Source organism: Phenylobacterium sp., from assembly GCF_030646615.1.
GTDB lineage: Bacteria > Pseudomonadota > Alphaproteobacteria > Caulobacterales > Caulobacteraceae > Phenylobacterium.
Genome location: NZ_JAUSLG010000012.1, coordinates 1 through 56,087 on the forward strand (window position 1 = coordinate 1; position 56,087 = coordinate 56,087).

The window sequence follows — 56,087 nt, forward strand, 5'->3', positions numbered from 1 at the left end:
GGCCGCGCAGACCGGCCAGGGCCGCGCCGGCCAGGGCCGCGCCGACGCCGGAGGCCCCGGCGGCCTCGCCCAGCACCTGCTCCGCCGCCGCGACCAGGCCCTCGTCGCCGAACAGCTCCGCGCCCAGCAGCGCGCACAGGCCCTGTTCCGCCTTGGCCCGGGCGACGCCGGATGTCTTGTTGTGTTCCTTGAACAATTTCGCCGCGGCCTCGGCGCTGGAGGCGGCCTTGCGCAGGGCGGCGGCCTCGCCCGAGCGCCGGGCGACCTCGCGCCAGGCGACGGCCGCTTCGACCAGGCGGGTCGCGCGGTCCTTCGTGCCGATCCGGCCGGCGGCGATGTCGGCGCCGCGCGCCTCGTTGACCAGCAGACGCAGATCCAGCAACTCCAGAAGCGCGGCGTCGCCGCCCGTCAAACCGTCGCGCCAGACACCGGCGATCGGCTCGCCCCCCAGGAAGCGGCGCAACTCACGACCGAACTCGAACATGCGGCGCCTGCTCCCCGGCGAATTCCGTCCCGACCCGGAACAGCCGGGGGGCGGTCTTCAGGGAAGGAGCAAAGCGCGGTCCCAAGTCCTTAACAAGGCGTAAATTTCTTCAGTATGGTTAACGCAGGGCGTGAAGGGGACGCGTACCGAAGACGGCGCATGTCCCCTTCCCGTGACGAACGGCGGTCTCCCGCCGGGCGACCGGGCAATAGTTATCCACAGCTCGTCAAATTTTCTTCATAATCCCGGAAATGGGCGTAGAATCCCTCCGAACCCGGACCAATCCGGGCAGGAGGAACCGACCATGATCCTTGCTCTGGCAGGCCTTGCGGCGGCCGCCGCGCTCGCTGGCGCCGAACCGCCGAACACCCCGACCGAAACCCAGGCCGAACGGAGCGCCGGCGCCGGGCCGCGCCTGCTCTATATCTGCGAACGCACCGACGCGGCCCGTCGGTCGTTCAAGCGCCAGTTCGGCCAGGTCGAGTACGTCAGCGCCCAGGCCGTGCTGCTGAGCCGCACCAGCGGCGAACGCTGGGACACTCCCCGCTGCATCACTCCCGGCGAACTGGGGCGTCTCGAACGCCTGACCAACGAAGTGACCTGGGCCGAAGGCGCGAAGCGGTAGCGGCTATCCCCGCTCCCGCGTGCGCAGGAACTCCAGGTCCGGGTACCTTTCGGTCACGTAGTTGATCTCCCAGGCCGACTTGCCGAGGAAGATCGGCGAGGCGTCAATATCCTCGGCCATGGCCGTACGGTGGGTCGAGGCGAAGGTCTCGATCTGGGCCGCCGTGCCGTGCAGCCAGCGCGCCTCGGCATAGGGGGCCGGCTCGAAGATCACGTCCAGCTGGTATTCGTTGAGCAGCCGGTCGGCCATGACCTCGAACTGCAGCTGGCCCACGGCGCCGACGACGAAGTCCGAGCCAAGGATCGGGCGGAACAGCTGGGTCACCCCCTCCTCCGCCAAGCCTTCGAGCGCGCGCTTGAGGTGCTTGGCCTTGAGCGGATCCTTGACCCGCACCCGACGCAGGATTTCCGGCGCGAAGTTGGGCAGGCCGGCGAACCGCAGCAGGCCGGTCTCCGACAGGCTGTCGCCCACGCGGAGAACCCCGTGGTTGGGAATGCCAATGACATCGCCGGCGAAGGCTTCCTCGGCCAGTTCGCGGTCGGAGGCGAAGAACATGATCGGCGCGTTGACGCTCATCGACTTGCCGGTGTTCTGCGCCTTCAGCTTCATGCCGCGCTGGAACCGGCCGCTGGTCAGCTTGAGGAAGGCGATCCGGTCGCGGTGGTTGGGGTCCATGTTCGCCTGGACCTTGAACACGAAGCCGGTGACTTCCGGATCGCCCGGAACCACGTGCGTCTCCTCGCCATTGCGCGTGGCCTTCACGGCCTTGGGCGGCGGGGCGTAGGCGGCCAGGGTGGCGAGCAGTTCCTTGACGCCGAAATGGCGCAGGGCCGAGCCGAAGATCACCGGCGTCATGTGGCCCTCGAGGAAGGCCTGCGGGTCGAATGGCTTGGACGCCTCCTGAACCAGCATGGCGCCCTCCTCCAGCTCGTCGCGCTCGTCGGGCAGCAGCAGGGCGTCGATGGCGTTGGACTTGAACGGAACCGGCGCGGGGTGGCCCTCCTCGCGGTTCTTGCTGAACGGGATCAGCATCTGGGTCCGCAGATCCATCATCCCCTTGAACCGCCCGCCCGAACCGGCCGGCCAGTAGAGCGGCGCCGGGTCGAGCGCCAGCTTGCTGGCGATCTCGTCGAGCAGCGCGAAGGGGTCCTGGGCCTCGCGATCCATCTTGTTGATGAAGGTGACGATCGGAATGTCGCGCAGGCGGCAGACCTCGAACAGCTTCAGCGTCTGCGGCTCGATGCCCTTGGCGGCGTCCAGCACCATGACGGCGGCGTCGGCGGCGGTCAGGGTGCGATAGGTGTCTTCCGAGAAGTCCTCGTGGCCCGGCGTGTCGAGCAGGTTGAACATCAGGCCGTCGTGGTCGAACGTCATCACACTGGCCGAGACGGAGATGCCGCGCTCGCGTTCGATCTTCATCCAGTCCGACCGGGTGCGGCGGTTCTCCCCCCGGGCGCGGACCTGACCGGCCGCCCGGATCGCCCCGCCGGCCAGCAGCAGGTTTTCCGTCAGCGTCGTCTTGCCGGCGTCAGGGTGGGAGATGATCGCGAAGGTGCGGCGGCGCGCGGCCTGGGCGGCGGGAGATTGAGTCATGGGCTCGCGTTAGCGCGCGCGGCCGTCAGACGCAAACGGCGCGCGCCTCAGACGGGCTTCAAGCCGCCAGCCGACGCCACACCTGGCGATCGCAGGCGAGCATGTCGAGGTCGCCCTCGTCCTGGCGGACCTTCAGATCCTCCAGCGCCGCCTGGCCCAGCTCGGCGAAGCGGATGGTCACCTCCTGCGGATCGGCCTCGAAGCCCGGCACCACGAACAGGGCGCCGGTGATCGTCGGCGCCTTGGCCTGGATCAGCGAGGCCAGGCGCATGGCGCGGTTGGGACGCTCGATATGCAGCAACGGGGTCTCAGCATAGAGTTCCTGGCCCATGCGCATGATCGACGGGAAGGACAGCGCCCGAAACCGGTCGGCCGTCAGGCGCGGCGTCAGCTTCATCTCGGCGAGATCGAGGACCACGTCGTTCATGAGGAAAAGCATCGCCACGCACCTGTACTGTTCGGGGAAGGACGATCCTGCGCCCGCGCGGCTTTCGGTTCGGTGGACGAAACCGGTTAATGCGCCGTACGGCTCAGCCTTCCTCCACCGGCTCGGTGAGGAAGTGTCGGCCCTGCTTGTCCTCCACCTCGACCACCCAGATGTCGGGGTCGATGCGGGCGGCCCGGGCGATGTAGGCGTCGACCTCGGGCTCCTCGGTGGCCATGGTCGGGCGCATCCAGATTTGCTCGCCGTCGCCGCGGGTGGCCTCGGCATAGAGCCGGACGGTCTTGTCGGAGAGGTTCACCGCCTTGACCAGGACCGCGCCGGCGCGGGCGTCGCCCTTGCGGGCCACGACGCCGAACCCGCCCGAAAGCTCGGCGCGGCGGATCAGGGCGGCGGCCCAGACATCTGTCGACAGGATCATGTCTTGTCACTCCTTGGCCAAGGCCTGCTTAGGACATGGGCCGCCGCTCCTCGCAAGCCGCAGACGCGCGGCGCCGGGAATGTTCGCGCCGCTAACCGAACGACAACCGGTCGGGCGCCAGAGTGGGTGAAAGGCCGCAGAGCCGCACAAGAAACGAGATGGACGCATGACGATCAGGCGCGACACCGCGCAGCGTCGGGCGTCTCGATGGATGGGGTCGATGGCCGCAGCGGGGATGCTCGCCGCGCCGATGGCGGCGGTCGCCGGACCGCTGGATCTCTATATCGAGCGCACCGCCATGGCCGCCGCCGACCGCCGGTGCGGCTTCTTCGACGCGGGCCTGCGCGCCGCCCTGGAGGCCGGCCGCGTCCAGACGCGCAACGCCGCCATGCGTGGCGGCGCCACGTCGGCGGAACTCTCGAAGGCCGACGCCCATGCGCGGGCCTCGGCCGCCACCGTCATCTGCGATTCCGAAGCCGTGACCGAGGCTGCGGCCCATGTGCGCAGCGCCTTCCAGGGGTTCGCAAAGCTGCGGCAGATCACCTATCCCGGCGAGACCGCCGACTGGCGGGCCGATCGGACCTCGAGCGCCCAGGTCCACCGCTGGCGGCTGGCCCAGCAGAGCGACTTCGCCGGCGGCGAGATGGTGTTTGGCCTGGCCGGACGGGACGGGCAGCCTGTGCTTCTGGCCCTGGCGAGCTTCGCCGATGGGCGTATCCCCTATGCCGCACGCCTGGTCCTCCGGGACGACAGCCGCGCGACGCGGCCCTATCTGGACCTGCGGGGCGACCAGGATCTCGCCCGGCGCCTGCCGCCGGTGGGCGCCCGGCGCACCTATTCGGCCGAGGCCCGCAGCAAGGCCGGCCTCGACCTGCGCCCCGAAGATATGGGCGCTGGCTGGGCCTTCCGCTTTCCGGCTGAAGCCGCCGTTCGGCTGGCCGCCCTCGATCCCCGGGAGGCCGTGGCGGTCGAGTTCCTGTTTTCGCAGGGGCCGGCCGTCCGCCGGGCCTATGTGGAGGTCGGCGACTTCGCCGCCGGCCGCGCCTTTTTGCAGGTGGCCGCGCGCTAAAGCGCAGAAACCTGAGACGGTTCGGCGAGCGGCGCGGCTTCGGCCCGCTCGGCCGGCGGGATCAGCACGGGCATCCGTACGGTGACCGTGGTCCCCTCGCCCACGGCGCTCTCGATGAACATCTCGCCCCCGTGGAGTTCGGCGAAGCTGCGCACCAGGGAGAGGCCAAGCCCCGTGCCAGCCGCGCGGCGCTCAGCGTCCCCGGCCTGCTCATAGGGTCGGCCGACGCGGGCCAGGTCCTCGGCGCTCATGCCGATGCCGGTGTCGGCCACCACCAGCTCCATCATGCCCCCGGCCGCCTGCAGGCCCACCGTGACGGCGCCGGTGCGCGGGGTGAACTTCAGGGCGTTGGAGATCAGGTTCAGGACGATCTGCTTGAGCGCCCGGCGATCGGCGTCGATCTCCAGGGCCTCCTTGGGCAGCACGCCGCGAAGCTGCACGCCGGCGCGGTCGGCCTGGCCACGCATCAGGCGCAGGACGGCGTTGATCGCCTCCCGGCCGTCGAATTCCTCCCGGCTCAGCTCGAAACGCTCGGCCTCGATCTTGGACATGTCGAGGACATCATTGATCAGGTCCAGCAGGTGGCGACCGGACTCGTGGATCAGCTCGGCATATTCGCCATAGCGATCAGGCAAGGGGCCGAACAGCCGCGACCGCATGATGTCGGAAAAGCCCATGATGGCGTTCAGCGGCGTGCGCAGCTCATGGCTCAGATTGGCCAGGAAGCGGGACTTGCCGGTGTTCTGGGCCTCGGCCTCAGCCCGGGCGGTTTCCAGTTCGGCCTCATGGTCGCGCCGGGCGCGGGCGTCAGACAGCACGACCATCACCTGCATGCCGTCGGCGCGCTTGAGGCGCGCCTCAAGCCAACCCTGAGGGTCGGCGGACGGGGCGAAGGCCAGTTCGGCGCGGCCCTCCCGACGGGCGCGCTGCAGGGCCATGACGAGATCCTGCCGGCGCTCAGCCGTCGCCAGCCCAGAAAGAACCTGGCCCGTCAGGTCCTGGCCGGCCAGGGCGGGACCAAAGGCGCCGAGGATCGTCCCTTCGGGCCCCACCTCGATCAGTTGGGTGGGTTGATCCTCCAGCAGCCGGCGCAAACGGCGGAGCTCGACCTGGCGGCGTCGGTCGCGACGCTCCACCCGCCGCAGCAGGCTGAGCAGGGCAAGGCCCATGCCGCCCGCGACGGTGACAATGGCGACCGTGGCGAGGAGCGCCTCGGTCATCGCGGGGTGGACCGCGCCGCCGCCTAACAGGCTGATCAGCAGGCCAAAGCCCAGTATGGCCAGGGCGCCCGCGCCGGCCGGGGCGATCAGTGGAATGCGTCCGGCCAGGGCTGTGGCCGCCAGGGGCGCCAGCACCCAGACGCCCAGCGGCCCCAGGGCGCCGCCTGTCAGAAAGACCGCAGCCCCCGGGCCTAGGATCCATAGGGTGAGGCGCAGCGGGCCAGGGGCCGATTTGCCGAAGACGCCAAGCAGAACATCGATGAAGGCCGGCGCAGCGCCGAGAACCAGAGCTATGATACTCGCGCGGCCGCCGCCGCCGCCCACCAGGAACACGAGCCCAGCGGCGGTCACCGCCAGCCAGGCCGCGCTCCACCAGAAGCCCAGACTGGCGAGATCGGTATGTGGCGCAGCCGACCGCGCACCCGGATGGTCGTCCGGGCGTGGAGGGTCAGAGGCGTCGCGGATCGTCAGGCTGGGTCTCGCGTCATGGAATCGTTGAACAAGAACGTCAGACTCTAGCTGGGGCTCCCCCGTCTAGCGAGCCTGCTCGCGCCTTGGGTGATCGCCATGGGGTCGCAGGCCGCCCAAGCTGGGCCAGCCGTGGTTAACAGTCTGGGGCGCGACGCCTCGTCGCAGGGGAAACGAAATCGTAAGCTCGGCGGCCCCAGTCTGGCGGTTTCCCAAAGAAAGCCGACGCCATGGCCGATGCGGCCTCCCGGCGCCGAGAGGCGCGCCCCTTAAGCCCAGACAGCGACGCCCGCCGACGCGAGCGGGCCGCGGAGCTGCGCCAGGCGCGGCGGGCGGCGCATCTGCGGCTGGAGGCCCGGGCCGAGGAGCATCGCCGGTCCTTCCTGCGGATGGTCAGCCACGAGCTGCGCACCCCGCTGAACTCGATCCTGGGCTTTTCGGAACTGATCAGCGCCGAGATCTACGGCCCCCTGGGGGCGCCAGAATACAAGGACTACGCCAAGCTGATCCGCGACAGCGGCCAGAAGCTGCTGGCGCTCTCCAATCAGGTCCTGGAAATCGCACGGCTGGAAAGCGGGGCGGCCGACCTGGTCGCCCGGCGCGAACCCCTCGACCACGTGTTGGACGACGTGCTGGACGGCCTGGCCGACGAGATGCGCGCCCGCAAGGCCGAGGTGGTGGTCGAGGACCAGGGCGCCCTGCCCGACGTGATCACCGACCCCAAGGGCCTGCGCACGGCCCTGGCGGCCCTGCTGTCCAACGCCATCGTTCACGGCGCCGACGGCGGCGAGATCCGTATCCGGGTTCGGGGCCGGACAGCCGAGGTGGCGATCAACATCATCGACCAGGGCCCCGGCGTCGATCCCCGGGACATTCCGCGCCTGCTCCGCCCCTTCGAGCAGGGGGAGAACGCCCTGATCCGGCGGGGCGAAGGCGCCGGCCTTGGCCTGCCGCTGGCCTTCATGCTGTGTCGAGGCATGGGCGGGGGGCTGACGCTGACCCCACGGGCGGAAGGCGGTCTCTGCGCCACGGTGCGGGCGCCCGCGCCAACGGGATGAGCCTGGCCGCCGTTGCGCCGACCGGACCGGGGGCTTAAGTGCAGCCGCATGTCCGGCATCCAAAAGACCCTCGACGACCTGGCCGAAGAGTTCGATCTCCTGGGCGACTGGGAAGAGCGCTATCGCTATGTGATCGAGCTGGGCGGCGAGCTGGCCCCCTTGAGCGAGGCCGAGCGATCGGAGGCCAACAAGGTTCGCGGCTGCGCCAGCCAGGTCTGGCTGGTCACCGAACCTCAGGGCGACGGGACGGTCCGCTTTCGCGGGGATTCCGACGCCCACATTGTTCGGGGCCTGATCGCCATCCTGCTGCGGCTGTTTTCTGACCGGCGTCCCGCCGAAATCATCAGCTTCGACATCAAGGCCGCCTTTCAGCGGCTGGGCCTGGCCGGCGCCCTGTCGACTCAGCGCTCCAACGGCCTGGCGGCGATGGCCCAGCGGATCGGCCGCGACGCAGAAGCCCTGAACGCCGCCAACAGTTAGGCCAGGCTGGGCTTAGGCCAGGTTGGGTTTCAGGCCGCGCGAATGCCGGAGAATCCCGGCTCGCTCTGGACGCCGACGACGGCGTCGTAGCCCAGGATCATGTCCACATCCCGCCCGTTGGAGGCCAGGGGCAGTCGCAGCCACAGAATGGACAGGTGACTGGCGCCGCGCCAGGACAGGGAATGGACGCCGACGCCCGCCCGGCGCTCCTCGACCACCGCCGTCAGTTCCTGGCGCCAATAGTCCGCCGCCGCGGCGTTATAGACATCGGCAAGCCCTCGGCCGGTGATCTCCCGGCCATAGACACTGTAGAGTCCCGTGCCGGCCAGCCGGACCCGGAAGTCCAGCGGCTCGCGCCGGATATCGATCAGGCTGACCGTCGGCAGCAGACGCTTGAGCGCCGCCGGATCGACATCACCGCGTCCGGGCAGACGCGCGCCCCGTCGAAGACCAGCCCAATAGCTGTACATCTCCTCGTGAGCACGAGCGGCCGCCGCCGAAGCCCCAATTTGCGCCGCCATGTTTGGATTCCTTAACAACCCCTTGGAATCACGACGAATCACTTATCGCCCGTATGGCGAATCTAGGGCAAGGCGAAATCGGTCTGTTGCGACAAGAAACCGGCCTGCAACACAAAAACACCCGCCCCATTCGAGGCGGGTGTTTTCGAATGACTCAGGCCGGGCGCCCCGAAGGGCCGAGGCTCAGCGCTTCTTGCGAGCGGCCTGACGACCGCCCTGGCCGAGGCCCATCTGCTTGGCCAGATCCGAGCGCGCCTTGGCGTAGTTCGGCGCCACCATCGGATAGTCCTTGGGGAGGCCCCATTTGGCCCGGTATTCCTCGGGGCTCATATTGTACTTGGTCCGCAGGTGCCGCTTCAGCGACTTGAACTTGCGGCCGTCCTCCAGGCAGATCAGGAAGTCCGGCGTGATCGAGCGGCGGACAGGAACCGCGGGCTCTTTCGGCGGCGCCTCAACTGCTTCCGGCGCGCTGGTGATGCCAGCAAGGGCGCGATGCACCGCCTGGATCAGGTTCGGCAGGTCAGCGGCGGCCACCGAATTGTTGCCGACATAGGCCGACACAATGTCCGCCGTCATCTCGATGACTTCTGTTTTTTCGTCCATTTGTTCTACCCAGAACGACGCGAAGTGAGCGTCACAACATCTGATTCCCAGATCAGTTGTCAGCTACTTAACTCTGGTGAGGAACCGACACAAGAGCAGGCCAGGGCAATATGTTTTGGTAGCTCCGCTTAGAACCTGAACACATGCTCGAGTTGAGTAGCCCTCCCCTCTGGCATAGCGCTGATTTCGGAGGGAAGGCTATAACGCGATGATCCAGCCTAGTTCCGGCCGAATTCCTTAGAGAAAGCCAGCATCGCGGCCCGCTGCGGCAGGGAGTATTCATCTATGGCGCTGTCATCGCCGTCTCGGATCGCCCGCAGCAGATCCGGCGTCAGAGCCGAGGATAGCGACCAGTTCCAATACCTCAGGACGGTCTGGGCGCGGTCCACGGCCAGCATGTCATAGATCAGCAGGGTGCGCTCAAGGGCCGCATTCGGCTGGCCGTCGGGATCGGTCTCGGGCCGCCGCAACCCCCGCCATAGGGCGCGCAGGGCGTTGCGCGGCAGGCCGGTGGCCTTGCAGAGAATGGCCAGGGCCTCGCCGCCCGGATCGGTGAACAGCTTGGCGCCCGTCATGGGCTTGAGCCCCGACAGGTAGGAGATCTCTTCGGCCACTTCGCGGCTCATGCCGTGCTGGGCCGCCGACACCGCCGCCTCCAGGCTGGCGAAGGGGCTCTTCTCGATGGCGGCGCGATTGCGCTGCCGCCGCTCGATGAACTGCAGGGCCTTGCGCGACATGGGGTCCTGCCAGCCCTCCTCCGCAGCCATCGGGAAGATATCGCCCGCCGCGTCCTGCAGGATTTCCCGGGAGACGGCGAAGCGTTGCAGGATCGTCCGGCGGGCCTCGTGATCGGCCCACCAGAACAGCACATAGGCCTGGGCCGGCCGCAGTTCGGGACGGCGCAGCAGGGCCGGCGCCAGGTGCGGCGCCTCGCGGCTGATGGCGACCAGCGCCTCCAGGCTGGCGTGGCCCAGGCGGGCTTCGCGATTGGCCAGCAGGGTGTCGATCGTCGGCATTTCACCCGAAGCGACGAGGGCCTCGACCACCACCTCGCTCAGGGCCTTGCGGGCCGCGATCAACAGGCGATGTTCCGAGCCGGCCATGCGGGCGCAGTCCAGCAGTTCGGCGTCCGACAGGCTCTCGCAGTCGGTGAGCAGAGGACGGGCCACCTCGACCTCGTCGCGCAACAGAAGGCGGGCGAGCTGGGCCGGCACTTCCGACAGCCCCGCCAGGCGGCGGGCCACCCGGGCCCGCTCCTCCGGCGAGGCGTCCCGCAGCATCTCGATCAGCAGGTCGGCGGTGACCGAGCGCTCGAAGGCGTTGACCCGGCTGGACGGCAGGCAGACCACGTCGGCCAAGCGCCGCAACAGGGCGCCACGGGCGCGGAAGCGCTGCGGCGGCGGCGAATCATCAGGCAAGGGCGCGCTCTGGTCCATCAGGAGGCGCAGTCCAGCACAGGGGCGTTAACCTTGGGTTCCCGCCGCCCGCCACGGCTCAGGAAAATTCGGGGGGCGCCCAGGTGGGCCAGATGTCCGGCAGGCCGTCCGACACCTTGTCCGGGAAGGCGGGCGGGCGCTTCTGGAGGAAGGCTTCGACCCCTTCCTTGGAGTCCGCCGAGGCGCCCCTGGCCTGGATGCCGCGGCTGTCAGCCCGGTGGGCGATCATCGGGTGCTCGGCGCCGGCCATCCGCCACATGAGCTGGCGGGTCAGGGCCACCGACACCGGGGCGGCGTTGTCGACGATCTCCCGGGCCAGGGCGCGGGCGGCGGGCAGCAGATTTTCGGGCGCGTGCAGCGACCTGACCAGGCCACGCTCCAGGGCCTCCTGGGCGCCGAAGACCCGGCCGGAATAGCACCACTCCAGAGCCGTCTGCATGCCCACCAGCCGGGGCAGAAACCAGGACGAGCAGGCTTCCGGCGTGATGCCGCGGCGGGCGAAGACAAAGCCGAAGCGGGCTTCGGTCGAGGCCAGGCGGATGTCCATGGGCAGTTGCATGGTCGCCCCGACCCCGACCGCCGCGCCATTCACCGCCGCGATGACCGGCTTGAGGCTCTCATAGATGCGCAGGGAAACCAGGCCGCCGCCGTCGCGGTAGACGCCGGACTCCGTCCGCTGGCCCAGGGGATCGGCGCCCCGCCGGTCGAAGTCGAAGGTTGAGCCGCCGCCGGCCAGGTCGGCCCCGGCGCAAAACCCCCGTCCCGCGCCCGTGACGATGACGGCGCGCACATCGTCGGTGGCGTCGGTCAGGTCGAAGGCCGCGATCAGTTCGCGGTTCATCAGGGGGTTGAAGGCGTTGAGCTTTTCCGGCCGGTTCAGGGTCAGAAGGGCGATCCCGTCCTCAAGCTCGAGCTTCAAGGTCTCGAATTCGGCGAGGCTCTCGGTGGCCATGGGCGTTTCCGTTCGCTTTGTCAGATTTGCCCCATCGGAGCCGCTTGACGGACGGGAGGTCAAGCACCCCATCATCGCTGAACAGTGATCATTTAGCAGCGCGCCGACGGCTCCGACAAAGAGGGCTGCGGTCCGGAGGAAACAGAGGCCCATGCATCCGTCGCATCACGCGAAGTCCCACCCCGAGCGCGCCGCCTATATCATGGCGAGCTCCGGCGAGACCGTCACCTACGGCCAGCTGGAGGCCCGCTCCAACCAAGGCGCGCACCTGTTCCGCGAGCTGGGCCTGAAGGCCGGCGATGTGATCGCCATCCTGATGGAGAACCACCCCAGGTTCTTCGAGGTGGCCTGGGCCGCCCAGCGGGCCGGCCTCTACTATGCCTGCATCTCCTCCAAACTGACGGCCGGCGAGATCGAGTACATCATGGGCGACTGCGCCGCCCAGGTGCTGATCACCTCGGCGGGCGTGGGCCCCGTGGTCGACGAACTGCCGGCCCTGCTGCCGGGTGTGAAGCTCTACATGGTCGGCGAGGCGCGCGGCCCCTATGAGAGCTTCGAGGCGGCCCGGTCCGGCATGCCCCAGACGCCCATCGCCGATGAGACCGCCGGCGCCGACATGCTCTATTCATCGGGCACCACCGGCCGGCCCAAGGGCATCAAGCCCCCCCTGACCGGTGGGCCCATCGACGCGCCCAATGCGCTGTCCATGATGGCCGAGCACATGTTCGGCTTCCCGCCGGATGGGACCTATCTGTCGCCGGCGCCCCTCTATCACGCCGCGCCGCTGCGCTGGTGCATGGGCTATCAGCGCTTAGGCGGCACGGTGGTGGTGATGGAGAAGTTCGACCCTGAGCACGCCCTGCAGCTCATCGAGACGCACGGGATCAACTGCGGCCAGTTCGTCCCCACCCACTTCGTGCGGATGCTGAAACTGCCGCCGGAGGTGCGCACCCGCTATGACCTATCGTCGATGATGTCGGCCGTCCACGCCGCCGCGCCCTGCCCCATCCCGGTCAAGGAGCAGATGATGGAATGGTGGGGTCCGATCATCCACGAATACTATGCCGGCAGCGAGGGCAACGGCTTCTGCCACATCGGCCCGCACGACTGGCTGGCCCACAAGGGCTCGGTGGGCAAGGGCACGACCGCCGAGGTGAAGATCTGCGGCGATGACGGCGAGCCCCTGCCGCCCCGCAGCGAGGGCGTCGTCTATTTCGCCGGCGGCACGCCGCTGAGCTATCACAACGCCCCGGACAAGGTGGCCGAGAACACTAACCGCCACGGCTGGACGACGCTGGGCGATGTGGGCTGGGTGGATGAGGACGGCTTCCTCTACCTGACCGACCGCAAGAGCTTCATGATCATCTCCGGCGGGGTGAACATCTATCCCCAGGAGCTCGAAAACCTGCTGATCACCCATCCCAAGGTGGCCGACGCCGCGGTGGTCGGCGCCCCCGACGAGGAGATGGGCGAGAAGGTCGTGGCGGTGATCCAGCCCATGGATTGGGCGCTGGCCGGCGATGATCTGCGCGCCGAGCTGATGGCCTTCTGCCGGGCCAATCTCAGCCATGTGAAGTCGCCGCGCATGCTGGACTTCATGGCCGAGCTGCCGCGCCATCCCACCGGCAAGCTCTATAAGCGCCTGATCCGCGACGCCTATTGGGGCAAGGAAGGCTCGAAGATCGTCTGACCCTCAACGGCCGGGGCGCGTGCGCCCTTGCCCGCGCCGCCCCAGGTGATAGACCCGAACGCCTGTTTCAAACCTTTAGGGAGCAAGCGATGAATCCGGTGGAATTCAAGGATCTGCCCGGCCTGGTCGGTCAGGAAGTCGGCGTGTCGGACTGGGTCGAGATCACCCAGGAGCGGGTGAACCAGTTCGCCGAGGCCACCGGCGACCATCAGTGGATCCACGTAGACGTGGAGCGGGCCAACAAGGAAATGGGCGGCCCCATCGCCCACGGCTATCTGACCCTGTCGCTGATCCCCTTCCTGGGCGCCGGCATGCTGCCGATCAAGGGCGTGGCCCGCGGCATCAACTACGGCTCGGACAAGGTGCGCTTCATCAACATGGTCCGCGTCGGCAAGCGCGTGCGCATGCGCCAGAAGCTGATCGGCGCCGAGCCCAAGGCCGGCGGCATGCAGATCCGCAACGAATGCACCATCGAGATCGAAGGCGAGTCCAAGCCCGCCTGCGTGGCCGAGACCATTTCGGTCGTCTACGGCGCCTGATCTCGGCGAGCTGAACGTAAGAAGGCCCGCGTTGCGACGCGGGCCTTTTTTGTGGGCGGTCGCCTGGAGCGGATTCAGTAGTCGGGCGACACCGCTTCCAGGGCCGAGGCCGCCTTGGCCCCGCCCACCCCCATGTCGCCCTGCGCCACTGTGATCTCGGCCAGGGGATTGTCCATCAGGGACAGCGTCTCGCGGATATAGCGGGCGTGGGTGACGATGCCGATCTCCAGCCGTTCGCTGTTCAGCTCCACCTGCTGGGTGAGCAGTCCGGCGATGAACTGGACCTCCTGGGATTCGCCGCCGCCGGGCCTGCGCCGCACGCCCTCGGCCATGAACACCGGCCCGCCGGAATTGCCCGGAAAGACGGTGAAGTCGAGCAGGAAGGTCGGGAAGGCCGCCGCCGGCGCCAGGGGAAACGAGGCGACCCGACCGGAGCGCAGGATCGGGAAGCCGGCCGGATTGGCCGACAGGCCCCGGGGGAAGCCCAGCGCCATCATCTGGTCGCCAGCGCCCACGGCGTAGCTCGAAAAGGTGTCGTCGCCGGCCAGCCAGTCGGTGGGGATGGCGGCCTTGGCGAATTCCGCCGGCGCGGTGATGGAAATGGCCGCCACGTCGCGGCTGGGATGCTGGGTCCAGCGGGGATTGCCGTCGGCGTCGCGGATGTCGATCTTCTGGGGCGCGTAGCTCCAGCTGCCGTCAGCATTGGCGATGCGATAGCCGATGCGGGCCTGGACGCCCGGCATCCGCTGCAGCACGTGGTTGGCGGTCACCAGCACCGTGCGCGGCTGGCCATCCAGGGTCGGCGCGTTGATCAGGAACCCGGTGCCGACCGTGCGTGTTCCATCCCCCAGCGGCTGTTCGATCTGAACCGTGGCGTGGATCAGCTCGACAGCAAGATCCGCGATCATGGACGCCCCTCGACTGTTTGAACACGACGATGGGCCGACTGAATCAGACCTGCCGCAGTGCGGCAAGACGCGAGGCCGTGAACGCCCGCGCCCTATTGCCGCGCGCCTGCCCGCAGGGGCGTTTTGCGCCGCGGGCGCCTGCAATGTCACAGCGCGCCTTGAGAGCCGTCGCGGTTCATCGCATCTAGCAGGGATGACCCAGCGCCCCACGCCCCCCGTCGCCCCGAAGCGCCCTCTAGAGATCGAACAGCTCGGCCGGACCCGCACCGACGACTACGCCTGGATGAAGGATGAGGCCTGGCAGAAGGTCCTGCGCGACCCCGCCACCCTGCGGCCCGACATCGCCGAGCACCTGAAGGCGGAGAACGCCTATACCGAGGCCATGCTGGTCGGGACCAAGGACCTGCAGGCCGCCCTGTTCGCCGAGATGAAGGGGCGGATCAAGGAAGACGATTCCAGCGTGCCGGCCCCCGACGGTCCCTGGGACTATTATGTCCGCTATCAGGAGGGCGCCCAGCACCCGATCCGCGCCCGCCGCCCCCGGGGCGGTGAGATCGGCGAGGAGATCCTGCTGGACGAAGAGGCCCTGGCCAAGGGCAAGGCCTATTTCCAGGTGGGCGGCGCCGGCCACAGCCCCGACCACCGGCTCTATGCCTGGGCCGCCGACGAGCAGGGCTCGGAATACTACACCATCCGCATCCGCGATCTCGTGAGCGGCGAGGACCTGCCCCACGCCATCGAAAGCGCCTATGGCGACTTCACCTTCTCGCCGGATTCCGAATGGCTGTTCTGGATCTGGCGGGACGAGAACGCCCGGCCGGCCAAGGTTTTCCGCCGGCCCGTCCGCGGCGGCGAGGATGTGCTGGTCTATGAGGAAAAGGACGACGGCATGTTCCTGGGCGTCGGGACCACGTCCGACGACGCCTATGTGGCCATCCATGTGGGCGACCAGGAGACCACCGAGATCTGGATCATCCCGGCGGCCGAGCCCACCGCCGAGCCGGCTTGCGTCCAGCCCCGCGAAACCGGCGTCCGCTATGAGCTCGACCACTGGACCGACCGCTGGGTTATCCGGACCAACGCCGACGGGGCGGTGGACTTCAAGCTGTGCGTCTCGACCGAGCCCCTGCCGCGCAGGGCCACCTGGCGCGACTTCGTCCCGCACCTGGCCGGCCGCTACATCACCGGCTTCGCCGCCTATGCCGGCCATCTGGTGCGGATGGAGCGGGTCAATGCCCTGGACCAGATGGCGGTGATGGCCCGGGACGGCGACGAGCACGTGGTCGCCTTCGACGAGGAGGCCTACGCCCTGCACCTGGAAGGCGGGCTGGAATACGACACCACGCTCACCCGCTTCGTCTATCAGTCGCCGACCACCCCCCGGCAGTGGTTCGACTACGACATGGCCACCCGCCAGAGGACCTGGCGCAAGACCCAGGAAATCCCCTCGGGCCACGACGCCGACGCCTATGTCGCCCGCCGCCTATATGCCCGCGCGGCCGACGGGGAAGAGGTGCCGATCACCCTGCTGATGCGCCGCGACACGCCCCTCGATGGGACCGCGCCGCTGATGCTGTACGGCTATGGCTCCTATGGTCACGCCATGGAGCCCAGCTTTTCGATCCGCAATCTCTCCCTGGTGGACCGGGGCTGGATCTGGGCCACGGCGCATATCCGCGGCGGCTCGGACAAGGGTTGGGGCTGGTTCATGGACGGCCGCAAGGCCAAGAAGACCAACACCTTCACCGACTTCATCGCCTGCGCCGAGCATCTGATCGCGGAGAGCTACGCGACCAAGGGGCAGGTTGCGGCCTATGGCGGCTCGGCCGGCGGCATGCTGATGGGGGCGGTGGCCAATATGCGCCCCGACCTCTGGGGGGCGATCATCGCGGCCGTGCCCTTCGTCGATGTGCTCAACACCATGAGCGACGCCAGCCTGCCCCTGACCCCGCCGGAATGGCCCGAATGGGGCAATCCCCTGACCGACGCCGAGGCCTATGACGCCATCGCCGCCTACAGCCCCTATGATCAGGTCGGCGCCAAGCCCTATCCGCCGATCCTGGCCACCGGCGGGCTGTCGGACCCGCGGGTGACCTATTGGGAGCCGGCCAAGTGGGTGGCGCGGCTGCGCGAACACACCACCGGCGAGGCGCCCATCCTGCTGAAGATCAACATGGAGGCCGGCCACGGGGGCGCCTCGGGCCGCTTCGACTTCCTGAAAGAGATCGCCCTGGACTACGCCTTCGCCGTCTGGGCCCTGGATAAGGACTGGAGCAAATGAACGTCCGCCCCGCTGAAGCCTCCGACATGGCCGCCCTTGCCGATATCTATGGCCACCACGTCCTGCACGGGTTTGGCACCTTCGAAGAAGTCCCGCCCTCGGCCGACGAGCTGAACCAGCGGCGCGAGGCCATCGTCGCCCGCGGCCTGCCCTATCTGCTGGCGCAGGATCAGGGGAAGATCCTGGGTTTCGCCTATGCCGGACCCTTCCGCCTGCGGGCGGCCTATCGCTATGCGGTGGAGGACAGCGTCTATGTGGCGCCGGACGCCCAGGGGCGCGGGGTCGGCCGCGCGGTGCTGTCGGCCGTGATCGCGGCCTGCGAAACCGTGAACGTCCGCCAGATGGTGGCGGTGATCGGCGATTCCGCCAACGCCGGCTCCATCGGCCTGCACACAGCGCTGGGCTTCACCCACCGGGGATCAGGCCTGGGCCTCGGCTACAAGCACGGCCGCTGGGTGGACATCGTCTGGATGCAGAAGGCGCTGAACGGCGGAACGAGCCGCGACCCAGACGCCCCTGGCCTGGCCCTCAGCGGGGTCTAATCGGTCGCGCCGTCGAAGGCGATGTCCAGAAACCGCGCCAGGGTCGGGGTCAGGTCGTCCTGGCGCCAGACCAGGCCGGTTTCCAGCAAAGGCGCCTCGCCGGCCAGCTCCACATAGCGGACGCCGGTGCGCGCCAGATTGCGCAGGGAGGCTGGCGCCAGGGCCACCCCCATCTCGGCCGAGACCAGGCTGATGATGGTCTGCATCTGAATGGCTTCCTGGGCGATCCGGGCGGCCCCGCCATGGCCGGTGAAATAGTCTGTCACCAGGTCGTGGAAGGCCGGCGCGGCGCGACGCGGAAAGAGGATCAGCGGCGACTGGACGATCACCGCGGGGTCGAGCTTACCCGCCTGGAGCGGCAGGCGGCCCTCGCTCAGCCACGCGTCGGGCACGGCGGCCACCAGGGGCTCGACCAGCAGCCGGTGATAGGCAAGGCCCGCCGGCAGGGCGCCGCTGGGGGCGATGATGACGCCGGCATGACCCTGCCCCTCCAGCAGGGCTGCGATCTGCACCTCGCTGGTGGCCTCCCGCAGATCGATCTCGACGGCGGGATAGAGGGCCGCATAGCGGCGGACCAGGGCCGGCAGGACGCTGTAGTCAGCGGTGCTGACGAAGGAGAGCTCCAGGCGGCCGGCCTCCCCGTCCCGCAACCGCCGGGCGATGTCCGGCAGGGCCGCCAGCTCGGCCAGGGCTTCGCGCACGGGGATCAGCAGCTGCGCCCCGAAGGGCGTCAGCGCGACGCTGCGCTTGGTGCGGGCGAACAGGGCCGCGCCCAACTCCCGCTCCAGGGCCTGGATCGACTGGCTGAGCGGCGGCTGGGTCATGTTCAGCCGCGCCGCGGCCCGGCCGAAATGCAGGGTCTCGGCCACGGCCTCGAAGTGTCGGAGCTGACGGACGTCCATCACTCATATCTACAGCGACCTAAACCGGCTTCAAAAGTATATTTCCCTCACTGACTATCGGCGGCTATGCGGGAGGCGACCCACAAGGACCCCGCCCATGCCCGCCTATCGCTCACGCACCTCGACCCACGGCCGCAACATGGCCGGCGCCCGCGGCCTGTGGCGCGCCACCGGCATGAAGGATGGCGACTTCGGCAAGCCGATCATCGCGGTGGTCAACTCCTTCACCCAGTTCGTCCCGGGCCATGTGCATCTGAAGGACCTGGGTCAGCTGGTCGCCCGCGAGATCGCGCGGGCCGGCGGCGTGGCCAAGGAGTTCAACACCATCGCCGTGGATGACGGCATCGCCATGGGCCATGACGGCATGCTCTACAGCCTGCCGTCCCGCGAACTGATCGCCGACAGCGTGGAATACATGGCCAACGCCCACTGCGTGGACGCCCTGGTCTGCATCTCCAACTGCGACAAGATCACCCCGGGCATGCTGATGGCGTCGCTGCGCCTGAACATCCCCACCGTCTTCGTTTCCGGCGGCCCGATGGAGGCCGGCAAGGTCGTCCTGGGCGGCAAGGAAGTGGCGCTGGACCTGGTGGACGCCATGGTGGCGGCGGCCGACGAGTCCGTCAGCGACGAGGATGTGGCCGTCATCGAAAGGTCGGCCTGCCCCACCTGCGGCTCCTGCTCGGGCATGTTCACCGCCAATTCCATGAACTGCCTGACCGAGGCGCTGGGCCTTTCCCTGCCCGGCAACGGCTCGACGCTCGCCACCCACGCCGACCGGGAGCGCCTGTTCCTGGAGGCCGGCCATCTGATCGTCGACATCACCAAGCGCCACTATGAACAGGATGACGACAGCGTCCTGCCGCGCAATGTGGCCAGCTTCCGGGCCTTCGAGAACGCCATGAGCCTGGACATCGCCATGGGCGGCTCGACCAATACGGTTCTGCACCTGCTGGCCGCCGCCCACGAGGCCGAGCTGGACTTCACCATGAAGGACATCGACCGCCTGTCGCGCCAGGTGCCGTGCCTGTCCAAGGTCGCCCCGGCCAAGGCCGATGTGCACATGGAGGACGTCCACCGGGCCGGCGGGGTCATGGCCATCCTCGGCCAGCTGGAGCGCGGCGGCCTGCTGCACACCGATCTGCCCACCATCCACTCCAAGACCATGGGCGAGGCCCTGGAGCGCTGGGACATCAGCCGCACCGAGAGCGAAGCGGTCCAGACCTTCTTCAAGGCCGCCCCGGGCGGCGTGCCCACCCAGGTGGCCTTCAGCCAGAGCAGCCGCTGGAAGGAACTGGATCTCGACCGCAAGGACGGGGTGATCCGCAGCGTCGAACACGCCTTTTCCCAGGACGGCGGCCTGGCCGTGCTGAGCGGCAACCTGGCCGAGGACGGCTGCATCGTGAAGACCGCGGGCGTCGATGACAGCATCCTGGTCTTTTCCGGCCCGGCCCGGGTGTTCGAGAGCCAGGACGACGCCGTCAGCGCCATCCTGACGGGCAAGATCGTGGCCGGCGACGTGGTCGTCATCCGCTATGAAGGCCCCCGCGGCGGCCCGGGCATGCAGGAGATGCTGTATCCCACCAGCTATCTGAAATCGAAGGGCCTGGGGAAGGCCTGCGCCCTGATCACCGACGGCCGCTTCTCCGGCGGCACCTCGGGCCTTTCCATTGGCCATGTCTCACCTGAAGCGGCGGAAGGCGGGCTGATCGGCCTGGTGGAAGACGGCGACCGCATCGAGATCGACATTCCCCAGCGCACCATCCGCCTGGCGGTGGACGATGCGGTCCTGGCGGCGCGCCGCACAGCCATGGACGCCCGGGGCCCCGAGGCCTGGCATCCCGGCCCCCGCAAGCGCAAGGTCACCCCCGCCCTTCGCGCCTATGCGGCCTTCACCACCAGCGCCGCCCGCGGCGCCGTGCGGGACGTGGATCAGAAGCGCTGAGCCGCCCTTATCTGGCCCGCCCTTATCTGGCCATGTGCGGGGGTGAAGCTTGCGGCATGAAACCTGCCGCCCTCGCCGCCGCCCTGCTCGTCGCCGCCTTTGCGGGGCCCGCCCTCGCCGAGGAGGGACCTATCGCGACAGGCCGCGCGGACAGCCCGCCGCCTGTGACGGCGTCCGCGGCTCCGATCGGCCAAGCCCAGGAATCGGTCCTGCGGGCCGAAGCGCCCGGCGACTGGGCCAGGCGGGTTATGGCCGGCGAGCCCGCCCCTGAGGAGGTCGCACAGGCGCAGCAAGGGCGGTGCCCGACCCGCGTCGACAAGCGGCCCCACGGCGAAGTCTGGGGCAGCGTCGGCACGGGGGGCTATCGTGAGGTCGGCGGCGTCGTCACCCAGCCCATCGGCGACTGCGCCACTGTCACCATCGGCATGAGCCGCAGCGAGGGTCGCTTCGCCGGACCCCGCTACCGATAGACGGCCCTGTCAGATTGACTCAATCATAGCCATCGGGTTATGGGAAATCCCATCACCTGTTGGTTATGACTCCTGATGTCCGGCGCTCCTGACCTGATCTTCCGGTCCCTGGCCGACCCCACCCGGCGGAGCCTGTTCGAGCGGCTGTGCCGGGAGGGCGAACTGACGGTCGGGACGCTGACGGCCCAGGCCGGCGTCTCCCAGCCCGCGGTCTCCAAGCATCTGGCCCAGCTCAAGCAAGCAGGCCTGGTGCAGAACCGCCAGGAGGGCCGTCAGACCCACTATCGCGCCGAACCCGGCGCCCTTGTTCCCTTGATCGACTGGACCACCCAGCAGACCGCTTTCTGGCGCGCGCGGTTCGACGCCCTTGAAGACCTGCTCGGCCGAATGGACCAGTGAACCGCCCCGCCGCCGCGTGGAAAGGACGCCCATGAGCGACACCTCGCCTGAAATGCGCTCCGTCGTGGTTGAGCGCGACCTCGCCCATCCCCCCGGCCGGATCTGGCGCGCCTTGACCCAGCCCCACCTGATGGCCGAATGGCTGATGCAGACGGACTTCGAGCCCGTCCTCGGGCAGACCTTCAGCTTCAGCGCCGAGTGGGGCGCCTTGACCTGCCAGGTCACCGAGCTCGAGCCCGAGCGGCGGCTCGCCTACACCTGGGGCGATGGGGTCCTCGACACAGTCGTCACCTGGACCATCACGCCGACCCCGGCCGGCGCCCATCTGCGCATGGAGCAGACCGGTTTCCGTAAGGATCAGCCCCGCTACCTGATGGGCGCTACGGCGGGCTGGCCGCGCATGCTCGACGCTCTCGAACAGGTCCTGGCCAAGGAGCCCGACTGATGAGCCCCAATGCCTGGGTGCGGAAAATCCACCGCTGGCTGTCGCTTACATTCACCCTGGCGGTGATCGCCAATCTGGGCGCCCTGGTCGCAGGTCTGCAGGTAGCCTGGATCGGCCTGCTGGCGCTGGTCCCGCTCATCCCGCTGCTGGGGACAGGGCTCTACATGTTCGTCCTGCCCTACCTGCAAGGCCGCGGGGCGGGCGGCGCGGTCGAAACCTCATGACAGGCGAGCGGGCGGGCGGCGCCCCACGGCTCCTGTCGGGCGGCAATCCACAGATCCCCAAGGGCTATGGCGATGAACCCGTGCAGGCCTATATCGCCGCCCTGCCCGGCTGGAAGCGCGAAGCTGCGGCCAAGCTGGACGCCTTGATCGTCAAGACCGTGCCGCATGTGCATAAGGCGGTGAAGTGGAACTCGCCGCTCTATGGGCTCAAGGACCAGGGCTGGTTCCTCGGCCTCCATGTCTTCACCCGATACATCAAGCTCGCCTTCTTCCGCGGCGCCGATCTCGATCCGCCACCGCCGGTCGCCTCGAAGGCCGGGGCCACGCGCTATCTGCACATCCACGTGGAGGAGGCGCCGGATGAGGCGCAGCTCGCCGACTGGATCACCCAGGCCAGCCGGCTGCCCGGCGAGCGCATGTAACCGCCCGGTGATTCCGTTGCGCGGCCCGACGCGCTAGGCTCATGGCCTGTCGCCGAAGGAGCCGCCATGTCCCCCCGATCGATCCCCCGCCGCAGTCTGGTTCTTGGCGCCGGCCTGGTCATGGCCGCCCCGCAGATGGTCCTGGCCCAGGGCGCCAGGCCCCGGGTGACCATGGCCACCAGCCAGGGGGCCATCGTCATCGAGCTGGAGGACAGGAAGGCGCCCCTGACCAGCGCCAACTTCCTGCGCTATGTGGACGCCAAGGCCTATGACGGCGGCAGCTTCTTCCGCGCCGCCCGCAGCGACTGGGCGCCCACCGAGGGCACCATCGTCGCCCAGCCGCCGGCCACGGCCCGCCCCTTTCCGCCCATCCGCCACGAGAGCACGACCAAGACAGGCCTAAGCCACGTCCACGGGACCATCTCGCTCGGCCGATTCGCACCGGGGACGGCGACCAACACCTTCTTCATCTGCCTGGGCGACCAGACCTTCCTCGACGCCCAGCCCGACCAGCCCGGCGACAATCTGGGCTATGCGGCCTTCGGCAAGGTGGTCTCGGGCCTGCCCACGGCGCAGAAGATCCTCGCCCTGCCCACCGGCGGAGAGACCAAGTTCGCCGACCAGAAGGACCAGTGGCTGAAGAAGCCCGTCATCATCGAGACCATGCGCCGGGCCTGAGCTGCGCCGTCGCGCCGTCGGCGGGCGCAAGCCCGCCCGGCAGGGCCGTCTATCAGATGTCGGAGGACGTTGGCTGGGGAACTAGGACTCGAACCTAGAATGACGGTACCAAAAACCGCTGTGTTACCATTACACCATTCCCCAGCAGGAACGGCAGCGGGGCTTATCCCCCCGCGGCGAGGGCGTGGGAATAGCAAAAGCCGATTCCAGATGCAACGTCCGTGCAGTCGCTTGCCGGCCTGAAATCGCTCCTCTATAAGGCCGCCTCCAAGTCGGAGTGTGGCTCAGTCTGGTAGAGCACCGCGTTCGGGACGCGGGGGTCGCAGGTTCGAATCCTGCCACTCCGACCATTCATTCCCCCGTCCAGACCGGGGCGAAGCTTCTCCCCCCTGAATCTTGTGAAAAGACCGACCGGCCTCAGGGGCGCGGATAGCGGGCGTCGAGGTGCTCGTAATAGATCGCCACCATCAGGCAGCCTTCCCGCAGCATGGCGTCGGCGTCGAGGTCCGGATCCTCCAGGACCATGAGCGAGTTGCTGGCCAGGGCGTCAGTGGACAGCCGGATGGCCGTGCGCAGTTCGTCTGCCGGGACGTGGGGATAACGGCCACGCTGGATGGCGAAGAGCTGATCGACGACGTCCCGGCGGGAGCGGTTGGCCACATCGCGCAGGGCCGGCAGGGCGCGCATCGACCTCGCGATCCAGGGGCCGCCCGGAAAGGCGCGGATGATCTCGGTGGCCCGCTTCTGGATTTCGAAGTTCTTGGCCACGGCCTCGTCGAGGTTTCGAGTCTCCAGCCCGCCGGCCTTGATCCACTCGACGATGGCGGCGTTGGACATGGAGGCCAGCAGTTCGGCCAGGGCGACCACCAGGGCGTACTTGTTGGGGAAGTAGCGATAGAGCGCGGCTGGGCTCACGCCGGCGCGCTCGGCCACCATATTGGTGGAGATCCGCTCCATCCCGACCTCTTCCAGCAGTTCGCCGGCCGCGGTCAGGATGCGGTCATAGGTCTCGCGCGAGCGCCGCTGCGCGGGCTGCGCCTTGGTCTCAACGTCCACCGGCGCCGCACGCCGTGTCACACCCTTCAAGTCGCCTCCCTAGGCCGGCCCATGCTCGGATCCGCAGGTCTCCGGCATGGTGATACCGGCCAGGGGCGACAACCACCAGCCCCCGACTAGCCGGCGCCGGGCTGCTGCAGGGCCAGGGCGTCCTTCACCGCCAGCGCCTGCTGAATCTCGGCGTGGCGCGCGGGGGTCAGGGTGTGTTTGAGGATCATCAGGGCGCAGCCTATCCCCAGGATCAGGGGCGACCAGACATAGAGCAGGCGCAGGCCGAGCAGGGCCTGATCGGGCTGGACCGCTGCGGTCGGGTCAAAGCCAAACGCCTGCAGGGCGATGAAGGTGACCCCAGGCGCCAGGGCCGAGCCCAGCTTGTTGGTGCCTGAAAACAGCGCCGACAGCAGGCCCGTGCGATCGACGCCGTCCTCCAGCCGATCCTCGTCGCCCGCATCCGCCATCATGGAGCGCAGCAGGAACGGCCCGGCCGAGAGGGTCAGGCCGGCGAGAAACAGGATCAAGGCGCCCAGGGCCACGACGCCGGCCGGCATGATGTCGATGACCGCCAGCGAGACGGCGTAGCCCGCGAAGGCCACGGCGGCGGCCCGATGCTTGCCGATCCTCGACGTCAGCCAGCCCCAGATCGGCGTGCCGCAGAGGGAGCCGATCATATTGGCGAACAGCAGCAGGGTGACGTCGGCCATGGCGAACTGCTTCACCGTCAGGAAGTAGAAGAAGAACAGCGCCCCGTTCATCCCTACGGCGGCGCCGATCAGCAGGTCTGTGGCCAGCAGGCGCCGGATCGTCGGCTTCAGCAGCAGCCGGATATAGGCCTGCGGCCCCACCCGGGGACGCCCCAGGACCGGCGGCGCCGGGGGCTCGCGGACCAGGGCCAGGGCCAGCAGGGCGCCCAGGGGCAGGGTCGCCAGGATGAAGCCCGCCATGGCGTGGACCGCAAAGGCCGGATCATTGCGGGCGGCCGGCAGCAGGGCCGGGATGGCCAGCACGAGGATCACCCCCGACAGATTGGCCCCCTGCCACCAGGCGAAGATCTTGGAGCGCGTATTGTAGTCGGCGCTGAGCGCCGCGCCCCAGGACAACTGGGCCAGATAGCAGATCGAATAGCCCAGATAGGTGGCGAGCAGCGCCGCCACCAGATAGGCGAAGCTCGCCCCCTCGGGCGGGATGAACAGGGCCCCGGCCGAGATGGTCAGGATCGGCGCCCCCAGGGCCAGCCACGGCCGAAACCGGCCCCAGCGGCTGCGCGTCCGGTCCATCAAGGCGCCGAGGATCGGATCGAGGCCGATGTCCAGCAGTCGGACCACCAGGAAGGCCAGGCCCACCGCCGCCAGGGGCAGGCCGACCTCCGTCGAATAGAAGGTCGGCAGATAGATCACCAGGGGCAGCCCCATCGCCGCCAGGGCGATGCTCGGTGATGCGAAGGCCGCCAGGCGGCCGGAACTCAGTGATGCGGGCGGCATCGACCCCTCCCCCAAAAAGCGGCGCCGCGCCTGCCAATCAGGCGCCGCGCCTCGATCGCCCCGACAGATAATATCTTGGCTTGACAACTCGAATACACGATCATTATTCGTATTGCTAGTGACCACTTACGTTTTGTGACCAGGCCCAGGGGGGCGGAATTAGGGGGCAAGCATGGACCTCAGATAGGCGCGTCCACGCCAAAATCCTTATGAATAAAGGCTCTATGTCGTTTCCGGCGGAGGCGTTCCGTTTGTCCCGAGGGAGAGCATCCTGGTGACAGCGGCGCGACGAGCTTTCTGAAAACTGCATAAAGTCAGCTTATGCGGCTCAGATGTCCGCATATGCGGGCCTATTATGGCTCAAGAATATGCATCCACAAATGATGATGCATTTTGTATCTGTATTATGTCCAGTTTTTGCTTACGGGAGACCCCAGGTGGACTTCGATAATTTGGACGCCATGGCGTCCGCTGAGCTCGTCAAATCCGGAGAGGCCTCCCCCCGCGAACTGGTGGAGTCCGCCATTGCGCGTATCGAAGCGCGCAACCCCGCGCTCAACGCCGTGATCCACAAGCTCTATGACAAGGCCCTGGCGGCGGCCGACGATCCGGCGCTGGCCGACACCCCGCTTCGCGGCGTCCCGGCGCTGGTGAAAGACCTGGATGGCAGCACCGCCGGAGACCCCTGGTTCGGCGGCACGGTCTATCTGAAGAAGCTCGGCTGGCATGAGCCGGCCGATTCCCACGCGGTCGCCCAGATGCGGCGGGCGGGCCTGATCATCGTCGGCAAGACCGCCACGCCGGAGCTCGGCATGCAGGTCAATACGGTGAGCGACGCCCACGGCGTCACCCGCAACCCGTGGAACACCGAGCACAGCGCCGGCGGCTCCAGCGGCGGCTCCGGCGCCGCAGTCGCCGCACGCATGGTCCCGGTCGCCCACGGGGGCGACGGCGGCGGCTCGATCCGCATCCCCGCCGCCTTCAACGGCCTGTTCGGCCTCAAGCCGAGCCGGGGGCGGGTCTCGAATGCGCCTGCCGAGGCCGATCCCTGGGGCGGGCTGGTCTGCCGCCACGTCCTGACCCGCTCGGTGCGCGACAGCGCCCTGCTGCTGGACTGGCTGTCCCAGCCGGGACCGGGCGACCCCTATGCCGCGCCGAAGACCAGCCTGCCCTATCTGACCGAGGTCTCCGGCGAGGTCGCTGGGCTCAAGGTCGGTCTCCTGACCCACAACCCCCTGGGCGGTCCCGTCGATCCGGAATGCGCCCAGGCGGTTCTGACGGCCGGCGCCTTGCTGCAGACCGCCGGCTGTATCGTCGAGGACGCCCATCCCGCGGCCTATGGCGACATCGATCCGATGCTGATGGGCACGGTGATGACCGCCTGGATCGCCTATGAGCTCGAGGATCTGATCCGCCGCACCGGGGTCGAGCCCGGCCCCGGCGACCTCATGGCGCCGGCCGCCGCCGCCCTGGCCGCCGGGCGCGCCATGCCCGCCACCGCCTATGTGGGGGCCATGGAGGCCATCCACGCCTGGTCGCGTCGGATGAAGGCCTGGTGGCGGGACTACGACATCCTGCTGACGCCGACCTCGCCGGTGCTGCCTCCGAACCTGGCCTCGCTGCAGGCGCCGCCCACCGACGATCCGAACCGCAGCCTCAACGCCGTGGCCTACACCGTCCCCTTCAACATGACCGGCCAGCCTGCGGCCTCCATCCCCATGGGCTGGAGCGCCGCGGGCCTGCCGATCGGCGTCCAGGCCGTCGCCGACTTCGGTCGGGAGGACCTGCTGTTCCGCCTCGCCGGGACCCTCGAACAGGCTGCGCCCTGGGTCGAGCGGCGCCCGCCCAACCTGTCCGCCTGACCTCCTCCCCGCTCCAACCTTAAGGACCTGATCATGACGTTGCGTGCTGCCCCCCGGGCTCGACGGCGAGCCCTTACCCTGGCCGTCCTGTTGGGCGGCGCCTCGGCGCTGGCCGTATCAGGCGCCCATGCCCAGGACGCCCTCGAGCTGGAGGAGCTGGTGGTCACGGCCCAGAAGAGGTCGGAAAACCTCCAGGACGTGCCGATCTCGATCACGGCGGTCACGGCCGACAGCCTGGCTCGCAGCCAGATCACCACCCTGGGCGGGCTGCAGACCCTGACGCCGAACTTCCAGGTCAGCGACAATGTCTCGGTGCGCACCGTCTATATCCGCGGCGTCGGCGGCGGCGGGCGGACCGTGGCCTTCGACACCCGCACCGGCATCTATCTCGACGGGGTCTATATCGGCCAGCCCATGGCCGCCGATGCGGTGCTGTCGAACCTGGAGCGCGTGGAGGTTCTGCGCGGACCCCAGGGCTATCTCTACGGCCAGAACACGGTTTCCGGGGCGGTGAACCTGGTGACCCGCGCGCCGGTCGACGACTTCGAAGGCCGGCTGACCGCCGGTCTCGGCAACAAGGATCAGCAACGCCTGGACGGGATGGTCAACATCCCCCTGGCCGACGGCAAGGTCATGGTACGCCTGGGCGCCGCCTATGACCACCGGGACGGCTTCATCCGCAACACGACGCTGGGCGAGAATGTCGACGACATCAACAGCCGCTCCATGCGCCTCCAGGTGCGCATGCAGCCGACCGACGACTTCACCGCCGACCTCTCGTTCGACTATTCCCGCCAGCTCTCACACAAGGTGAACGGCGAGGCCCTGAGCGACACCTTCAACAGTGGGCCCCCCGCCGCGCCGGCCGACCAGCCGTTCGTGATCGACGATAATTATCCGGAGTTTGACTACAACCGGAACGTCGGCGGCGCCCTGACGCTCGCCTACGACCTGGGCGCCGTCACGCTCTCCTCGATCAGCGGGTACCGGGACTCAGCCCGGACCTGGAACGTCGACCTGGACCACTCGGCCCTCGACCTCGCCCACTTCAACTATGACGACAGCTATCAGACCCTCAGCCAGGAGGTGCGCCTGTCGTCCAACGACACCGAGGCCAGGCTGCGCTACATCCTCGGCGCCTTCTTCCTGCGGACCGACGGCGAGAACGACCGGCGCCTGACCTATGACGCCCTGGGCGTGCTGTTCGGCGTCCCGCCGGGCTCCATGATCCGCACCAATCCCAGCGTGAAGAACTCCAGCTATGCCATCTTCGGCGCGGTCGACTACCAGCTGACCCCCACCCTGATCGTCAACAGCGGCCTGCGGTTCAACTATGAGAACAAGAAGCTCAGCCTGAACCAGAGCAGCGATGTTGGTCCGCCCATCAGCAACATCGCCAATGTGCTCGGCTTCAAGGACGATCTGAGCGAGAGTTCGGTCTCGCCGATGATCGGCCTGACCTTCCAGCCGACCGAGGACCAGACCTATTATGGCAAGTACGCCCGCGGGGTGAAGTCGGGCGGCTTCAACGCCGACTATCTGACCACCCAGGCCCTGGGCGGGCCCCTGCGCCTGGGCAAGGAGACTGTGGACAGCTTCGAAATCGGGGCCAAGTTCACCGCCTTCGAGCGTCGCCTCCGCGTCAATGCCGACGTCTTCTACGCCCGCTATTCGGACTATCAGGTCAGCCAGTTCCGGGTGGTGCCCAACAGCACCCCGCCGCGGATCGAGCTTGCCCTCACCAACGCCGGCGAGGTCGAGACCTATGGCCCGGAAATCTCGGTGGACGCGGCCCTGGCCCCCGGTCTGAACGTCAATCTTCAGGCGGCCTGGCTGCACGCCGAGTACAAGGAGTTCAAGGACGGCGGCGGGGTCGGCGTGGACTATTCCGGCAACCGGCTGGAATACGCCCCCGAGGTCACGGCCTCGGCCACGGTCGACTATACCCGAGACCTGGCCGAGGGTCTGGGCGCCGTCACCAGCCGCGTCACGGTGTCCTATCGCGGCGACCAGTATTCCGACACCTCCAACGCCGAGGCCTTCCACCAGGACGCCTACACCCTGGTGAACGCCCGGGTGGCCTGGCTGGCGCCGGGCGACCGGTGGCAGGTCGCGGCCTATGCCGACAATCTGCTGGAAGAAGAGTATCAGCTGGGCGTTGCGCCAGACGCCTTCACCACCCTGTTCGGCCGCTATGGCGCGCCGCGCACCTACGGTGTTGAGGTGACCTGGACCTACTGATTGCGACCGCGCGGGCGGCCCCGTCGCCCGCGCGGCCCATCTGACATCTCGAAAGCCCGCGGCGGAGCCCTGCCTTGAACCGCTGGACCTATCCCGACCTGAAGACCCTGATGGCCAAGGCCTCGCCCCTGCGCTCGGGCGACGTCCTGGCCGGCCTCGCCGCGGAGACCGCCGAGGAGAACGTGCTGGCCAAGATGAGCCTGGCCGACGTGCCGCTGAAGCGGTTCCTGGCCGAGCCCCTGGTCCCCTACGACGAGGACGAAGTCACCCGGCTCATCCTCGACAGTCACGACGCCGCAGCCTTCGCGCCTGTGTCCCACATGACGGTGGGCCAGTTCCGCGACTGGCTGCTCTCGGATGCGGCCGACACCGCAGCCCTGGCGCAGCTGGCGCCGGGCCTGACCCCGGAGATGGTCGCCGCCGTCAGCAAGCTGATGCGCAACCAGGACCTGATCCTGGCGGCCAAAAAGGTGACGGTGGTCACCCGCTTCCGCGACACCATCGGCCTCCCGGGCCGGCTCTCCACCCGGCTGCAGCCCAACCATCCGACGGACGATCCCAAGGGCGTGGCCGCCTCGATGCTGGACGGGCTGCTGCTGGGCTCGGGGGACGCGGTGATCGGCGTCAATCCCGCCTCGGACAATCTCGCCACCCTGGGCGACCTGATGCGTCTGCTGGACGAGGCCATCCAGCGCTTCCAGATCCCCACCCAGTCCTGCATCCTCACCCACGTCACCTCGTCCATCGAACTGATCAACCGTGGCGCGCCCGTGGACCTGGTGTTCCAGTCCATCGCCGGCACCCAGGCGGCCAACGCCTCGTTCGGCGTCGATCTGGCGGTGCTGCGGGAGGGCCTGGACGCCGGCCGATCCTTGGGGCGCGGCACGGTCGGGGACAACCTGATGTATTTCGAGACCGGCCAGGGCTCGGCCCTCTCGGCCGGCGCCCACCACGGGGTGGACCAGCAGACCCTGGAGGCCCGCGCCTATGGGGTCGCCCGGGCGTTCGCGCCCCTGCTGGTGAACACGGTCGTCGGCTTCATCGGCCCGGAATATCTCTATGACGGCAAGCAGATCATCCGGGCCGGCCTGGAGGACCACTTCTGCGGCAAGCTGCTTGGCCTGCCCCTGGGTTGCGACGTCTGCTACACCAATCACGCCCAGGCCGACCAGGACGACATGGACACCCTGCTGACCCTGCTGGCGACGGCGGAGGTGACCTTCATCATGGGGGTGCCGGGCGCCGACGACATCATGCTCAACTATCAGTCGACCTCCTTCCACGACGCCCTCTATGTCCGCGAGCTGCTGGGCCTGCGGCGCGCGCCGGAGTTCGAGGCCTGGATGAGCCAGGTCGGGCTGGCCGACGCCGCCGGCCGGCTCAGCGCCGACGCCGGTCGCCACCCGCTGCTTGAGCTTCTGTCGTGACCGCGCCGGTCGAGCCCTCGGCGATGGCGGCCCTGACCGACGCCCGCGTGGCCCTGGGTCGCACAGGCTCGAGCCAGCCGACCGCCGCGGCCCTGGCCTTCACCCTGGATCATGCGCGGGCGAGGGACGCCGTGCATCGCCCCGCGGACTTCGACGGCCTGGAGGCCGCCCTGCAGCAGCGGGGGCTTGCGAGCCTGCGGGCCGACAGCGCCGCACAGGATCGCCTCACCTATCTGGCCCGTCCCGACCTTGGCCGACGGCTGTCTGACGAAAGCCGCGACCAGCTGGCCGCCCTCAGATCGAGGCCCGTGGTCGACCTGGCCATCGTCGTCGCTGACGGCCTGTCCAGCCGCGCCCTCGACCACGTCCCCGCCCTCCTCGACGCCCTGCTCGCCGACCTGACGCCAGAGGGCTGGACCCTGGCGCCGGTGATCCTGGCCGCCCAGGCCCGCGTCGCCCTGGGGGACGAGGTCGGCGCCCTGCTGAAGGCGCGCATGGTCCTGCTGCTGGTCGGCGAACGGCCGGGCCTTTCGTCCCCCGACAGCCTGGGCGCCTATCTCACCTACGCCCCGCGGGTGGGCTTGAGCGATGCGGCGCGAAACTGCGTGTCGAACATCCGCCCGGCGGGCCTGGTCCCCGCCCAGGCCGCCTTCAAGATCGCCTGGCTGATGCGGCAGGCCCGGCGTCTGCAACTGACCGGCGTCGCCCTGAAGGATGAGAGTTCCACCGACCATCTCGTCAGCGTCACGCCCGAGGCCGTCCGCCTCCCTGCAGACTCCCCGCTTGAAAAGAACAAATCGGGAAAATAAGCTCCAGCGTAAGGCGTGGGCTGGAGGGGATGATGGGCTTTCTCAAAGGGCTGTTTGGCGGGCGGGAAAAGTCGCCGCCCCCGCCGCCGTCGGACAAGGTGCTGGCGATCCAGGACGCGCTGCGGGCGCGGGTTCAGCCTTGCCTGCGGCTTCGGCCGGGCGGCGCGGGCGCCTCGCGGCTTGGGGGCGAGCCGGAGCTCACCGGGGACTGGCCGGTGTGGAAAGGCGGGCCCATGGTGTTCGTCGCCCAACTGGACCTGACCGAGATGCGGAGCGCCGGCGGCCCCGATTGGCTCCCGGCGGCGGGGCGGCTACTGTTCTTCTGCGAGCCGGGGGCCTGGGGATCTGACCCTGAGGATGCCGGAGGCGCCCTGGTGCGCCACGAAACCGCGCCAGCAGAACCGCGGCTGCCGCCCACCGACCTGCCGCGCGAGGCCCGCTTCAAGGCGACGCCCGTGAGCTTTGAAGCCGGGGAATCCTGGCCCAGCCAGGAGCGGCTGGAAATCGACTGGGACACGATCGGCAAGCACGACTACGCCGCCCTTGAGGCCTTTGAGGAAGCCCACACGCCCGAGACCCCGGCCCACCAGGTCGGCGGCTATCCCGGCGCCGTTCAGGACGACGCCATGGAGGAGATTTGCCAGGAGGTGACCCAGAGCCCTCGCGGCGCCCAGGACTGGCGCCTGCTTCTTCAGGTCGACAGCGACCGCGAGCGGGGCATGACGTGGTTCGACTCCGGTCGGCTCTACTTCTGGATCCGCGAGCAGGACGCCCGGGCGGGGGATTTTTCCAAGGTCTGGCTGATCGTCCAGTCCGGCTGACGGGCGGATTTTTCAGGCTGTTCGATCCCGGATCAGACGGTTTTTCAGGGGGTTCCTGATGCGGCGATCAAAGAAACATTACCCCCAAATGCAGGGTTTTGTTTGCCAGCGGCCATTCTATCGGTACAGGGTCGCGCGCAAGCTACAGGAAATGAGCAAACTATGACGACCGGAACAGTGAAGTGGTTCAACGCCACGAAGGGCTATGGCTTCATTCAGCCCGATGATGGCGGAGCCGACGTGTTTCTTCACATCAGCGCCGTTGAACAAGCGGGCATGAGCTCGGTGAACGAAGGCGACAAGCTCTCCTTCGAGCTCGAAAAGGACCGTAAGTCGGGCAAGATGTCCGCCGGCCAGCTCCAGAAGGCCTAAAGGAAACGAGCCCCGGCCTTGATGGCCGGGGCTCCGACCTTGCGATATTCAGGCGCGACGGCAAGGCCCGCGCCATCTAGTCTGGCGCCATGCCCATCGGCGCCGCCCCAAATCCCCACCCGCCCCTAGACATCACCGGCCTCGCCAAGAGCGTGCCGGGCGGCCGCGTGCTGTTCCAGAACCTGGACCTGCGTCTGCGCGCCGGCGAGATCGTCGCCATCATGGGCGAGTCGGGCGTCGGCAAGTCCAGCCTGCTCAATCTGATCGCCGGCCTCGACCTCACCGATGTCGGGACGATCGAGATCGACGGCGCCGATGTCGCCCGCCTCGATGACGACGCCCGCACAGCCCTGCGACGCGACCGCATCGGTTTCGTCTTCCAGGCCTTCCACATCCTCCCCCACCTGACCCTGGCGCAGAATGTGGCCCTGCCCCTGGTGCTGGCCCGCAATCCCCAGGCCGAGGCGCTCAGCCGGGCCAGGACGATGCTGGACCAGGTGGGCCTGACCGGCCGTGGCGAGGACTTTCCCGCCCAGGTCTCCGGCGGCGAACTGCAGCGCATTGCGCTCGCCCGCGCCCTGGTCCACAGCCCGGCCCTGCTGCTGGCCGACGAGCCCACCGGCAATCTCGATCCACAGACCGCTGACAGCGTCCTGGCCCTGTTCTGCGACCGCGCGCGGGCCAGCGGCGCGGCGGCGCTGATCGTCACCCATTCCGAACGGGCCGCCGCGGCGGCTGACCGGATCCTGGTGCTGACGCCGGTCGGCCTGGCGCCCCATGCGCCCTAGCCTGGCCTTAAGCCCCCTCCTGCTGCGCTGGATGGTGGGGGGCGAGTGGCGCGCCCGCCCCGGACGCGTCCTGGTGGCGGTGCTGGCCATCGCCGTCGGCGTCGGCCTGGGGCTCGCCGTCCACCTGGTCAATCGCTCGGCGCTGGATTCCTTCGCCCAGGCGGTCAGCAACGTCAGCGGCTCGGCCGATGTCCAGATCGAGGCCGCCAGCCCTTCGGGGTTCGATGAGACCCTCTATCCGAAGGTCGCCCGTACGCCGGGGGTCGGCACGGCGAGCCCGGTGGTGGAGCTGGCCGCGACCAGCCCCGGCGGCGCCCTGACCCTGCTGGGGCTTGACCCTTTGCGGGCCTACGCGGTCACCCCCAGCCTGCTCGGCCAAGGCGGTGGCGCTTCACCGACCGCCGGCTCGGACGCCCTGTTCGACCTCGACACCGTGCATCTTTCGCCGGCCGCCCTGGAGGCGACCGGGCTAGCGGTCGGCGATCAGGTCCGCCTGACGGCTGCGGGCCGCACGGCCGAGTTCCGGATCGGTGGGACCCTGGAAGCCCTCGGCGACAACCGCCCCTTGGCGGTGATCGACATCGCCGCAGCCCAGTGGAGGTTCGGCCAGCTCGGCCGGCTGCAGCGTATCGATGTCCGCCTGACGCCCGGCGCCGACCGCAGTCAGGTGGAGGCCGCCCTCCGCGCCGGCCTGCCGGACGGGGCCGACCTTGTCACCGCCCAGAGCGAGATGCGCCGCACCGAGAGCCTGTCGCGGGCCTATCGCGTCAATCTGCAGATGCTGGCCCTAGTGGCCCTGCTCACCGGCGGCTTCCTGGTCTATTCGGCCCAGTCCCTGTCAGTGGCCCGAAGGCGACCGCAGTTCGCCCTGTTGCGGGTGCTCGGCCTGCCGGCCCGCGGCATGCTGGGCCAGGTGCTGATCGAGGGCCTGATCCTGGGCCTGGTCGGCTCGGCCCTCGGCGTCGCCTTCGGCTATGGGTTGGCGGAGCTCGCCCTGCGCCTGCTGGGGGGCGATCTCGGCGGCGGCTATTTCGCCGGCGAGCGACCGCAGCTCTCGATCGCGCCGGTCGCCACGGTGGTAATCTTCGCCCTGGGCCTGGCCATCGCCCTGGCCGGCAGTCTCTGGCCCGCCCTGGAGGCCGAACGCACGCCCGCCGCCGTGGCGTTGAAGGCCGGTTCCGGCGACGCCCCCGACCCTAGCCGACTGCGTCGCCCGTGGATCAGCCTTTCCCTGCTGGTCGTCGGGATGGCCGCGGCCCTGGCGCCTCCGGTGGGGGGGCTGCCCCTGTTCGGCTATGTCGCCATCGCCCTGATGCTGGCCGGCGGGGTCGGCGCCATGCCCTGGCTCGCCCGCACGGCCCTGCAGCCCCTTCGGCGCCTCAACAGCCCGCCAGCCCCCCTGGCCCTGGCCATCGCACGGCTGTGGGGGGCGCCGCGGCAGGCGGCCGTGGCGCTCAGCGGCATCGTCGCCAGCACCAGCCTCATGGTGGCCATGGCCGTCATGGTCACCAGCTTCCGCGGCTCGGTGGACGAATGGCTGACCCAGATCCTGCCGGCCGACATCTATATGCGCATGGCCGAGGGCGCCGCCCTTGATCCGCCGCTCCAGGGGCGCCTCGCCGCCGCCCCGGGGGTCGCCAGCATCGAATTCCGCGACAGCTTCAGCCTGCGGCTCGATCCCGAGCGCCCGGCGGTCCAGCTCATCGCCCGCGGCGGACCAGGCGCAGGCCCGGCCCATGACCTGCCGCTGGTGGGCCGCACGGCGACGCCCCCGGCCGGCGCGACCCCGGCCTGGATCTCAGAACCCATGGCCCAGATCTACCACCTCGCGCCCGGAGACCGCCTGACCCTGCCCCTGGGGGACGGCGCGGAGGTCCAGGTGGCCGGGGTCTGGCGAGACTATTCCAACCAGTTCGGCGCCCTGATCCTCGACCAGGCCGCCTATACCCGCCTGACCGGCGAGACAGCGCGGGGCGAAGCGGCCATCACCCTGGCGCCCGGGGCGGACCCCCAACCGGCCATCGCCGCCCTGCGCGGGCGCCTGCCCGCAGATCTGGCGGCCCAGGCCAGCTTCGCCGAACCCCAGGAACTGCGCGCCGTGGCCCTGCGCATTTTCGACCGCAGCTTCGCCATTACTTACGCCCTGGAAGCCATCGCCATCCTGGTGGGCCTGACCGGGGTGGCGGCCACCTTCTCGGCCCAGACCCTGGCGCGGCGCAAGGAGTTCGGGGTGCTGCGCCATCTGGGGGTTCGCCGGGGACAGATCGTCTGGATGCTGGCGGCCGAAGGCGCCCTGCTGGGGCTCATCGGCGCTGCGGCGGGCCTCGCGCTCGGCGTCGGCATGAGCCAGATCCTGATCCATGTGGTCAATCCGCAGTCCTTCAACTGGACCATGGAGACGCGGCTGCCCTGGTCGCTGCTGGCGGGGCTGGGCGCAGCCCTGGCCCTGACCTCGGCCGGCACAGCGGTCCTGGCCGGCCGCGGCGCCCTGTCGGACACCGCCGTGCGCGCCGTGCGGGAGGACTGGTGATGATCGGACGTCGCGCCCTGGCGGGCCTGATCGGCGCGGGCCTCCTCCTGCCGCCCTCGACCCTGGCCCAGGGCCAGACGCCCCCGGCCGGCCAGCCGCGCTTTGCGCCGGTGCGCCCTGGAACCCGGCTTCGGTTTCCCGCCGATCATGGCGCCCATCCCGACTTCCGCACCGAGTGGTGGTACGTCACCGGCTGGCTGCAGGCCGGGTCACAGACCCTTGGCTTCCAGATCACCTTCTTCCGCACCCGCCCGGCCATCGATCAGCGCAATCCCAGCGCCTTCGCCCCACGGCAGATCATCTTCGCCCACGCCGCCCTGTCCGATCCCGCCGTCGGCCGTCTGATCCATGCCCAGAAGATCGCGCGCGCGGGTTTCGGCCTCGCCGAGGCCCAGACCGGCGACCTGGACCTCGTCCTCGATGACTGGGGGATGGTCCGCGACGCCGCCGACGTCCTCCACGCGCAGGTTCGCGATGATGGCTTCGCCCTGGATCTGCAGCTCACCCCCACCCAGCCGGTGATCCTGCAGGGCGAGGCCGGCTTCAGCCGCAAGGGACCCGAGCCTGAACAGTCGAGCTACTATTACAGCTGGCCGCACCTGAAGGTCGCTGGCGACCTGACCCGCCAAGGCCGCCGTGTGGCCGTCTCCGGCGAGGCATGGCTGGATCACGAATGGTCCTCCACCCTGCTGGACGCCAGGGCGGTGGGTTGGGACTGGGTGGGCCTGAATCTGGAGGCTGGCGGGGCGCTGACCGCCTTCCAGGTCCGCGACGCCGAGGGCCGCGCCGTCTGGGCCGGGGGCTCCCTGCGCAACCGGGCAGGCGCCGTCACGATCTTCCAACCTGAGGACGTTGCGTTCGTCACCCGCGGCTGGTGGCGCTCGCCCCGCACCGGCGCCCGCTATCCCATCGCCCGAGATGTGCAGGTGCGGACAGCCGAGGGTCTTCGCACCTGGCGCCTCGCCCCCCTGTTCGACGACCAGGAGCTCGACAGCCGCCCGATCGGCCCGGTCTATTGGGAAGGCGCCGTCCGCGGCGACGGGGCTAGAGGCTATCTGGAGCTCACCGGCTATGAGGCGCCGCTAGCCCTCTAGGCGTGCTGACCTGATGGCGCCGAGGGCGGCCTGCGCTATAGCTGGGCCTCTGGATAAGACAGGGAGACGACCATGGCCCACTGGCTGCTGAAGTCCGAGCCGGATGCGTTTTCCTGGGACGACCTGGTGGCCTGCGGGGCCAAGGGCGAACCCTGGACCGGGGTGCGCAACCACACCGCCAAGCAGAACCTGATGGCCATGAAGCTGGGCGACCTCGCCTTCTTCTATCACTCCCAGGCGGGCAAGGAGATCGTCGGCGTCTGTGAGGTGATCAAGGAGGCCTATCCCGACCCCACCGACGCGAAGGGCGTCTTCGTCTGCGTCGACGTCAAGGCGGTCGAGCCCCTGCCTCAGCCCTTCACCCTGGCCCAGGCCAAGGCCGATCCGAAGCTTGAGGGCATGTCCCTGGTGACCTCTTTCCGCCTGTCGGTTCAACCGGTGACCGACGCGGAGTGGAAGCACGTCTGCAAGGCGTCCGGCCTGAAGACCTAAACGACCCGAACCTCCGCCGGCCCCTCGATGATCCGCCCGACGACGGCCGCCGCCGTCGCGCCCAGCTCGCCCAGCCGCGCCATGACCTGGGGAACCGTCTCCGGCGCGAGCGCGATCAGCAGGCCGCCGCTGGTCTGGGGGTCACAGAGGATGTCGCGGCGCCAGTCGTCAAAGCCCTCGGGCAGGACCACCGCCTCCCCATAGCTCGTCCAGTTGCGCCCCGAAGCGCCGGTGCGCACACCGGCCCTGGCCAGGGCCTCCACCCCGTCCAGCAGGATCGGCGCATCGGCCAAGATCTCGGCCGACACCCCCGCCCCCCGGCACATTTCCAGGGTGTGGCCCAGCAGGCCAAAGCCGGTGACGTCTGTGGCGCCATGGACTCCGGTAAAGGCCGCCAGCTCGGCGCCGATACGGTTGAGCTGGGTGGTCGAGGCGATCAGGGCCGCATAGCCCGCCGGCGCCAGGCGCTCCTGCTTGAAGGCCGCGCTCAGCACGCCGACCCCCAGGCCCTTGGTCAGTAGCAGAACGTCGCCGGGCCGGGCCGTGCGGTTGGTCAGCACCTTGTCGGGGTGGACCAGGCCCATGGCCACCAGACCATAGATCGGCTCGACGCTGTCGATGGAATGGCCGCCGGCCACCGGAATGCCGGCCTCGGCGCAGACCGCGGCCCCGCCGGCCAGGATGGCCGAGATCTGGTCGGTCGAAAGCTTGCCGATGGGCATGCCGACGATGGCCAGGGCGAAGATCGGCGTCGCCCCCATGGCGTAGACGTCGGAGATGGCGTTGGTGGCCGCGATCCGTCCGAAGTCGAACGGGTCATCCACCACCGGCATGAAGAAGTCGGTGGTCGCCACCAGGGCCTGCTGGTCATTGAGCCGCCAGACCGCCGCATCGTCGGAGGTCTCGGTCCCGACCATCAGGTTGGGGAAGACGGCCGCCTGGGGCACGCCGGCCAGGATCTCACGCAGCACGGCCGGCGCCAGCTTGCAGCCGCAGCCGCCCCCATGGGCCAGATCGGTCAGACGGACCTGCTCGGTCATGGGGCGTTCCTTGTCTTCGAGGGCGTGCAGGGCGTTGTATAGCACCCCAGCGGACGGGGAAGGCGCGGGCCATGGCGGGATATCAGACGACCCAGGCGGTGGGCGCCGGCGACCTCGCGGTGTTCGACGCCATCATCGATGTGCGAAGCCCGTCGGAGTTCGCCCTCGATCATGTGCCGGGCGCGGAGAACCTGCCCGTCCTGGACGACGCCCAGCGCGCCGAGGTCGGCACGATCTATGTGCAGGAGTCCCGCTTCCTGGCCCGCCGGATCGGCGCGGCCCATGTGGCGCGCAACATCGCCCAGCACCTGGAGACCGCCCTGGCCGACCGGCCGGCGAGCTTCCGGCCGCTGATCTATTGCTGGCGCGGCGGCCAGCGATCGGACGCCATGGCCACCATCCTGTCCCAGGTGGGCTGGCCGGTGACCTTGCTGCAGGGGGGCTATCGCACCTATCGCCGGCATGTCACCGCCAGGCTCTATGACGACGACCAGCCCCTGAAGCTGATGCTGCTGGACGGCCATACCGGCTCGGCCAAGACCGAGATCCTCAACGCCCTGCCGGCCCTGGGCGTCCAGGTCCTCGACCTGGAGGGGCTGGCCGACCACCGGGGCTCGCTGTTCGGCGCTCTGACGGGGCGGCCACAGCCGAGCCAGAAGATGTTTGAGTCCCGCCTGCTCGGCGCCCTGTATCGCCTTGATCTGGACCGGCCCATTGTGGTCGAGGCCGAGGCCAGCAAGATCGGCGACCGGATGACCCCGCCCATGCTGTGGCGGGCCATGCAGGCGGCGCCGCGGATCGTCCTTGAGGCCAGCCAGGACCACCGGGCCGCCTATCTGGCCGGCGCCTATGGCGACATCGCCGCCGATCCCCAGGCCCTGGAGGCCGCCTTCGCCCGCCTGCCGATCCCGCCCAGCCGCGAGCGCCTGGAGACCTGGCGGGGCATGATCGCCGCTGGCGATTTCGCCGCCCTGGCCGGGGCCCTGATCGGCCTTCACTATGATCCTGCCTACGACCGGGCGGCGCGCAAGTCTGACGCCCCGGTGGCGGCGCGGCTCGCCCTCGATCCGCTGGACGCCGACAGCCGAACCTCCGCGGCCCAGAAGATCAAAGCCCTGGTGATGGACGCCTTCGGGCGCGTCTGAGGGCCGTCTTGCCGCCGTATAGGAAGAGGAACCTCCTGCAGGGCCGTCGATTATAGCCGGGCTGGGAGCCTGACCCCTGCGGGGGTCGATACGGAGGGAGACAAGGTTTGACGATCCTGTTCCGCGGCGGTCCCCAGCCCCGCCCGCGCGCCTGGCGTCCCTTCATCGTCCCCGGTCTGGCCGTTCTGATGATCGCAGGTTGCTCGGGCGAGCCCAACGAGGCGCAGCTTCGCCCGCCGTCGGAGTGGCGGGCCAGCGTCGAAGAGTCCGCCCGGCACGCGGCCGACCGCACCCGGCGCGCCTCTGAAGAGGTGCTCCGCCGGTCCCCGGCCGTCGCCGCGCCCGCCCTGGCTCAGGCGATCCGCTTTTCCCGCGCCGAGGCGCTGCGGCAGACGCCTGAGGCCATGCCCGAGGACATTCGCATCGCCCTGAGTCCCTATTTCGATGAGGAAATCCTGGAAACGGCCCGCTGGACCCTGGCGGGCCAGGATCTCGGCCTCGGGTCGCTCCTGGCGCGCTGGTACTATGACGAAGGCGCCATCACCCTCCACGACGTCATTGTGTTTTCCGATGCGAAGGTCGCGCAGAACGTCTGGCTGTGGGCCCATGAGCTCGCGCATGTGGAACAATATCGACGGATGGGCCTCAACGGCTTCGCCCTGCGCTATGTCACCGACTGGCGCCTGCTCGAAGCCCAGGCCAGCAGCCGCGCCTTCGCCATCACCGCCGACATACGCGCCCTTCGCGCCGCCAGGCCGTCGCCGATCCAGGCGGTGATGGAGACCGTGGGCGACATGCTCGACCTCTCAGAACCCACCCCACCCGTCGACGACGCGACGGATCAGCCAGGGCCGGAAGACGCCTCCGAAGGCGCCGACACAGCGCCAACCTCAGACCCGGCGGCGTCGAGCACGGCGCCTGTCGCCTAGCGGGGCGATCTCCTCCAAGGCGGCTAATCGCCCAGGCAAGGCTTGCCACGACGGCCTGCATCGCCAAGCTAGGCGCGCAGTCTCAAGGGGGTAAGCCGCATGGCCATGAGTTCCGGATTTCTGGGCGCGATCGAAAAGGTGGGCAACCGCCTGCCTGACCCGGTGGTCATCTTCATCTGGATGATCGCAGCGCTGTTTGTGGCCAGCATGGTCGCCGCGGCCATGGGGGCCTCAGCGGTCAATCCGGCCACCGGCGAGACGCTGACGGCGATCAGCCTGGGGACGTCGGAAAACCTGCGCCGCCTGTTTGTCGACATGCCCCGCACCCTGACGGGCTTTGCGCCACTGGGCACGGTGCTCGTGGTCATGCTGGGCGCCGGCGTGGCCGAGCGCACGGGCCTGTTTTCAGCGGCCATGCGGGCCAGCGTCTCCAAGGCCCCCAAGGCGCTGCTGACCCCGATCATCATCTTCGTCGCGATCGTGTCGAACCATGCCGCCGATGCGGCCTATGTGGTGCTGGTGCCCCTGGCGGCCATCGTGTTCGCCGCCGCTGGCCGCCATCCCGTCGCCGGCATCGCCGCGAGTTTCGCAGGGGTGTCAGGGGGCTTTTCGGCCAACATCTTCCCCGGCCACCTCGACGCCCTGCTGCTGGGCATCACCGAGCCCGCCGCCCGCCTGCTGGACCCCACCTGGACGGCCAATATCGCCGGCAACTGGTGGTTCATCCTGGCCATGACCATGGTCTTCACCCCCCTCGGCTGGTGGGTGACCGACAAGATCGTCGAGCCGCGCCTGGGGCCGTGGACTCCGGCGACCCCCGCCGTGGTGACGGCGGACGTCCTGGACGACGCGGCCGAGGAAGCCGAGGCGGTCTCGCGCCGGGAGCGCAAGGGGCTGGTCTGGGCTGGCATCGGCGCCCTGGTGATCGTCGGCCTGTGGGCGGCCATGACCCTGGGTCCCGCCGCCCCCTTCGTCAACGCCGAGGCGGGGCCCGGGGAGCAGATGACGCCCTTCTACAACTCGCTGGTCGCCGGTTTCTTCCTGCTGTTTCTCGTCTGCGGCGTCGCCTATGGCGCAGCCGCCGGGACGGTGAAGGGCCAGGGCGACGTGGTGCGCCTGACGGGCCAGGCCATGGCTGAGATGGGGCCCTATATCGTGCTGGCCTTCGTCGCGGCCCACTTCGTCACCATGTTCAACTGGTCGAACCTTGGGGCGATCACCGCGATCCACGGCGCCGAGGGCCTGCGGGCCTCGGGCCTGCCGACGCCGCTGCTGCTGGCCGGCATGGTCCTGCTGGCGGCCAGCATCAATCTCATGATCGGCTCGGCCTCGGCCAAATGGGCGGCCCTGGCGCCGATCCTGGTGCCCATGCTGATGCTGTTGGGGGTCAGTCCCGAGATGAGCACGGCGGCCTATCGTATGGGCGATTCGACCACCAATATCGTCACGCCGCTGATGGTCTATTTCCCCCTGATCCTCGGCTTTGCGCAGCGCTATCAGAAGGACTTCGGCGTGGGGTCTCTGATGGCGGTGATGGTCCCCTATTCCGTCGCCTTCCTCAGCGCCGGCCTCATCATGATCCTGGGTTGGACGGCGCTGGACCTGCCCCTCGGTCCGGGGGCGACCGTGGACTACCAGTTGCCGACCGCGGCCCAGGCCCAGCCATGAGCCTGTCCGTCGTCCGGGTCTATACGGATCTGACCGGGTGAAGCCTGCGCCCTTCATTTCCACGCAACGGCCACCGATATAGGGTGAGCCGCAAGCACGCCCCTCCCCTTCTGGACGATCGATGAAGCAGTTCCTCACCACCATGGCCGGCGTCTTCGCCGGGCTGATCCTGTTTCTGGTGGGCGTGCCCTTCCTGCTCATCGTGATCGCCGCCGGCGCCACGCGGCCCGCCCCGCTGCCCAGCGACGTGGTGCTGCAGCTCGACCTGCGCACGGCCATGACCGACCAGGACGTGCAGAACCCCCTGTCGGGCTTCGGCCGCCGATCCAACTCGGTGATGTCCGTGATCGAGACGCTCAAGCGCGCCGAGGACGACCGGCGGGTGAAGGGCCTGATCGTGCGCCTGCCGGAAACCGGCATGGAGCCTGGCTCGGCCGACGAGATCCGCCTGGCGCTGAAGCGCTTCGAGGCCAGCGGCAAGCCGGTCATCGCCCACAGCCAGGGGCTCTATCAGGCCGGCGTCGTCACCTCGACCTATATGGTCGGCGCGGCCGCAAGCGAGTTCTGGATGCAGCCGGGCGCCGCCCTGCAGGTCACCGGCCTGGCGGTGGAAGACGTGTTCTTCAAGCGCTTCTTCGACAGGTACGGCGTCGAGCCGGACTATGAGCAGCGCAAGGAATTCAAGAACGCGGTCAACGGCTATCTCCACAGCGACTATACCGAGGCGCACCGCACCGCCCAGCTCTCCTGGATGAACTCGGTCTACACCAGCACCCTGGGCTTCGCCGCCGCCGACCGGGGTGTGGAGCCCGCCGTGCTCCGGACAAGGCTGGAAGGCGGACCCTATCCCGCCGCCCGCGCCCTGGAGCTTGGCCTGATCGATAAGCTCGGCCAGCTCCACGACGCCCAGGAAGCCATGCTGGAAACGGCCGGCGACGGCGCCGAACTGGTCGAATTGAGCACCTATGCCCGCAGCGTCGGGTCGAGCGAGGGGTCGGGTCCCGTGGTGGCCCTGATCGAGGCCGAGGGTCCGATCACCACCGGCCGCAACGGCCTGTCCAATCCCCTGGCGCCGAGCGCCATGATCTATTCCGATGATGTCGCCCAGGCGCTCTATGACGTGGCCGAGGACGACTCGATCCGGGCCGTCGTCATGCGCGTGAACTCGCCGGGCGGATCGGATACGGCGTCGGAGCAGATCCTCGCCGCCGTCCGGGCGGTGAAGGCCGCTGGCAAGCCGGTGGTGGTCAGCATGGGGACCTATGGGGCCTCGGGCGGCTATTGGATCGCCTCGGAGGCCTCGGCCATCGTCGCCCAGCCGACGACGCTCACCGGCTCCATCGGCGTCTATGGGGGCAAGCTGGCCCTTGGTCCGGCCCTGGCCGACTTCGGCGTCGACATGCGCGAGCTGGGGGTCGGCGGCGAGTTCGCCGGCGCCTATGGCCTCGGCTCAGGCTTCACCCCGGCCCAGGCCCAGGCCTTTTCGGCGATGATGGACAGCGTCTATGCCGAGTTCATCACCCGGGTGGCCCGCGGTCGCGACCTGTCGCCGGCCCGCGTGGACGAGATCGCCCGCGGTCGCGTCTGGACCGGCGCCCAGGCCAAGGCCCTGGGTCTTGTCGACGAAGTCGGCGGACTCTATCAGGCCATCGACCGGGCGAAGCAGCTGGCCAGCCTTGAGGGCGACATCCGCCTTCGACGCATGACGCCCCACGCCACGCCCTTCCAGGCCCTGGAACAGGCCCTGGGCATGGGCGCGGTCTCGGTGAAGACCCTGGCGGCCGCCGCCTGGGTGCTGGGCGATCCCCGCGCCCAGAGCGTCCTGGACACCCTGGCGGCCGAGCGCCTGCAGGGCCAGGGTCACGGCGCGGTGCTGGCGCCGACGCCGGTGCGATAGCCGGCCCACCACCGACCCACAGGCGCTCGATCCAGGCCCGTGACAGGGTCTGCGCCACCCATCTGACGGCGCCGCAGATGGGTGTGGGCGCTGAGGTCCGTTCTCAGCCGCCCTTGACGCCAGGCCTCATCGCATCGGGCTCTGGACTCCAGGTCTTGAGCGCGTTTCACCCGATTACCAGTTTTATCGGGAACGCGCTCCAGGGCGTCGCCGGCTTGACGAGGCGCCCCTTGCCGCCGGTCTGACGGGGCGCGATGCCGCCACAAACCACCCGACCGCCCGATCACCAGGCATGAGAAAGGGGCGGCGGATCACTCCGCCGCCCCCTCCATGTCGCAAGACGTCCGTGGCTTAGAAGCGGAGCTTCACACCCGCATAGGCCTGACGGCCGAAGACGTCGTAGTAGGCCGGAACAGTATCCAGAGCCTGAGTGCCGGCCTGGCTGGTCGGGAAGAACGGGGGTTCTTCGTCGAACACGTTGTTCATGCCGAGATAGGTCTCGATGTTGTCCGTCGCGGCCCAGCGAACTTGGAAGTCGCTGTATACCTTGGCCTTGATGTCGACGATGGAGTCGCCGAACAGGTCCTCCGGCGCGCTCTTCGTCTTGCCGATATAACGCACGGTCCAGGAGGAGCGAACCGGCCCCATCGCCCAGGACAGGGTCGTATTGCCCTGCCGCTTGAGCCACCCCTGGTCGGAGGTGGAGCCGCCGGCCGCGCCGAGCAGGTCGAGGACGTCGCCGCCCGGATAGGGCGTCTGCTCGGCCTTGTCGTAGAAGGTCCAGACGCTGTTGAGGTTGAGCGAACCCCAGCGTTCGGCGCCGGCGAAGATGTCGCCGATCATCAGGCCGTAGTTGACCTCCAGATCGACGCCCGCGATCTCGAGGCTCGCAATGTTCTGCACCTGGTCATTGACGTCGGTGAGGACATAGTTGGCGCCCGGGACGGCGGGGTCGCTGCCGCGCGTGATCTGGTTGCAGAAGATGTCACGCGCGCCGGCTTCCGAAGTGTAGCAGAGCTGCGCGATATTCTGGCGGCCAACCGTATTGATGACGCCTTCCAGTTCGATCTCGAAGCGGTCGACCGAAATGGTCAGATCCCGCGACCAGGTCGGCATGAAGTCGAACGAGCTGGCCTGGAACACCAGACCATAGGTCAGGGTGTCGGCGACTTCCGGCTTGAGGTCGGGGTTGCCGCCGACGAAGCCGGAGACACCTTGTTGAACCGTCAGCGGGGGGTTGTAGTTGCCGGGAACGCCAGCGGCCTGGCAGTTGGAGCGCAGGGTCGCATTGCTGTTCGACGCCCAGTTGATGCAGGGGTCAGCGATCGTGCCGAAGGTCTGGCTCACGCCGGTGACCTCGCCGAGAACCGGCGCACGAACCGCGCGGTTCTTCATCGCCCGGAAGCGAAGGCCCGAGACGGGCGACCAGTCACCACCATACTTCCAGGTGTCGTAGGTCCCCACGTCGGAGCCGTCCGACCAGCGGTAGGCGGCTTCGACGTTCAGTTCCCGGGCGAAGGGCAGGTCGCGCAGGATCGGAACCGTCGTCTCGAGGAAGAACTCGTCGGTCTTGAAGGAGGTTTCAGGGCTGTCGCTGATCTGGTTGCCCGTGGTCGTGCCCAGATTGATCTCGGTCGAATAGTCTTCGTACGAGGTGGTCCGGCGCGATTCGGCGCCGACCGCGATCTGCAGGGGGCCGGCCGGAAGATCGACAATCGAACCCGACAGGAACACCAGGCCGTTCTCCAGCTCGCTGCGCGAGTTCACGCCGCCGGAGCGAACAAGCCAAGCCTGCTCTTCTGCGCTGTAGCCATCAAAGGGGTTGATCGGCACGCAGCCTTGGGCGCGGGCCAGCGGATCCACGCACTCATAGGTGCCGGGCGCGCCGGCGATGGGTTGGACGCGGAGACCGGCATAGAGGGCGTCACGCGCGACGAGGCCGTTGGACTGGCCGTCAAACGTGGTGCGCCCCCACACATAGGAGGCTTCCCAGTTCCAGTCGCTGCCGAAGCCGCCAATGGTGTCGAAGTCGCCGCGCAGACCCACCACGCCGCGGATCGTCTGACGCAGGTTGTTGGAGCCCCGGTCGCCGAGACCGGAGAAGCGCTGCCACCAGGTGATTTCGCTATCGCCGTTGGCGAGGGCGAGGGCGCGAAGGTCGGCCGGCAGGAAGGGGTTGTCGGTGGGAATGGACGGCTCAATCAGGCCTGAGACGAGGTCCCCGTTCGACTGGAACGGATGGGCCTCGAACGGGCCGTTGGTTTGCGACGAGCCATAGTTCAGCTCGGCGAAAGCCGTGATCCGATCGGTGATGGCGAAATCCGCGTCCGCCGCCAGCATGACCCGCTCGGTGGGGATCGCCAGGGTGCGCGCAGCGTTCCGGTTATAGCCGTGAGTCGCCACGGCGAACGGAACCACGGCGCCATTGATGTAGGTGTAGCTGGGCGCCACGCCATCGACGAAGTAGCGACCGCTCTCCGGAACGCCCGAACGCGCGGCAGGACCGCGGACGGGGGCGCCCGGCGGCGACCAGAAGAAATCCTCGGCGCAGATATAGCGGTCAGCGCAGCTCACCAGGCCCTGGTAGTCGTACTGCAGGGTCAGGCCAGCGTGGCCGCCATCGAAGTTGCCGCCGAAACGGACGAAGGCGCTGGGGTTCTGGTTGTCGTGATTGTCGAGCGCTTCCCCGTAGGAGAAGCCCATCTCGACACCTTCAAAGTTCGTGTCGGTGATGATGTTGACGACGCCAGACACCGCGTCGGCGCCGTAGATGGCCGAGGCGCCGCCGGTGATGACATCGATGCGCGAGATGTTGGCCGAGGGGATGGTGTTCAGGTCGACCGCGTTGGAGAAGATGGTGCCCGAGGGCGCCCGGCGGCCATTGATCAGAACCAGCGAGCGCGAAGAGCCCAGGTTCCGCAGGTTGATCACGTTGAGGCCCGAGGAGGTCGTGCCCGAGAAGGTCGATTGGGTCCGCGACGCGCCGAAGGAGGCCGAGAACTGCGGCAGGCTCACCAGCACGTCGGAGATGTTCTCCAGCCCCTGCTGCTCGAGCTTCTCTCTGCCGACCACCTGAACGGGCGCGGCCTCGACGAGATTCGGGCGCACGATGCGCGAACCGGTGACAACAAGTTCCTCGACTTCGGCGACCTGCTGCGCGGCAGCAGGCGACACGGCCATAACGGCGAACGCAGCGCCACAGATCATCGAGGACGCCAACAGGCGTTCTCGCTTGGATTTGATGTTCAAGGTCAGATCCTCCAGCGGGCCAAACTCGCGTCCCTCGGACGCTCGTAGGGCCGCTCCCCACAAAACAGATTTCCCGCGGATCGAAGACCGACCCCGGTTACGTGTGAGTTACGGAGGTTACCGAAGGGGGGTCAACGGCCATTAACAAGCCGCAATGTATTCGACCCAGACCTGTCACATTGAGGACACATAGAGGCCATGGCCAAGGCGCTTGACGATCAATTCATGCCCCTATTTGGGGCCTCAGGGCCTTTCAGGCACAGATATCTCGTGCGGTGGTGGTCAATTATGTTCCCGACCCAACCCGTCACTCGCGGACTGACCAGGGCCTTGCTGTTCAGGAAATAGACCGGGACGATGGGCGCATCGGCCAGCATGATACGTTCGGCCTCCGACAGATAGCCGGCGCGGATCGCCGCATCCGGCTCATTGTCGGCCTGGCGAAGCAGCGCGTCGTAGGTGGGGTTGCTGTAGTCCCCATAGTTCTGCGGCCCGGCCGAGGTCTGGTTCAGATAGAGGAAGCTCATGGCGTCGTTGTAGTCGGCCACCCAGCCGGCGTCGGCGATCTGGAAGTCGCGGGCCCGATAGGCGGCATAGGCGATCTGGACTTCATTCTGGGCCAGGGAGAGATCGACCCCGACCTCCTTCAGATCCGCCTGGATGGCGGGCATGAACAGGGTCGGGTCCGGCGAGTTGCGGTGCTTGATCTCAAGCCTAAGGGGTCGGTCGGGCGTGTAGCCCGCTTCCGCCAGCAGCCGACGCGCCTCGGCCTGGCGTCGGGCCAGGGGCCAGCTCGCCCATTCCGGAAGCGGCGGCGATACATAGTTGGCGACGCCGGGCGGCACATAGTTGTAGGCCGGGGTCTGACCGCCGCGCAGCAGCTTTTCGGTGATGAATTCCCGGTCGATCGCCATGCTGATGGCCCGACGGACCCGGATGTCCTGCAGCGCCTCCACATTGGCGTTAAAGGCCAGATAGGCCACGCCGAGCCAGGTGTGGGTCTGGACGTAGTCGGGGATCTCCTCGCGCAGGAAGCCGATGCGGTTGGACTGGATGTCAAAATTCAGATCCAGCTCGCCACGCCGCACCCGGCGCTCTGCGCTCGCAGCGTCGGTGGTCGGATAATAGTAGACCTGATCGATACAGACCGACTCGGCCTCGTAGAAGCGTGGGTTCTTGATCAGCTTCACATAGTCGCCCAACCGCCAGGTCTCGACCGTGTAGGGGCCGTTGGAAACGATGTTCTGCGGCTGGACCCAGGCGTCGCCCAGCCTCTCCACCATGTGCTTGGGCACCGGGGACATGGTCTGGTGCTTGGCCACCTCGGGCAGGTAGGGCGCAGGATGGACGAGGCGAATCTCCAGGGTGCGTGGACCAATCGCCCGCACGCCGAGGGTCTCGGCCTCGGCCTGGCCCTCATTGATCGCCTGGGCGCCGGCGATGAAATAGAGCAGCGAGGCGTATTCCGACGCGGTCTCAGGGCGCAGGATACGCTGCAGGGAAAAGACGAAGTCGTCGGCCGTTAGCGGCTGGCCGTCAGACCACACCGCCTCGCGCAGATGGAAGGTCCAGACCAGCCCGTCCTCGCTCACGTCCCAGCGCTCGGCCATCCCCGGAACCGTCCCGCCGGCGGCGTCATCCTGGGTCAGGCCCATGAAGGCGTCCGACAGGATACGGCTTTCCCAGGTGCCGGTGGCCTTGTGCGGATCGAGCGTCGCCGGCTCCGAGCCGTTGCCCATCAGGATACAGACCTGCCCCTCCGGACAGTCGGGGCGGGCCGGCGCCTGCGGCGCGCAGGCGACGGTCGCGCCCAGGAACATGGAAACAAGCAGCGCCACGACGGCAGGCGGACACGAGAAGAGATTGCGCCGGACGCGGCGGACCTCTTCAATGAGGCTCAGAAAGATCATGAGGCAACCGATGACAGGTTTTTGGACCGGGGCAAGACTCGGGCTGGGGCTGGCTGCTGCGAGCGCGCTGGCGCCGATGGCGGTTCTGGCGCAGACGCCGGCCTCCCCGCCCGGCCGGGCGGCGGTCCTCCAATCGCTGCTGGACTGCCGTAGCCTCAGCGAGGATTCGGCCCGTCTGGCCTGTTACGATCAGGCCGCCGGCGCCATGGATCAGGCCGAGGCCCAGGGCGATATCGTCGTGGTCGATCGGGAACAGGCGCGCAATGTGCGCCGCCAGGCCTTTGGCTTCTCCCTGCCCTCACTGGCCCTGTTCGAGCGGGGCGAAGCCCCCGACGATATCGACAATGTGACCGGCGTCGCCAAGCGCGCCTATCAGGCCGCCAGCGGCAAGTGGGTGATCGAACTGGAGGACGGGGCGGTCTGGCAGCAGACCGACACCGAGAAGCTCGTCCGTCGGCCGCGCCCAGGAACCAAGGTTGAGATCCGCAAGGCCTCCATGGGCAGCTTCTTCATGAACCTGGACGGCCAGCGCGCCGTGCGAGCCCAGCGGGTCGAATAGGCGCCGCGGGCCTCGTCTACCGGTCCTTCGGGTCGATGGCGTCGCGCAGGCCGTCGCCGATGAAGTTGAAGCTCATCAGGGTGACCACCATGGTGAGCGAGGGGAAGACCAGCAGCCACCAGGCCAGCTCCATGTCCTGCGCCCCATTGGCGATCAAGGTGCCAAGCGAGGCCATGGGCGGCTGCACCCCCAGCCCCAGGAACGACAGGAAGCTCTCGGCCAGGATCACGGCCGGGATGGTCAGGGTCACATAGACGACCACAGGTCCCAGCAGGTTGGGGATGATGTGCTTGGCGATGATGCCGCCGTCGCCCAGGCCGGCGGCGCGGGCGGCCTCGACAAACTCCTTGTGCTTCAGCGACAGGGTCTGGCCCCGCACGATCCGCGACATGGTCAGCCATTCCACAGCCCCGATGGCCACGAAGATCAGGATGATGTTCGAGCCAAAGGTGACCATCAGCAGGATGACGAAGAAGATGAAGGGAAGCGAATAGAGCACGTCGACGACGCGCATCATGATCTCGTCGATCCGCCCGCCCAGATAGCCGGCCACAGCGCCCCAGACGACGCCGATGATCAGGGAGACCGAGGTGGCCACCAGACCGATGGCCAGCGAAACCCGCAAGCCCGTCAACAGCCGCGCCAGCAGGTCGCGCCCCAGGGAGTCGGCGCCCAGCAGGTGGCCCTGGGTGAGCGGCGGCGCCCAGACGTGATCCTTGTTGATCTGATCATAGGCGAACGGCGTGAAGAACGGCCCGATGACGGCGGCCAGAACCAGCACGCCCAGGACGATCATGCCCCCCACGGCGGCCTTGTTGCGCAGCAGGCGGCGCTGGGCGTCGTCCCACAGGCTGCGCCCGCGGGCGGCCTTCTCCATGGTCTCGGCGCCCCGGCGCGAGCCGGGCGTCAGGATGGTCCCGGTCATGACAGTCTCACGCGCGGATCGAGAACCGCGTGCAGCAGGTCGGCGATCAGGTTCAGAATCAGGATCAGGGCGGCGTAGAAGATCACCATGCCCATGACCACGGTGTAGTCGCGCTGGAGCGCGCTGATGACGAAGAACTTGCCCAGGCCCGGCAGGTTGAAGATCTTCTCCACCACCAGCGAGCCGGTGATCAGGCCCGCCGCCGCCGGCCCCAGATAGCTCACCAGGGGCAGGATGGCCGCGCGCAGGGCGTGGCGCCGCACGATCCGATTTTCCGGCAGCCCCTTGGCCCGGGCGGTGCGGATATAGTTGGAGCGCAGCACCTCGACCATGCCGGCCCGGGTCAGCCGCGAGATGATCGCCACCTGCGGCAGGGTCAGGACCACTATGGGCAGGATCAGGTTGGGCAGCGCGCCCCCGTTCCAGCCGGCGCTGGGCAGCCAGCCGAGCTTCGAGGCGATCACCAGGACCAGGATCGGCGCGGTGACGAAGGTGGGTATGCAGACCCCGAGAATGGCGACGGTCATCACCACATAATCGGTGGTCTGGTTCTGTCTCAGGGCCGCCAGCACGCCAAGGCTGACGCCAATGAGCGTGGCCAGGATGATGGACGACAGGCCGAGCGTCAGGCTGACGCGGTAGTTCTCCTGCAGGATCTGCAGGACGGTCTTGTCCTTGTATTTCAGCGACGGCCCGAGATCGCCCTGGACCACGCCGGCCAGATAGGCGCCGTACTGTTCGTGCAGCGGGCGGTCCATGCCGTACTTGGCCATGACATTGGCCTCGATCTCCGGCGACAGCTTGCGGTCGCCGTCGAACGGGCTGCCCGGGGCGGCGCGCATCATGAAGAAGGCGACGGTGACCACCAGGAACAAGGTCGGGATCGCGATGAGAAGGCGTCGGCCTATGAAACGCAACATGTGGGCTGGGCTGGTCTTTCGCTGGCGCCGCGGGTGCTCGCCGGGCGTTGCGAAACTTCCATCGCGCCCCGATGATGTCAAACAAAGCCGAAAGAGCGTCGTTTACGTCAGGACCCCATGACACCGTTTCGCCAGGTCACCGACCAGTTTTCCACCAGCCCGCAAATCTCCGAGGCCGACGTGGCCGCCGCCGCCGCGCAGGGTTTCGTGCTGATCATCAACAATCGGCCAGACGGCGAAGACCCGGCCCAGCCGACCGGCGCCGCCATCGAGGCCGCCGCCCGATCGGCGGGCCTGGACTATGTGGCGATCCCCGTTCGGGGCGGGCCGACCATCGAACAGGTGGCCGCCGTGCGCGAGGCGATTGACCAGGCCGACGGGCCGGTGCTGGCCTATTGCCGCTCGGGCACCCGCTCCATCGTCACCTGGGCCCTCGGCCAGGCCCAGGCCGGAGCCCTGGAGCCCGACAAGCTTATCGCGCTGGGCGCTGCGGCCGGCTACGACCTGTCTGGCGTCGTCGGCTAGGGCAGGTCGGCCAGGCTGACCCGCGCAGCCATGGCCGACGGCTCGGCTTCGCAGCTGGCCAGCGCCAGGGTGAGTTGCGCCGCCATGAGACAGAGGACGGCGAAGGCTGCGCGCTGGAGCCGTTTTGAGACATATATGGCCGTATCCGCGATCATGTTCGACACCTCTTCCGCCACTTGGGGGAAGACACCGCAACAAGGGCGCCGCCTTTAGCCCGCCTCTTGGAGTCCGCCGCCGATGATCCCCTATGTCCGCGACATCACGTTCGAATACGGCGTCTGCGATCAGGTCTCGCCGCTGATCCGGCGGGTCATCGCCCGCAATCCGGGACCGTTCACCTTTACCGGCACCGGCACCTATATCGTCGGCCGCGGCCAGGTGGCGGTCATCGATCCCGGCCCCGATCTGCCTGAACATCTCGAGGCGATCCTGGCGGCCCTGGAGCCCGGGGAGCAGGTGTCCCACATCCTGGTCACCCACCACCACAGCGACCATTCGCCCCTCGCCGGCCCGCTGAAGGATAAGACCGGCGCGTCGATCTATGGCTGCGCCGTCGGCGTGCAGGCCGAGGAGTCGACCATCCGCACCGAGGCCGGCGCGGACTTCGGCTTTTCGCCCGACATCAGCCTCTGTGGCGGCGGACAGATCATCGAAGGGCAAGGCTGGACGCTGGAGGCCGTAGCCACGCCAGGTCACACCTCCAACCACATCTGCTTTGGCCTGAAGGAGGAGAACGCCCTGTTCTCCGGTGACCACATCATGGGCTGGTCGACCACGGTAATCACCCCGCCGGACGGGGACATGACCGACTATATGGAGAGCCTGGAGCGGGTGAAGGCCCGCGGCTACGAGGTGCTCTGGCCCACCCATGGCCCGCCGATCCGCGACGTCACCCCGTTCATCGAGGCCTATGCCGCCCACCGCCGGGCGCGGGAAGCCCAGGTGCTGGCCGCGGTGAAGGACGGTCACGGCAAGATCGTCGAGATGGTGCCGGTGCTCTATGCCGACGTCGATCCGCGCCTGCACCCGGCCGCCGCCCGCTCGGTGCTGGGCCACATGATCGACCTGGTCCGCCGCGGCAAGGTGGTCACCGACGGGGCCCCGGGCATCGACAGCCTCTATCGCCCCGCCAGCTGACGGACGCTAAACCTCAGACGCCCAGGCCGCCGGTGGCGGCCATGACCGCCAGGGTGACTGCGCTGATCAGCACCGCCAGCACGGCCGGACCCCAATAGCGGCGGAAGCCGCCCATGGCCGCGACGAAGATGGCCAGCACGCTGGTCAAAGCGCCGACCGTTGCTGCCTGCGGAACCCAGGCCAGGGCCAGCTGGGCGGCTGTCCCGTTCACCAGGCCATAGCTCCAGCCATAGGTCCCCATGGCGAACAGGGCCGCCGGCGTCACCGCCAGGGCGAGGGCGAGCGCCATATAGAGACCCGCCAGGGGCGAGGCCTTGCGTCGCGGCGCGCGGGCCTTGGGCATGACCAGCGGCGAGTCCGCGGCGTCCAGCGGCGCCGTCCGTCGCTCAGCTCCGGCCGTTTCAGCGGTCGAGTCGAAGGTTAGGGGTTCGAGGACCTGTAGCTGGTCCCGCCCCTCATCCGGAAAAGGGCCGAGGGCTTCCGCCGTGGCCTCCTTGTGGGCGTCGGCGGCAGGCGCGGGCGGGGCGGCGTCCAGGGCGGTCAGCCCTTCGCCGGCGCCCACCACCGTCAGGCCCTCGGGGGCAGGGTCGCTGCTGATCACCCCAGGCGCTGGCGTCCAGGCGAGCGATGACGGCGTCCCGCCCGGCGCCGGTTCGGGCGCATAGAGCTTGGGCGAGGACGCCAGCAGAGGCGCGGCCGGGGCCGGCTCGGCGGTGGGCAGGCGATAGTCGGCCATGCGCTCGCGGATCAGCTTCTTGTCGATCTTGCCGGTGGCGCCGAGCGGGATGTCGTCCACGAACACCACGTCATCGGGCATCCACCACTTGGCGATCTTGCCGTCCAGGAAGTCGAGGAACTCCTGTTTCGTGGCCCCCTGGTCCTTGCGCAGCTTCACCAGCAGCAGGGGGCGTTCGTCCCACTTGGGATGCTCGACGCCGATCACCGCGGCGAGCTCGGCCTTGGGATGGCCGGCGGCCAGGTTCTCGATCTCGATGGAGCTGATCCACTCGCCGCCGGACTTGATCACGTCCTTGGCTCGGTCGGTGATCTGCATGAAGCCATGCTCGTCGATGGTCGCCACGTCGCCGGTGTCGAAGAAGCCCTCGGGGTCCAGCAGCTTGCCGCCCTCGGCCTTGAAATACTCCCCGACCACGAAGGGGCCCTTGACCTTGAGCCGGCCGAAGGTGGTGGCGTCGTGTGGCAGACGCTCCTCGGCGTCGTCCACCAGCTTCATCTCGATGCCCAGCGGGGGACGGCCCTGCTTGAGCTTGAAGCGCAGCTGCGCCTCCTCGTCCATGGCGGCGATCTTGTGGTTGGGCGTGGCCTGGGTGCCGAGCGGCGAGGTTTCGGTCATGCCCCAGGCGTGGGTCACATCGACGCCGAACTCGTCGCGGAAGCCCCGGACGATGGCTTCGGGCACGGCCGAGCCGCCGATCACCACACGCTTGAGGCTGGTCAGCTTGCCGTCGGTGTCGCGCAGGTGCTGCAGCAGCATCTGCCAGACGGTGGGCACGGCGGCCGAGAAGTTGACCTGCTCGCTCTCCAGCAGTTCGTGCACCGAGGCGCCGTCGAGCTTCGGCCCCGGCATGACCAGCTTGGCGCCTACGGCCGGCGCCGAGAAGGCGATGCCCCAGGCGTTGGCGTGGAACATGGGCACCACCGGCAGGATGGAGTCCGCAGCCCCAACCCCCAGCACGTCCGAACCCATGGTGGTCAGGGTGTGCAGGAAGTTGGAGCGGTGCGAATAGAGCACCCCCTTGGGATTGCCCGTGGTGCCGGAGGTGTAGCAGAGGCCCGCGGCGGTGTTCTCGTCGAAGCCGCCCCAGGCGCAGTCGGGCGAGCTCTCGGCCGCTAGGGTCTCGAAGCACAAGGCGCCCTCGATGGGGCAGTCGGCCATGTGCGCCTCGTCGGTCATGACGATGATCTTCTCGACCGTCGGCAGCTTGTCCTTCAGGGCCGCCAGGATCGGCAGGAAGGTCAGGTCGGTGAAGATGACCCGGTCTTCGGCATGGTTGATGATGTAGGCGAGCTGTTCGGGGAACAGGCGGGGGTTGAGGGTGTGGCAGACCATGCCGACCCCCATGATGCCGTACCAGGCCTCCAGGTGCCGGGCGGTGTTCCAGGCGAGCGTTGCGATGCGGTCGCCGGGCTTCATGCCCAGGTTCAGCAGCGCATTGGACAGCCGCTTGGCCCGCTCGTGGACCTCGGCATAGGTGGTGCGGACGATGGGCCCTTCGACGCTGCGCGAGACAATCTCGCGGTCCCCGTGCCAGGCCTTGGCGTGGTCGAGGATCTTGTCGACCGTCAGCGGCCAGTCCTGCATCAAGCCGAGCATCAGTCGCCTCCCTTTAGATTATCGGTGTTTGGTTGAGACCTAAGCTAGATTTGCCGGGCGT

General features: G+C 68.5%; 51 protein-coding genes, 2 tRNA genes and 1 pseudogene. 33 read left to right on the plus strand and 21 right to left on the minus strand.

All coding sequences use genetic code 11. The annotated features are described in order from the left end of the window. Positions 1-484: pseudogene (locus Q7S93_RS01565) on the minus strand (hypothetical protein); the annotation flags it as partial. 304 nt (positions 485-788) lie between these two features. On the opposite strand from Q7S93_RS01565, the gene Q7S93_RS01570 reads away from it, so the two are divergent. Beyond that, positions 789-1,109 carry a hypothetical protein gene (locus tag Q7S93_RS01570; RefSeq protein ID WP_304711791.1) on the plus strand — a complete coding sequence of 107 codons (321 nt, stop codon included), beginning with the start codon at positions 789-791 and terminating at the stop codon, positions 1,107-1,109. A 3-nt stretch (positions 1,110-1,112) separates the two neighbouring features. Here Q7S93_RS01570 and Q7S93_RS01575 read toward each other — a convergent pair whose 3' ends face one another. The 3 genes from Q7S93_RS01575 to Q7S93_RS01585 form a co-directional block, all read right to left on the minus strand. Continuing rightward, positions 1,113-2,702, minus strand: coding sequence for a peptide chain release factor 3 (locus tag Q7S93_RS01575; protein ID WP_304711792.1), 1,590 nt, complete (start codon positions 2,700-2,702; stop codon positions 1,113-1,115). A 58-nt stretch (positions 2,703-2,760) separates the two neighbouring features. Further along, entirely contained in the window at positions 2,761-3,141 is a 381-nt protein-coding gene (locus tag Q7S93_RS01580; RefSeq protein WP_304711794.1) for a hypothetical protein, read from the minus strand. A 91-nt stretch (positions 3,142-3,232) separates the two neighbouring features. Further along, positions 3,233-3,565 (minus strand): DUF1491 family protein, encoded by a 333-nt coding sequence (locus tag Q7S93_RS01585; RefSeq protein ID WP_300579330.1) that lies wholly within the window; start codon positions 3,563-3,565, stop codon positions 3,233-3,235. Between the two features lie 220 nt (positions 3,566-3,785). Here Q7S93_RS01585 and Q7S93_RS01590 point away from each other — a divergent pair, with 220 nt between their 5' ends. Then, positions 3,786-4,634, plus strand: coding sequence for a hypothetical protein (locus tag Q7S93_RS01590; RefSeq protein WP_304711796.1), 849 nt, complete (start codon positions 3,786-3,788; stop codon positions 4,632-4,634). Here Q7S93_RS01590 and Q7S93_RS01595 read toward each other — a convergent pair. Next, positions 4,631-6,205 carry a sensor histidine kinase gene (locus tag Q7S93_RS01595; protein ID WP_304711797.1) on the minus strand — a complete coding sequence of 525 codons (1,575 nt, stop codon included), beginning with the start codon at positions 6,203-6,205 and terminating at the stop codon, positions 4,631-4,633. The genes Q7S93_RS01590 and Q7S93_RS01595 overlap by 4 nt on opposite strands. A gap of 347 nt (positions 6,206-6,552) precedes the next feature. Between Q7S93_RS01595 and Q7S93_RS01600 the strand changes: the two genes are divergently transcribed. Further along, the gene (locus Q7S93_RS01600) at positions 6,553-7,380 is read left to right on the plus strand and encodes a sensor histidine kinase (protein WP_304711798.1); all 828 of its coding nucleotides are present in this window, start codon (positions 6,553-6,555) and stop codon (positions 7,378-7,380) included. Between the two features lie 48 nt (positions 7,381-7,428). Continuing rightward, positions 7,429-7,860, plus strand: coding sequence for a SufE family protein (locus Q7S93_RS01605; RefSeq protein ID WP_304711800.1), 432 nt, complete (start codon positions 7,429-7,431; stop codon positions 7,858-7,860). Between the two features lie 29 nt (positions 7,861-7,889). Here Q7S93_RS01605 and mopJ read toward each other — a convergent pair whose 3' ends face one another. The 4 genes from mopJ to Q7S93_RS01625 form a co-directional block, all read right to left on the minus strand. Next, on the minus strand, positions 7,890-8,381 hold the full coding sequence (gene mopJ, locus Q7S93_RS01610; RefSeq protein ID WP_304711801.1) for a motility/cell cycle regulatory protein MopJ: 492 nt from the start codon (positions 8,379-8,381) through the stop codon (positions 7,890-7,892). Positions 8,382-8,564: 183 nt separating this feature from the next. Further along, a complete protein-coding gene (locus Q7S93_RS01615; RefSeq protein WP_300579336.1) occupies positions 8,565-8,984 on the minus strand; it encodes a MucR family transcriptional regulator in 420 nt (139 codons plus the stop codon). A gap of 218 nt (positions 8,985-9,202) precedes the next feature. Further along, entirely contained in the window at positions 9,203-10,420 is a 1,218-nt protein-coding gene (locus Q7S93_RS01620; RefSeq protein ID WP_304711803.1) for a DUF2336 domain-containing protein, read from the minus strand. Between the two features lie 58 nt (positions 10,421-10,478). Next, complete coding sequence (locus tag Q7S93_RS01625; RefSeq protein ID WP_304711805.1) at positions 10,479-11,372, minus strand: crotonase/enoyl-CoA hydratase family protein; 894 nt, start codon at positions 11,370-11,372, stop codon at positions 10,479-10,481. Positions 11,373-11,523: 151 nt separating this feature from the next. Here Q7S93_RS01625 and Q7S93_RS01630 point away from each other — a divergent pair, with 151 nt between their 5' ends. Together Q7S93_RS01630 and Q7S93_RS01635 are read left to right on the plus strand one after the other, a co-directional pair. Next, complete coding sequence (locus Q7S93_RS01630) at positions 11,524-13,062, plus strand: acyl-CoA synthetase (RefSeq protein ID WP_304711807.1); 1,539 nt, start codon at positions 11,524-11,526, stop codon at positions 13,060-13,062. 89 nt (positions 13,063-13,151) lie between these two features. After that, on the plus strand, positions 13,152-13,601 hold the full coding sequence (locus Q7S93_RS01635; protein ID WP_304711808.1) for a MaoC family dehydratase: 450 nt from the start codon (positions 13,152-13,154) through the stop codon (positions 13,599-13,601). A 74-nt stretch (positions 13,602-13,675) separates the two neighbouring features. Here the strand turns inward: Q7S93_RS01635 and Q7S93_RS01640 are convergent, their stop codons facing one another. Next, positions 13,676-14,509, minus strand: a complete 834-nt coding sequence (locus Q7S93_RS01640) for a trypsin-like serine peptidase (RefSeq protein WP_304711809.1) — start codon at positions 14,507-14,509, stop codon at positions 13,676-13,678. Between the two features lie 193 nt (positions 14,510-14,702). Here Q7S93_RS01640 and Q7S93_RS01645 point away from each other — a divergent pair, with 193 nt between their 5' ends. Both Q7S93_RS01645 and Q7S93_RS01650 read left to right on the plus strand, forming a co-directional pair. Continuing rightward, positions 14,703-16,790, plus strand: a complete 2,088-nt coding sequence (locus Q7S93_RS01645; protein WP_304711810.1) for a S9 family peptidase — start codon at positions 14,703-14,705, stop codon at positions 16,788-16,790. Continuing rightward, entirely contained in the window at positions 16,787-17,332 is a 546-nt protein-coding gene (locus Q7S93_RS01650) for a GNAT family N-acetyltransferase (protein WP_304711811.1), read from the plus strand. The genes Q7S93_RS01645 and Q7S93_RS01650 overlap by 4 nt, the downstream gene beginning before the upstream one ends. Here Q7S93_RS01650 and Q7S93_RS01655 read toward each other — a convergent pair. Next, positions 17,329-18,234, minus strand: a complete 906-nt coding sequence (locus Q7S93_RS01655; RefSeq protein WP_304711813.1) for a LysR family transcriptional regulator — start codon at positions 18,232-18,234, stop codon at positions 17,329-17,331. The genes Q7S93_RS01650 and Q7S93_RS01655 overlap by 4 nt on opposite strands. A gap of 97 nt (positions 18,235-18,331) precedes the next feature. Between Q7S93_RS01655 and ilvD the strand changes: the two genes are divergently transcribed. From ilvD to Q7S93_RS01690, 7 genes are all read left to right on the plus strand, one after another. Beyond that, the gene (gene ilvD / locus Q7S93_RS01660) at positions 18,332-20,179 is read left to right on the plus strand and encodes a dihydroxy-acid dehydratase (protein WP_304711814.1); all 1,848 of its coding nucleotides are present in this window, start codon (positions 18,332-18,334) and stop codon (positions 20,177-20,179) included. A 56-nt stretch (positions 20,180-20,235) separates the two neighbouring features. After that, complete coding sequence (locus Q7S93_RS01665; protein WP_304711816.1) at positions 20,236-20,649, plus strand: hypothetical protein; 414 nt, start codon at positions 20,236-20,238, stop codon at positions 20,647-20,649. Positions 20,650-20,724: 75 nt separating this feature from the next. Next, complete coding sequence (locus Q7S93_RS01670) at positions 20,725-21,048, plus strand: ArsR/SmtB family transcription factor (RefSeq protein ID WP_304711818.1); 324 nt, start codon at positions 20,725-20,727, stop codon at positions 21,046-21,048. A gap of 31 nt (positions 21,049-21,079) precedes the next feature. Further along, positions 21,080-21,493, plus strand: coding sequence for an SRPBCC family protein (locus tag Q7S93_RS01675; RefSeq protein ID WP_304711820.1), 414 nt, complete (start codon positions 21,080-21,082; stop codon positions 21,491-21,493). Next, positions 21,493-21,717 (plus strand): hypothetical protein, encoded by a 225-nt coding sequence (locus Q7S93_RS01680; protein ID WP_304711822.1) that lies wholly within the window; start codon positions 21,493-21,495, stop codon positions 21,715-21,717. Before Q7S93_RS01675 ends, Q7S93_RS01680 begins: the two co-directional genes overlap by 1 nt. Beyond that, complete coding sequence (locus Q7S93_RS01685) at positions 21,714-22,139, plus strand: DUF1801 domain-containing protein (protein ID WP_304711824.1); 426 nt, start codon at positions 21,714-21,716, stop codon at positions 22,137-22,139. The genes Q7S93_RS01680 and Q7S93_RS01685 overlap by 4 nt, the downstream gene beginning before the upstream one ends. Before the next feature lie 66 nt (positions 22,140-22,205). Then, positions 22,206-22,817 carry a peptidylprolyl isomerase gene (locus Q7S93_RS01690; RefSeq protein ID WP_304711826.1) on the plus strand — a complete coding sequence of 204 codons (612 nt, stop codon included), beginning with the start codon at positions 22,206-22,208 and terminating at the stop codon, positions 22,815-22,817. Positions 22,818-22,887: 70 nt separating this feature from the next. Here Q7S93_RS01690 and Q7S93_RS01695 read toward each other — a convergent pair. Further along, positions 22,888-22,961, minus strand: a tRNA-Gln gene (locus tag Q7S93_RS01695). A gap of 129 nt (positions 22,962-23,090) precedes the next feature. On the opposite strand from Q7S93_RS01695, the gene Q7S93_RS01700 reads away from it, so the two are divergent. Then, positions 23,091-23,167: transfer RNA gene (locus Q7S93_RS01700), tRNA-Pro, on the plus strand. 67 nt (positions 23,168-23,234) lie between these two features. Here Q7S93_RS01700 and Q7S93_RS01705 read toward each other — a convergent pair. Beyond that, positions 23,235-23,894 carry a TetR/AcrR family transcriptional regulator gene (locus Q7S93_RS01705; protein ID WP_304711888.1) on the minus strand — a complete coding sequence of 220 codons (660 nt, stop codon included), beginning with the start codon at positions 23,892-23,894 and terminating at the stop codon, positions 23,235-23,237. Between the two features lie 95 nt (positions 23,895-23,989). After that, on the minus strand, positions 23,990-25,351 hold the full coding sequence (locus Q7S93_RS01710; protein ID WP_304711827.1) for an MFS transporter: 1,362 nt from the start codon (positions 25,349-25,351) through the stop codon (positions 23,990-23,992). Positions 25,352-25,788: 437 nt separating this feature from the next. On the opposite strand from Q7S93_RS01710, the gene Q7S93_RS01715 reads away from it, so the two are divergent. The 10 genes from Q7S93_RS01715 (at position 25,789) to Q7S93_RS01760 (ending at position 37,787) form a co-directional block, all read left to right on the plus strand. After that, on the plus strand, positions 25,789-27,213 hold the full coding sequence (locus Q7S93_RS01715) for an amidase (protein ID WP_304711829.1): 1,425 nt from the start codon (positions 25,789-25,791) through the stop codon (positions 27,211-27,213). 33 nt (positions 27,214-27,246) lie between these two features. After that, the gene (locus Q7S93_RS01720; RefSeq protein WP_304711830.1) at positions 27,247-29,454 is read left to right on the plus strand and encodes a TonB-dependent receptor; all 2,208 of its coding nucleotides are present in this window, start codon (positions 27,247-27,249) and stop codon (positions 29,452-29,454) included. Between the two features lie 74 nt (positions 29,455-29,528). Beyond that, positions 29,529-30,881 carry an ethanolamine ammonia-lyase subunit EutB gene (locus tag Q7S93_RS01725; protein WP_304711832.1) on the plus strand — a complete coding sequence of 451 codons (1,353 nt, stop codon included), beginning with the start codon at positions 29,529-29,531 and terminating at the stop codon, positions 30,879-30,881. Then, positions 30,878-31,690 carry an ethanolamine ammonia-lyase subunit EutC gene (gene eutC / locus Q7S93_RS01730; RefSeq protein ID WP_304711834.1) on the plus strand — a complete coding sequence of 271 codons (813 nt, stop codon included), beginning with the start codon at positions 30,878-30,880 and terminating at the stop codon, positions 31,688-31,690. The genes Q7S93_RS01725 and eutC overlap by 4 nt, the downstream gene beginning before the upstream one ends. Positions 31,691-31,722: 32 nt before the next feature. Then, positions 31,723-32,511 (plus strand): YwqG family protein, encoded by a 789-nt coding sequence (locus tag Q7S93_RS01735; protein WP_304711836.1) that lies wholly within the window; start codon positions 31,723-31,725, stop codon positions 32,509-32,511. 162 nt (positions 32,512-32,673) lie between these two features. Beyond that, positions 32,674-32,883 (plus strand): cold-shock protein, encoded by a 210-nt coding sequence (locus Q7S93_RS01740; protein ID WP_293316660.1) that lies wholly within the window; start codon positions 32,674-32,676, stop codon positions 32,881-32,883. Positions 32,884-32,972: 89 nt separating this feature from the next. After that, positions 32,973-33,671, plus strand: a complete 699-nt coding sequence (locus Q7S93_RS01745) for an ABC transporter ATP-binding protein (RefSeq protein WP_304711839.1) — start codon at positions 32,973-32,975, stop codon at positions 33,669-33,671. Then, positions 33,661-36,201: an ABC transporter permease gene (locus Q7S93_RS01750; protein WP_304711841.1), complete on the plus strand. Its 2,541-nt coding sequence runs from the start codon at positions 33,661-33,663 to the stop codon at positions 36,199-36,201. Before Q7S93_RS01745 ends, Q7S93_RS01750 begins: the two co-directional genes overlap by 11 nt. After that, positions 36,201-37,295, plus strand: a complete 1,095-nt coding sequence (locus tag Q7S93_RS01755; protein ID WP_304711843.1) for a lipocalin-like domain-containing protein — start codon at positions 36,201-36,203, stop codon at positions 37,293-37,295. Before Q7S93_RS01750 ends, Q7S93_RS01755 begins: the two co-directional genes overlap by 1 nt. A gap of 72 nt (positions 37,296-37,367) precedes the next feature. Next, positions 37,368-37,787: an EVE domain-containing protein gene (locus Q7S93_RS01760; protein WP_304711845.1), complete on the plus strand. Its 420-nt coding sequence runs from the start codon at positions 37,368-37,370 to the stop codon at positions 37,785-37,787. Here Q7S93_RS01760 and selD read toward each other — a convergent pair. Continuing rightward, positions 37,784-38,827, minus strand: a complete 1,044-nt coding sequence (gene selD / locus Q7S93_RS01765) for a selenide, water dikinase SelD (protein ID WP_304711846.1) — start codon at positions 38,825-38,827, stop codon at positions 37,784-37,786. The two genes, Q7S93_RS01760 and selD, sit on opposite strands and share 4 nt — an antisense overlap. Positions 38,828-38,898: 71 nt before the next feature. On the opposite strand from selD, the gene mnmH reads away from it, so the two are divergent. The 4 genes from mnmH to Q7S93_RS01785 all read left to right on the plus strand — a co-directional run bounded on the left by mnmH (position 38,899) and on the right by Q7S93_RS01785 (position 44,466). Continuing rightward, positions 38,899-39,972: a tRNA 2-selenouridine(34) synthase MnmH gene (gene mnmH, locus Q7S93_RS01770; protein ID WP_304711848.1), complete on the plus strand. Its 1,074-nt coding sequence runs from the start codon at positions 38,899-38,901 to the stop codon at positions 39,970-39,972. Between the two features lie 107 nt (positions 39,973-40,079). Then, complete coding sequence (locus Q7S93_RS01775) at positions 40,080-40,901, plus strand: eCIS core domain-containing protein (protein WP_304711849.1); 822 nt, start codon at positions 40,080-40,082, stop codon at positions 40,899-40,901. A 99-nt stretch (positions 40,902-41,000) separates the two neighbouring features. Beyond that, a complete protein-coding gene (locus Q7S93_RS01780) occupies positions 41,001-42,569 on the plus strand; it encodes an AbgT family transporter (protein WP_304711851.1) in 1,569 nt (522 codons plus the stop codon). A gap of 121 nt (positions 42,570-42,690) precedes the next feature. After that, positions 42,691-44,466, plus strand: coding sequence for a S49 family peptidase (locus Q7S93_RS01785; protein WP_304711852.1), 1,776 nt, complete (start codon positions 42,691-42,693; stop codon positions 44,464-44,466). A 351-nt stretch (positions 44,467-44,817) separates the two neighbouring features. On the opposite strand, the gene Q7S93_RS01790 is transcribed toward Q7S93_RS01785, so the two are convergent. Both Q7S93_RS01790 and Q7S93_RS01795 read right to left on the minus strand, forming a co-directional pair. After that, a complete protein-coding gene (locus tag Q7S93_RS01790) occupies positions 44,818-47,715 on the minus strand; it encodes a TonB-dependent receptor domain-containing protein (protein WP_304711853.1) in 2,898 nt (965 codons plus the stop codon). 218 nt (positions 47,716-47,933) lie between these two features. After that, positions 47,934-49,535: a peptide ABC transporter substrate-binding protein gene (locus Q7S93_RS01795; protein WP_304711855.1), complete on the minus strand. Its 1,602-nt coding sequence runs from the start codon at positions 49,533-49,535 to the stop codon at positions 47,934-47,936. Positions 49,536-49,635: 100 nt separating this feature from the next. Between Q7S93_RS01795 and Q7S93_RS01800 the strand changes: the two genes are divergently transcribed. Further along, the gene (locus Q7S93_RS01800; RefSeq protein ID WP_304711857.1) at positions 49,636-50,184 is read left to right on the plus strand and encodes a hypothetical protein; all 549 of its coding nucleotides are present in this window, start codon (positions 49,636-49,638) and stop codon (positions 50,182-50,184) included. Between the two features lie 16 nt (positions 50,185-50,200). Here the strand turns inward: Q7S93_RS01800 and Q7S93_RS01805 are convergent, their stop codons facing one another. Together Q7S93_RS01805 and oppB are read right to left on the minus strand one after the other, a co-directional pair. Then, entirely contained in the window at positions 50,201-51,109 is a 909-nt protein-coding gene (locus Q7S93_RS01805; protein WP_304711859.1) for an ABC transporter permease, read from the minus strand. After that, the gene (oppB, locus tag Q7S93_RS01810) at positions 51,106-52,029 is read right to left on the minus strand and encodes an oligopeptide ABC transporter permease OppB (RefSeq protein ID WP_304711861.1); all 924 of its coding nucleotides are present in this window, start codon (positions 52,027-52,029) and stop codon (positions 51,106-51,108) included. Before oppB ends, Q7S93_RS01805 begins: the two co-directional genes overlap by 4 nt. 117 nt (positions 52,030-52,146) lie before the next feature. On the opposite strand from oppB, the gene Q7S93_RS01815 reads away from it, so the two are divergent. After that, positions 52,147-52,554, plus strand: a complete 408-nt coding sequence (locus tag Q7S93_RS01815; RefSeq protein ID WP_304711864.1) for a TIGR01244 family sulfur transferase — start codon at positions 52,147-52,149, stop codon at positions 52,552-52,554. On the opposite strand, the gene Q7S93_RS01820 is transcribed toward Q7S93_RS01815, so the two are convergent. Then, positions 52,551-52,709 carry a hypothetical protein gene (locus Q7S93_RS01820; RefSeq protein ID WP_304711866.1) on the minus strand — a complete coding sequence of 53 codons (159 nt, stop codon included), beginning with the start codon at positions 52,707-52,709 and terminating at the stop codon, positions 52,551-52,553. The genes Q7S93_RS01815 and Q7S93_RS01820 overlap by 4 nt on opposite strands. 82 nt (positions 52,710-52,791) lie before the next feature. Between Q7S93_RS01820 and Q7S93_RS01825 the strand changes: the two genes are divergently transcribed. Then, the gene (locus Q7S93_RS01825) at positions 52,792-53,691 is read left to right on the plus strand and encodes an MBL fold metallo-hydrolase (protein ID WP_304711868.1); all 900 of its coding nucleotides are present in this window, start codon (positions 52,792-52,794) and stop codon (positions 53,689-53,691) included. A gap of 13 nt (positions 53,692-53,704) precedes the next feature. Here Q7S93_RS01825 and Q7S93_RS01830 read toward each other — a convergent pair whose 3' ends face one another. Further along, entirely contained in the window at positions 53,705-56,026 is a 2,322-nt protein-coding gene (locus tag Q7S93_RS01830; RefSeq protein WP_304711870.1) for a long-chain-fatty-acid--CoA ligase, read from the minus strand. Between the last annotated feature and the right edge of the window lie 61 nt (positions 56,027-56,087).

Bases quoted from the DNA above. Each gene is read 5' to 3' on its own strand.
- Q7S93_RS01625 (WP_304711805.1), bottom strand. From the start codon at position 11,372: ATGGCCACCGAGAGCCTCGCCGAATTCGAGACCTTGAAGCTCGAGCTT.
- Q7S93_RS01830 (WP_304711870.1), bottom strand. From the start codon at position 56,026: ATGCTCGGCTTGATGCAGGACTGGCCGCTGACGGTCGACAAGATCCTC.
- Q7S93_RS01675 (WP_304711820.1), top strand. From the start codon at position 21,080: ATGAGCGACACCTCGCCTGAAATGCGCTCCGTCGTGGTTGAGCGCGAC.
- Q7S93_RS01755 (WP_304711843.1), top strand. From the start codon at position 36,201: ATGATCGGACGTCGCGCCCTGGCGGGCCTGATCGGCGCGGGCCTCCTC.
- Q7S93_RS01805 (WP_304711859.1), bottom strand. From the start codon at position 51,109: ATGACCGGGACCATCCTGACGCCCGGCTCGCGCCGGGGCGCCGAGACC.
- Q7S93_RS01680 (WP_304711822.1), top strand. From the start codon at position 21,493: ATGAGCCCCAATGCCTGGGTGCGGAAAATCCACCGCTGGCTGTCGCTT.
- selD (WP_304711846.1), bottom strand. From the start codon at position 38,827: ATGACCGAGCAGGTCCGTCTGACCGATCTGGCCCATGGGGGCGGCTGC.
- Q7S93_RS01690 (WP_304711826.1), top strand. From the start codon at position 22,206: ATGTCCCCCCGATCGATCCCCCGCCGCAGTCTGGTTCTTGGCGCCGGC.
- ilvD (WP_304711814.1), top strand. From the start codon at position 18,332: ATGCCCGCCTATCGCTCACGCACCTCGACCCACGGCCGCAACATGGCC.
- Q7S93_RS01710 (WP_304711827.1), bottom strand. From the start codon at position 25,351: ATGCCGCCCGCATCACTGAGTTCCGGCCGCCTGGCGGCCTTCGCATCA.
- Q7S93_RS01580 (WP_304711794.1), bottom strand. From the start codon at position 3,141: ATGCTTTTCCTCATGAACGACGTGGTCCTCGATCTCGCCGAGATGAAG.
- Q7S93_RS01720 (WP_304711830.1), top strand. From the start codon at position 27,247: ATGACGTTGCGTGCTGCCCCCCGGGCTCGACGGCGAGCCCTTACCCTG.
- Q7S93_RS01815 (WP_304711864.1), top strand. From the start codon at position 52,147: ATGACACCGTTTCGCCAGGTCACCGACCAGTTTTCCACCAGCCCGCAA.
- Q7S93_RS01615 (WP_300579336.1), bottom strand. From the start codon at position 8,984: ATGGACGAAAAAACAGAAGTCATCGAGATGACGGCGGACATTGTGTCG.
- mnmH (WP_304711848.1), top strand. From the start codon at position 38,899: ATGGCGGGATATCAGACGACCCAGGCGGTGGGCGCCGGCGACCTCGCG.
- Q7S93_RS01620 (WP_304711803.1), bottom strand. From the start codon at position 10,420: ATGGACCAGAGCGCGCCCTTGCCTGATGATTCGCCGCCGCCGCAGCGC.
- Q7S93_RS01635 (WP_304711808.1), top strand. From the start codon at position 13,152: ATGAATCCGGTGGAATTCAAGGATCTGCCCGGCCTGGTCGGTCAGGAA.
- Q7S93_RS01760 (WP_304711845.1), top strand. From the start codon at position 37,368: ATGGCCCACTGGCTGCTGAAGTCCGAGCCGGATGCGTTTTCCTGGGAC.
- Q7S93_RS01795 (WP_304711855.1), bottom strand. From the start codon at position 49,535: ATGTTCCTGGGCGCGACCGTCGCCTGCGCGCCGCAGGCGCCGGCCCGC.
- Q7S93_RS01600 (WP_304711798.1), top strand. From the start codon at position 6,553: ATGGCCGATGCGGCCTCCCGGCGCCGAGAGGCGCGCCCCTTAAGCCCA.
- Q7S93_RS01800 (WP_304711857.1), top strand. From the start codon at position 49,636: ATGACAGGTTTTTGGACCGGGGCAAGACTCGGGCTGGGGCTGGCTGCT.
- Q7S93_RS01630 (WP_304711807.1), top strand. From the start codon at position 11,524: ATGCATCCGTCGCATCACGCGAAGTCCCACCCCGAGCGCGCCGCCTAT.
- Q7S93_RS01570 (WP_304711791.1), top strand. From the start codon at position 789: ATGATCCTTGCTCTGGCAGGCCTTGCGGCGGCCGCCGCGCTCGCTGGC.
- Q7S93_RS01575 (WP_304711792.1), bottom strand. From the start codon at position 2,702: ATGACTCAATCTCCCGCCGCCCAGGCCGCGCGCCGCCGCACCTTCGCG.
- Q7S93_RS01745 (WP_304711839.1), top strand. From the start codon at position 32,973: ATGCCCATCGGCGCCGCCCCAAATCCCCACCCGCCCCTAGACATCACC.
- Q7S93_RS01655 (WP_304711813.1), bottom strand. From the start codon at position 18,234: ATGGACGTCCGTCAGCTCCGACACTTCGAGGCCGTGGCCGAGACCCTG.
- Q7S93_RS01735 (WP_304711836.1), top strand. From the start codon at position 31,723: ATGGGCTTTCTCAAAGGGCTGTTTGGCGGGCGGGAAAAGTCGCCGCCC.
- Q7S93_RS01665 (WP_304711816.1), top strand. From the start codon at position 20,236: ATGAAACCTGCCGCCCTCGCCGCCGCCCTGCTCGTCGCCGCCTTTGCG.
- Q7S93_RS01825 (WP_304711868.1), top strand. From the start codon at position 52,792: ATGATCCCCTATGTCCGCGACATCACGTTCGAATACGGCGTCTGCGAT.
- Q7S93_RS01670 (WP_304711818.1), top strand. From the start codon at position 20,725: ATGTCCGGCGCTCCTGACCTGATCTTCCGGTCCCTGGCCGACCCCACC.
- Q7S93_RS01820 (WP_304711866.1), bottom strand. From the start codon at position 52,709: ATGATCGCGGATACGGCCATATATGTCTCAAAACGGCTCCAGCGCGCA.
- Q7S93_RS01650 (WP_304711811.1), top strand. From the start codon at position 16,787: ATGAACGTCCGCCCCGCTGAAGCCTCCGACATGGCCGCCCTTGCCGAT.
- Q7S93_RS01640 (WP_304711809.1), bottom strand. From the start codon at position 14,509: ATGATCGCGGATCTTGCTGTCGAGCTGATCCACGCCACGGTTCAGATC.
- Q7S93_RS01750 (WP_304711841.1), top strand. From the start codon at position 33,661: ATGCGCCCTAGCCTGGCCTTAAGCCCCCTCCTGCTGCGCTGGATGGTG.
- Q7S93_RS01780 (WP_304711851.1), top strand. From the start codon at position 41,001: ATGGCCATGAGTTCCGGATTTCTGGGCGCGATCGAAAAGGTGGGCAAC.
- Q7S93_RS01685 (WP_304711824.1), top strand. From the start codon at position 21,714: ATGACAGGCGAGCGGGCGGGCGGCGCCCCACGGCTCCTGTCGGGCGGC.
- Q7S93_RS01605 (WP_304711800.1), top strand. From the start codon at position 7,429: ATGTCCGGCATCCAAAAGACCCTCGACGACCTGGCCGAAGAGTTCGAT.
- Q7S93_RS01785 (WP_304711852.1), top strand. From the start codon at position 42,691: ATGAAGCAGTTCCTCACCACCATGGCCGGCGTCTTCGCCGGGCTGATC.
- Q7S93_RS01590 (WP_304711796.1), top strand. From the start codon at position 3,786: ATGGCCGCAGCGGGGATGCTCGCCGCGCCGATGGCGGCGGTCGCCGGA.
- mopJ (WP_304711801.1), bottom strand. From the start codon at position 8,381: ATGGCGGCGCAAATTGGGGCTTCGGCGGCGGCCGCTCGTGCTCACGAG.
- Q7S93_RS01645 (WP_304711810.1), top strand. From the start codon at position 14,703: ATGACCCAGCGCCCCACGCCCCCCGTCGCCCCGAAGCGCCCTCTAGAG.
- Q7S93_RS01740 (WP_293316660.1), top strand. From the start codon at position 32,674: ATGACGACCGGAACAGTGAAGTGGTTCAACGCCACGAAGGGCTATGGC.
- oppB (WP_304711861.1), bottom strand. From the start codon at position 52,029: ATGTTGCGTTTCATAGGCCGACGCCTTCTCATCGCGATCCCGACCTTG.
- Q7S93_RS01585 (WP_300579330.1), bottom strand. From the start codon at position 3,565: ATGATCCTGTCGACAGATGTCTGGGCCGCCGCCCTGATCCGCCGCGCC.